We start from the raw sequence: 56,399 nt of genomic DNA, 5'->3' as shown, positions 1-56,399 counted from the left end.
CAGCGCGATCACCAGCGGGGCGAGCACCGCACCGATCATGATGGTGATGGCGCCCGCGGAGTGCCGGATGATCGAGCCGATGATCAGCGAGACCAGCCCGAGCAGCGCGATGTAGAGGCTGACGCCGACGGTGCCCTTCAGCCATTCCCCGCCGGTCGGCGTCCGCGCGATGTCGCTCAGCATCGACACCTGCGTCATGGCCACGAACGCGCTGGCCGCGAGGGTGATCACGAACGCGACGGTGAAGAAGACGATCGCCTTCGCGGCGAGCACGCGCGCGCGGGAGGGGCAGGCCACCATGGTCGTACGGATCATGCCCGTGCCGTACTCCGAGGCGGTCGTCAGCACGCCGAGCGTGATGATGCACATGCTGCCGAGCAGCAGCCCGAAGAAGCCGAGCGAGAGCGCGTTGCCGCCGGACAGGTCGTCGGACGAGGAGGCGGAGTCGCTGACCACGGCGCCGGCGAGGAGGCCGATGCCGATCACGAGGAGAACGAAGACGCCGAGCGTCCAGATCGTCGAACGCACCGACCTGATCTTCGTCCACTCGGAGGCGATCGCGTGCCCGAGGTTGGTGCGCACCACCGGGATCGGCGACACGTAGCCGGGGTACGGGCCGCCGGGCGCCGCCTGCCGGTCGGGCGCGGACGGGGCGGCCTGCGGCAGCGGAGGCTGGTGGGTGCTCATCGGGCGTCCTCGGGCTTGGTCAGGTCGGCGGGGGCGGGCGCGGGGGCAGGAGCGGCGGCGGGGGCCGGCTGTGCCGGTGCGGCCGCGGGCGCCGGGGCGGGAGCGGGCGCCGGAGCTGCCGGCGTCGGCTGGGCATAGGGGTTCGGAGCGGCCTGAGGCGGCCCGTAGGGGCCCTGCGGGGCGCCGTACCCGCTCCCGGGCGTCCCGGGCGCGGCGGGCGCCCCCGGCGCTCCGTACGGCCCCGCGAACGGCCGGCCGCCCTGCTGGGGCGGCGGCGGGGCGTACCAGCCCGGCTGGCCCTGCCCGGGCACCGGCATCGGCGGCTGGGCGCCCGGCGGCAGGGGCTGCTGGAGGCCGGCCCTCTGGTCGATCGAGGACCGGTAGTCGACGGCGCCCTGAGTCATCCGCATGTACGCCTCCTCCAGCGAGGCCTGGTGCGGGGACAGCTCCCACAGCCGTACGTCCGCCTCGTGCGCGAGGTCGCTGATCCGGGGGAGCGGCAGCCCGGTCACCCGGAGCGCGCCGTCCTGCTCCGGCAGGACATGGCCGCCGGCCTCGGTCAGCGCCGAGCTGAGCTTCTCGCGCAGCTGCGGCTCGGTGTCCGGGGTGCGCACCCGCGCGAAGTCGGCGGAGTTGGCCGAAATGAAGTCGGTCACGCTCATGTCGGCGAGCAGCTGGCCCCGGCCGATGACGATGAGGTGGTCGGCGGTCAGCGCCATCTCGCTCATCAGGTGGGAGGAGACGAAGACCGTCCGGCCCTCGGCGGCGAGCGACTTCATCAGGTTGCGCACCCAGAGGATGCCCTCGGGGTCGAGGCCGTTGACCGGCTCGTCGAAGAGCAGCACCTGGGGGTCGCCGAGGAGCGCGGCGGCGATGCCGAGGCGCTGGCCCATGCCGAGCGAGAAGCCCTTGGAGCGCTTTCCGGCCACGTCCTGGAGGCCCACCACGCCGAGCACCTCGTCGACCCGGCGGGCCGGGATGGCGGACAGCTGGGCCAGCGAGAGCAGGTGGTTGCGGGCGGACCGGCCGCCGTGCACCGCCTTGGCGTCGAGCAGCGCGCCGACCTGGCGGGCGGCGTTCGGGAGCTTGCGGTAGGGGAAGCCGCCAATGGTCACCGAACCGGCGGTCGGGTTGTCCAGTCCCAGGATCATCCGCATGGTCGTCGACTTGCCCGAGCCGTTCGGCCCGAGGAAGCCGGTGACGGCTCCGGGTCGTACCTGGAAGGAAAGGTTGTACACGGCGGTCTTGTCGCCGTAGCGCTTGGTCAGGCCGACAGCCTCGATCATGCTCCGCACCCATCGAAAGGATCAGGACAGCGGGGCAGACGCCCCCCGTAAGGGTTAGGAGGATATCGGGGCGCTGACGGTTCCGGCCAAGAGCAAGCAAAGTCTCGGCCCGGCCGGGCCGGTCACTGGGCGTCGCGCCGCTTCAGCAGGAGGTACCCGCCGGCCAGCGCGGCGATCACCCACAGCCCCATGATCCCGAGCCCGCCCCAGGGCCCGTACGGGACGTCGTCGCCCGCTCTCGGCACCACCTGCATGATGTGGCTGCCCGCCTGGTCCGGCAGGAACCGGCCGATCTTCTTGGTCGCGTCGACGTTGCCGAGGATGTTGGAGATCAGGAAGAAGAACGGCATCAGGATGCCCAGCGACAGCATCGGGGAGCGCAGCATCGCGGCCACGCCCATGGAGAACATCGCGATGAGCGTCATGTAGAGCCCGCCGCCGACGACCGCGCGCAGCACCCCGGGGTCGCCGAGGTGGGCCCGGTGCGAGCCGAGCATGGCCTGCCCGAGGAAGAAGGCGGCGAAGCTGGTCACCATGCCGACCACCAGCACCAGGCCGGCCGCCACCGCGATCTTGCTGAACAGGAAGGTGGCCCGCTGCGGCACGGCGGCCAGCGAGACCCTGATCATCCCGGTGCTGTACTCGTTCGACACGACGAGCACCCCGAACACGATCATCGCCAGCTGTCCGAGCGTCATCCCGGCGAAACTGATGTTCGTCGGGTCGAAGGAGAGCCGCTCGCGGGCGGGCATGTTGGAGAACTGGCTGTTCGCGAGCGCGGAGAGCAGCGTCCCGAGGGCCACGGTGACCACCACGGCCAGGGACAGCGTCCACACCGTCGAGGCGACGGACCGGATCTTGGTCCACTCGGACCGTACGACCTGGGTGACGACGGCCATGTCACGCTCCCTTGTCCCAGCCGGTGCCCCAGGCCTGTGGCACCGGGGGCGAGTCGGCGTGCGCGTGGTACTCCACGGACTCCGCCGTCAGTTGCATGAAGGCCTCTTCCAGCGAGGCCTGCTGGATGCTCAGCTCGTGCAGCACGATCCCGTTCTGCGCGGCCAGCTCCCCGATCGGCTCCGCCTTCCCGCCCTCCACCTCCAGGGTTCCGGTCCCCGTCTCGACGACGGTGATCCCGGCCCCGTGCAGCACGTCGAGCAGCCGCTCGCGCTGCGGGGAGCGGACCCGGACGTACGACCGCGAGTTGGTCCGGATGAAGTCGGCCATGGAGGTGTCGGCAAGCAGCCGGCCCTGTCCGATCACGACCAGATGGTCCGCGGTCAGCGCCATCTCGCTCATCAGGTGCGAGGAGACGAACACGGTCCGGCCCTGGGCGGCCAGCGACTTCATCAGGGTCCGGATCCAGTGGATGCCCTCGGGGTCGAGCCCGTTGACCGGTTCGTCGAACATCAGGATCCGCGGATCACCCAGCAGCGCCCCGGCGATCCCGAGCCGCTGCCCCATCCCCAGCGAGAACCCCTTCGCCTTCTTCCGCGCCACCGCCGTCAGCCCGACGGTGTCGAGGACCTCGGCCACCCGGGCCCGCGGGATCCCGTTGCTCTGCGCGAGGCACAGCAGATGGTTGAAGGCGCTGCGCCCGCCGTGCATCGCCTTCGCGTCGAGCAGCGCGCCGATGTACGTCAGCGGGTCCTTCAGCTGCTCGTACCGCTTGCCGTCGATCCGCACCCGGCCGGCCGTGGGGTGGTCGAGCCCGAGGATCATCCGCATGGTGGTGGACTTCCCGGCACCGTTGGGCCCGAGGAACCCGGTCACGGTGCCGGGTCTGACGGTGAACGTGAGGTCGTCGACCGCCGTCTTGTCGCCGTAGCGCTTGGTCAGTCCCGCCAGCTCGATCATGCGGCCACGCTAAGACGGGGGTTCGGGGGCTGCCACTTGAGCATGGTGGCCGGGTGCGGGTCGTGTGTGGTTGCTCGCGCAGTTCCCCGCGCCCCTGAAGGGGCGCCAGCCGCAGTGCCCTTCTTTTAGGGGCGCGGGGAACTGCGCGACCAGCCCCCACCGGCCCGCACCCGTACGACGAAGGCCCGCACCCCCCGGGAAGAAGAGGGAGTGCGGGCCTTGCGATGTCGCTAACGCCTACCGGGACTGCTGAGCCGGAACCCCACGGGAGATCGGCTCGTCCTCCGCCGGGGAGCTGGCGGCGGCCACCGCGGCGCCGGTCAGCGTGGCCAGCATCTCGCGGACGTTGGTCAGCTGGGCGTTGATGCTGTCGCGGCGGTTGGTCAGCGCGGCCAGCTCGCGCTCGGATTCCGAGCGGATCCGGTCGGCCTTGGCGTTCGCGTCCGCAACGATGTCCTCGGCCTGGCGCTGCGCCGTCTCGACGGTCTGACGGGCACGGCGCTCGGCGTCGGTGCGCAGCTTCTCGGCCTCCAGGCGCAGCTGCTCCGCCCGGTGCTCGATCTCCGCGAGGCGCTTCTCCGCCTTCTGCTGGCGGGACGCCAGGTCGCGCTCGGACTGCTCGCGGCGCTTGGCGAGGTTCGTCTCGAAGTCGGCGGCGGCCTGCGCGGCCTTCGCGCGGGTCTCCTCGAAGAGGGCGTCCGCCTCCTCGCGCTTGGACTGCGCGTCCTTCTGGGCCTCGGCGCGCAGCTGCGAGGCGTCACTCTTGGCCTTCTCGACGATCCGGACGCCCTCGTCCTCGGCCTTGGACTTGCGCTCCGCAGCGAACGATTCTGCGTCGTTGCGCACCTGCTGGGCCGCCGACTCGGCGAGCTCGCGGTGCTGCTCGGCCGCGCGCCGGGCCTCCTCGCGCAGGTCCTTCGCCTCCTCCTCGGCGAGGCGGAGGATCTTCTCGACACGCGCGCCGAGGCCGGCGTACGACGGCTCCGCGTCGGTTACCTGAGCCTGGGCGTTCTGCGTCTCGAGGTGGAGCTCCTCGATGCGCTTTTCCAGAGCGGTGATGCGGGCGAGAGCGCTGTCACGGTCGGAGACGAGCTTGGAGATCCGTTCGTCCACCTGAGCGCGGTCGTACCCACGCCGCACTAGCTCGAAGCCGTAGGGGGAAGTGTCGCTCATGGGGTTCCTGTCGAAAGAGACCGGTGAGGTGATAGGGGGAATCCTAGGGGCCGAAGCGGTGTGTCATCGAGCGGATACGTGTTTGATCTGGAGAATGACACCCCTTTTGAGTGGCTAGCTGTGAGATCGCTTGCCAAAGCCTCTGCCGCAGATTTAATCAAAAGCCTCAGAACACTACAGAACCGGCCCCGGCTTCTAGCCCTCTGAGGACTTGCCACCCGAACGGGGCGCCCCCACCGTACTGCCCGCCTTGACCCCACCGTCCTTGCCGGCCGACGGAGCCTCGAAGGATTCCAACGCCTCCAGGACGTCCTGGACACGGGAGATCTCGCCGTTGATGTTCTCCCGCCGGCGCTCCAGGATCTCCAGTTCGCGCTTTCCCTCCTCGACCGTGCGGCGGGCCTCGCGGATCGCCTCGGCCTTGAGCTCCTCGGCCTCCCGGACCAGCGTGGCCTTCTTCTGCTCGGCCTCCTTGAGGAGCCCCTCGGCCTTCTTGACGGCGGCGATCCGGACCTTGCCCGCCTCGGAGTTGGCCTCCGAGACCAGGTCCTTGGCCTTGGCCTGGGCCTTGGCGAGCTGCTCCTCGGCGGCCCTGATGAGTGCGTCACAGCGGTCGCCGGTGGACTTCATGGTCTCGGCGGCCTCACGGCGGGCCCGCTCGTGCAGCTCCTCGATCTCGGCGGTGATCCGCTCGCGCAGCTCCTCCGCCCGCTCCCTTATGGCGGTGGCGTCCCGGCGGGCGCCGACGAGCAGCTCGTCCGCGTCCGTACGGGCCTTCTCCACCCGCGTGTTGCCCTCGACCGTGGCCTCGGACACCAGCCGGTCGGCCTCCTTGCGGGCCGCGCCCACCATGGTGTCGGCCTGCGACTCGGCGTCCGCGGTGGTCTTCATCGCCTGCTGCTGCGCCTCGGTGAGCAGCTTGTCGGCCTCGGCGGTCGTCTCGTTGATGAGCGTGTCGACCTGCTCGGCCACGTCCTGGCGGCGCCTGTTGGCGTCCTTGCGGGCCTCGTCGAGGGTCCGCTCGGCCTCCTCGCGCGCGGAGTTCAGCAGGCGCTCGACCGTCGCCTCCGCGTCCGCCTTGAGCCGCTCGGCGTCGGCGCGGGTCCGGTCGGCGTGCAGCTGGGCGGAGCCGACCGTCTCGGCGGCCTCGGCCCGCAGCCGCTCCGCGTCGCCGGTGGCGTCCGAGATCAGCTTCTCCGCCTTGGCGATGGCGTCGGCGCGGACCCGGTCGGCCTCGGTGATGGTCTCGTTCTGGAGCCGCTCGGCCTCGTTGCGCGCCTCGGTGATGAGGGTGTCGGCCTGGGTCGCCGCGTCCGAACGCATCCGGTTGGCGTCCTCGCGCGCCTCGGCACGCGTGCGCGTGGCGTCCTGGTCGGCCTCGGCGATGGTGTCGGAGGCCTCGGTGCGCACCCGCTGGGCGTGCGCCGCGGCCTCGGACCGCAGCCGCTCCGACTCGGTCATCGCGTCGGCGACGGTCCGCTCGGCGAGCGCCTTCGCCGCCTCGGACGACTCGGCCGCCTCGCGCCGGATCCGGGTCGCGTCCTCGCTGGCCCGCTCCCGCTCGGCGTAGGCGTCGGCGCGGACCCGGTCGGACTCCTCCTCGGCCTCCCGCCGGGTGCGGTCCGCGGCGTGTTCGGCGGCCGAGCGCAGCCCGGTGATCTCCTCCTGCGCCTGCTCGTGCAGCCCGGAGACCGAGTCCCGCACCTGCTGGGCGTGGAGTTCGGCGGCCGACACCATCTCGGTGGCCCGCCGGTCCGCCTCCTCGACCAGCCGTACCGCCTCGGCCTGCGCCTCCTCGACCCGGTTGCGGGCCTGGGCCAGCAGGTCCTCGCTCTGCTCGCGGGCCCGCTCGCGCTCCTGGTCGGCCTCCTGGCGGGCGGAACCGAGCAGCTCCTCGGCCTCCCGGCGCCGCCGGGCCGCCTCCTCCTGGGCCGCGGCCAGCGTCTCGGACGCCTCGGTGGACAGCCGCTCCGCGGCCGCCTGCGCCTCGGCACGGACCCGGTCGGCGGTGTCCTGGGCCTCCTGCTTGAGCCGCTCCGCCTCGGCCGCGGCCTCGGACCGCAGCCGTACGGCGATGGTCTCGCCCTCGGCGCGGGACGCGGACGCGTCGGCGGCGGCCTCGTCGCGCAGCCGCTCGGCCTCGGTCTCGGCCTGCTGCTGGAGCGTACGGATCCGCTCGGCGGCCTCGCCGCGCAGCCGGTCGGTCTCCTCGGCGGCCTCCCGGCGGATCCGGCCGGACTCCTCGCGGGCCTCGGTCAGCGCCTGGTCGGCCCCGGTGAGCCGGTCCTCGGCCTCGGTGTGCAGGCGGGTCAGTTCGCCGGCGGCCTCCGCGCGCCGGGCCTCCACGCCCCGCTCGGTCTCCGCGCGCATGTCGGCCGCGGCCCGCTCGGCGTCGGCCTGCATCGCCTCGGACTGCTCCTGGGCCTCCGCGCGGAGCCGGTCGGCCTCCTGGCGGGTGCGCTCCAGGGTCTCCTCGGCCTGCCGGCGCAGCGTGGTCGCGCGCTCGATGGCCTCGGTGCGGACCTTCTCGCTGTCCGTGGTCGCGGTCTGCCGCAGCTCGTCGGCGTCGGCCTTGGCCTTGGCGAGCAGCTCCTCGGCGGACTTGGCCGCCTCCTCGATCTGCTGTACGGCCTCGCGCCGGGCCTCGGCGCGGATCGACTCGCCCTCGGCGACCGCGTCGGACCGCAGCTGCTCGGCCTCGCCGCGCAGCCGGCGGGCCTCCTCCTGCAGCTCGACCGTCTTGGCGCGGTACTCCTTGGTGTCGTCCTTCGCCGTGCCCTTCAGCTGCTCGGCGATGTCGTGCGCCTCGGCGCGCAGCCGGTCCGCCTCGGTCTCCGCCTCGGTGCGGATCCGCTCGGCCTCCTCGGCGGCGGCCTTGGTGGTCTGCTTGGCCTCCTCGGACGCCCGGTTCAGGACGTCCTCGGCGGTCTTGGCGGCCTTCGCCAGCTGGGAGGCGCTCTCCTCGGCGGTGAGACTGCGGGCCTTCTCGGAGGCCTCCGCGATGATCTTCTCGGCCTCGGTGCGCGCGTCCGCGACGACCTGCTCGGCGCTCGCCTTGGTGGCCTCGGCCTCCTTGGTGGCCTCGCTGACCAGCCGGGCGACCTGCTCCTTGGCCGTCTGGGTGCGCTGCTGGTTGGTGGCCTCGGCGCTGGAGAGCGCCTTCGTGGCGTTCGCCTCGGCCTCGGTGACCAGCTTCTCCGCCTCGGACTGCGCCTTGCGCAGCGCCTCCTCGGCCTCCGCCATCCGCTGCTCGGCGGCCCGGCTCAGCTCACCGGCCTGCCGGCGGGCGCTGTCCGACTCCGTCGCGGTGGAGTTGCGCAGCTGCTCCGCGTGGTCGGTGGCCTCCTGGGCCTGCGTCGACGCGGCGTTCAGCAGCCGCTCGGCGTCCCGGCGGGCACGCAGCAGCAGCTGCTCGGCCTCTGCGCGGGCCGCCTCGGCGTCGCTGGTCACCCGCTGACGGGCCTCGGTGGCGATCCGCTCGGCCTCGGTCCGGGCGGCGGTCATGGCCTGCTCGGCCTCGGCCCGCGACTCGTCGAGCAGCCGCCGGGCCTGCGACTCGGTGCGGGCGCGCAGCTGCTCGGCCCACGACACGTTCTCGTTGACGTGCGACTCGACGGTCTGCCGGCGCTCGGCCAGCTCCTGGTCCAGCTGCTGGCGGCGGGTCACCGCCTCCTGGTGCAGCTCGGCCTGGAGCCGTGCGGCCTGCTCGGCGTGCTCCTGGAGGATCCGCTGGGTCTGCGCCCGGGCCTCCGCGGCCACCCGCTCCGCCTCCTGGCGGATCTGGTCGGCCTGCACCTGGGCGTTCCGCAGCAGCTGCTCGGCGTGGTAGCCGATGTCACCGCCGTCGAACGCGGGCCGGGACATGATGGTGCGCCGCGCCTCGTGCAACTTGGCGCGCAGCACCTCGACCTGGTAGCCGAGGTCCTCGGCATGCTGGATCGCCTTTTCCCGCTCGGTCTTCAGCCGTTTCATCTCGGCTTCGAAACGAGTGAGGTGGTCGACGTCAGCCGCCGGCTCTCGCTCCTGGCTCTCGTAGCCCCGCACTGCGCGGTCCCATCCGTCCCCTGGTCGCAACCTTCTCCGAACGAGCTCCGTCCATCCGCCGAACGGGGCCCCCGGGGAATGGTGTCAGATCAACGGCGGAGCACGGGCTGCTGCCCCGACGCTCGTCCCCCGAAACCCGGACCCCGGCATGCGGCCGCCCCGGCCCTGCGAACGTGCGAAGGGACGACCGCCCCCAACCCTACCGGCCCATATGTACGAGGGTCAGTGCTCAGGTGACTCAACAGCCGCCGAAGTGACCAGTTCTGTCAGTACGCCGTGGCAATCCTTCGGGTGCAGGAAGGTGATCCGCGACCCCATGGAGCCGATCCGTGGCTCCTCGTACAGAACGCGTACGCCCTTGGACCGGATGTCGGCCGCGTCCCCGTCCACATCCGCCGTACCGAAGGCGATGTGGTGGACCCCCTCGCCGTTCTTCGCGAGCCACTTGCCGACCGCCGAGTCCTCCCGGGTCGGTTCGAGAAGCTGCAGGTAGGAGGCGCCGCCGTCGGACGTCTCGTTGATCTTGAGCATGGCCTCGCGCACGCCCTGTTCCTCGTTGACCTCGGTGTGGAACACCTCGAAGCCGTACGTGGCCCGGTAGAACTCGACGGTCGCGTCGAGGTCGTGGCAGGCGATCCCGATGTGGTCGATTCGCGTCAGCATGGATTCAGTGCAGCGCCACGACGATGGTTACGCAACGTGCCAGCGATCACACTGACGGCCCGATGACGGCACGGAGTGCCACGCAATACATTCGAAGTAAACCCTCGTTCACTCCTCGGCAGTGCAGCCGGTAAGGGGATTCGCAGCTCATGACTTCTGGAACCTCTGGAACCACCTCGGTGATCGTCGCGGGCGCGCGGACGCCCATGGGACGACTGCTGGGCTCGCTGAAGTCCTTCTCCGGGGCCGACCTCGGCGGCTTCGCGATCAAGGCCGCCCTCGACCGTGCGGGGATCGGTGGCGACCAGGTGCAGTACGTGATCATGGGGCAGGTGCTCCAGGCCGGTGCCGGGCAGATCCCCGCCCGCCAGGCCGCGGTCAAGGCCGGCATCCCGATGAGCGTCCCGGCGCTCACGATCAACAAGGTGTGCCTCTCCGGTCTCGACGCCATCGCACTGGCCGACCAGCTGATCCGCGCCGGCGAGTTCGACATCGTGGTCGCGGGCGGCCAGGAGTCCATGACCAACGCCCCGCACCTGCTCCCGAAGTCCCGCGAGGGCTTCAAGTACGGTTCGATCGAGATGCTCGACGCGATGGCGTACGACGGCCTCACCGACGCCTGGGAGAACATCCCGATGGGCGAGTCGACCGAGAAGCACAACACCCGCCTCGGCCTCGGCCGCGAGGAGCAGGACGCGGTCGCCGCCCTGTCCCACCAGCGGGCCGCCGCCGCCCAGAAGAACGGTGTCTTCGAGGCCGAGATCACCCCGGTCGAGATCCCGCAGCGCAAGGGCGAGCCCGTCGTCTTCAGCAAGGACGAGGGCATCCGCGGCGACACCACGGTGGAGTCGCTGGGCAGGCTCCGCCCGGCGTTCACGAAGGACGGCACGATCACGGCCGGCTCCTCCTCGCAGATCTCCGACGGCGCGGCGGCCGTGGTCGTGATGAGCAAGGCCAAGGCCGAGGAGCTGGGCCTGGAGTGGCTCGCCGAGATCGGCGCCCACGGCAACGTGGCCGGACCGGACAACTCCCTGCAGTCCCAGCCGTCCAACGCCATCAACCACGCCCTGAAGAAGGAGGGACTGGACGCCGGGGACCTGGACCTCATCGAGATCAACGAGGCCTTCGCCGCGGTCGCCGTCCAGTCAATGAAGGACCTCGGGGTGACCACCGAAAAGGTGAACGTGAACGGCGGGGCCATCGCCCTGGGCCACCCCATCGGCATGTCCGGCGCCCGTCTCGTCCTGCACCTGGCCCTGGAGCTCAAGCGCCGGGGCGGCGGGGTCGGCGCGGCCGCGCTGTGCGGTGGCGGCGGCCAGGGTGACGCGCTGATCGTGCGGGTACCCAAGGCCTGAGTACGTTTCGCCGAGCGAACGCGGGCGAACGGCAGCGAACGGAGCGAACGGAGCTGTGATGCAGGACGTCTCCTCACTGGTGGCCCAGGCCAGGGAGGGCCGACCGCGTGCGGTGGCCCGCCTGATCTCTCTGGTGGAGGGGGCGTCCCCGCAGCTCAGGGAGGTCATGGCGGCGCTCGCGCCGCTGACCGGCAATGCCTACGTGGTGGGTCTGACCGGCTCGCCGGGGGTCGGCAAGTCGACCTCGACGTCGGCGCTCGTGACCGCCTATCGCAAACAGGGCAAACGGGTCGGCGTGCTGGCCGTCGACCCGTCGTCCCCCTTCTCCGGGGGCGCCCTGCTCGGCGACCGCGTCCGGATGTCCGACCACGCGTCCGACCCCGGCGTCTACATCCGCTCGATGGCGACCCGCGGCCACCTGGGCGGCCTCGCCTGGGCGGCGCCCCAGGCCATCCGCGTCCTGGACGCGGCGGGCTGCGACGTGATCCTGGTGGAGACGGTCGGTGTCGGGCAGTCGGAGGTGGAGATCGCCTCCCAGGCGGACACCAGCGTGGTGCTGCTGGCGCCCGGCATGGGCGACGGCATCCAGGCGGCCAAGGCCGGGATCCTGGAGATCGGCGACGTGTACGTCGTCAACAAGGCGGACCGTGACGGTGCGGACGCCACGGCCCGCGAACTGAACCACATGCTGGGCCTCGGCGAGTCCCGGGGCCCCGGCGACTGGCGCCCCCCGATCGTCAAGACGGTCGCGGCACGGTCGGAAGGCATCGACGAGGTCGTGGAGGCTCTGGAGAAGCACCGCGCCTGGATGGAGGAGCGGGGCGTCCTGACGGAACGCCGTCTGGCCCGTGCCTCCCACGAGGTCGAGACGATCGCGGTCACGGCGCTTCGGGAACGCATCGGGGACCTGCACGGGGACCGGCATCTCGGCGCGCTCGCGGAGCGTGTGGTGGCCGGTGAGCTGGACCCTTACCGGGCGGCGGACGAGCTGGTGTCGGGTCTGACGGAGGGCTAGCCGCCGCAGGGGCGTGGGCCGCCCCCGGCCGCGGGCCGGTGGGGGCTGGTCGCGCAGTTCCCCGCGCCCCTTACGGGGCGCTGCAGCTGACGTAGCTACTCAGCTGCGGGCAGTCGTGCCGCTGGGGCGGCACGGGTGGGCGCGGCGGCACCCGGCAAGCGCCGGTAAGCGTCCCCACCCCCGAGCAGCAGCCGGTGCTGCTACCTTGACCCGCATGTTCCTCTCCTTGGCGTAAGAGCGCACCCGGCGTCGCCGTCGGCACGTGAGCATCCCGTGCCGTGGCGCGCTCAGGTGTCCCCTCTTCCGCCTCTGCCCGAGGAACTCACTCATGTCCGCGTTGACTTCATCGCGTCCTTCGCCTGCCCGGCGGCCGTCGTACGCCGCTGTTCTGGGCCTCCCGCAGGCCCGCCGCACCTTCTTCGCCGCCCTGGCGGCCCGTCTCTCCTACGGCACGGTCTCGCTGTCCGTCCTGCTGTCGGTCACCCGGGCGACCGGCTCGTACGCCGTGTCGGGGGTGGTGATGGCCCTGTTCGGCGGCGCGACGGTCGTCCTGCTGCCGGTCCGGGCGACCCTGGTGGACCGCTTCGGTCCGCGGCGCGCCCTGCCGCCGATGGCCGTGGTCTACAGCGCCCTGCTCTGCACCCTGGCCGCCCTGGCCTGGCGGCCCGGTGCTCCCGCGGCGGCGCTGGCCGCGGTCGCCGCGCTCACGGGTTGCTGCGCCCCGCCCCTCGGCCCCACCATGCGGGCGGTGTGGGGCCGTCTGGCCGACGACCCGGCGCTGCTGCGGCGGGCGTACAGCCTGGACGGGGTCGCCGAGGAACTGCTGTTCGTGTCGGGTCCCGTGCTGGTGGGCCTGCTGCTCCGGTTCGGTCCGCCGCCGCTCGGGGTGCTGCTCAGCGCGGTGCTGATGGTGGGCGGCACATGGGCGTTCGTGGCGTCGCCCGCGGTGCGGGGTGTGGTGCCGCCGAAGCGGGAGCCGGGCCGGCGGCCCCGCCGCTTCCCGGCGGCCCCGGTGATCGCGGCCGTCGGCCTCGGCCTCGCGCTCAGCGCGGCCGACCTGCTGGTGATGGCGTTCGCCGAGCGGCGGCCGTACGGCGAGGCGGCGGTCCCCTGGGTGCTGGCCGCGCTCTCCGTCGGCAGTGCGGCGGGCGGTCTGCTGAACGGGGCGGTGGAGTGGCGCCGCCCGGCCGGCGTGCGGCTCGCGTGGCTGACGGTGGGGCTGGGCGCGGTCCTGGCCGCGGCGGGCCTGGCGCCCGGCGTCCGGACGCTGGCGGTGGCCATGGCGGTGACGGGGCTGTTCGTGGCGCCGACCCTGACGACGGCGTATCTGCTGGCCGACGAGATGGCGGGGGAGGGGGAGCGGACGCGGGCCGGGGCGTGGGTGAACGCGGCCGTCAACGCCGGCAGCTCGGGAGGGTCCGTGGTGGCGGGAGTGCTGGTGGGGCGGGTCCCCGTGACGGTCTGCTTCGCCCTGGCGGGATGTGCCGCCGCCGTGTCCGCCGTAGGGGTGTGGGCCGTCGTCCGGCCGCGGGCCGGTGGGGGCCGGTAGCCCGGTTCCTCCCCCGGCGCCCTGACGGGGCACCCCGTCATACAGCGAGCGGCGGACGGGACCTGAACCCCCGTCCGCCGCTTTCAGGTGCTGTCTGTCGTCACGGGCGCCCGCGCTGCCCGCGCAGGTGTTCCGCGATCGGCTTCAGGCCCTTGTCCAGCTCTATGAGTGCCTCCGGCGACAGCAGGTCGATGAAGTGCCGTCGCACGGAGGCGACATGATGTGGCGCCACCTTCTTCATCATCTCCATGCCGTGCTCGGTGAGGACGGCGAACAGCCCGCGGCGGTCGGACTCGCAGTTCTCGCGGCGGACCAGGTTCGCGTTCTCCATGCGGGTGATCTGGTGGGACAGCCGGCTCTTGGACTGGAGGGTGGCGGAGGCGAGGTCGCTCATCCGCATCCGGTAGTCCTCCGACTCGGACAGGTTCACCAGGATCTCGTAGTCGTTCATTGTCAGGCCGAACGGCTGCAGATCCTTTTCGAGCTGGTACGTCAACAGCCTGTTGACCTCCAGGTGGGTGCGCCAGGCGCACTGCTCCGCATCGGTCAGCCAGCGCGTGGCCGTCTCGGTCTCCATGAATGAAGTCTACCTAAAATGTTGAAAGGCGAACTAGTGAGGGTGGTGTGACTGTGCGCACGCGTTCGATGTCACACTCCGCAGACTACCGCTCACAGCCCGAAGCGACGCTGGAGGTCCCCCAGCTGTCCGGGAAGGCGCGGTGCGCCCTGCTGCTGTGAATGACCTGTGGAGGGAACGCCTCCGCCGGGCACTCCGGGCTCGTGCGGAACCGCTCCCGCGGCCTGCTCCGCCATCAGGGTCTCGGTGGACTGCAGCAGGACCGTGCCGGCCCCCACGAACTCGAACTGGTGCTCCTCCCCGGAGGCCCCGCCGAGCCCTGTCAGTGCACGTAGACCGCCCATCACGCCGGTCATGTACCCATGGTCGTAGTGATGGCACGGGGAGGGGCAGTCGGCCCACCCCACCAGTGCCTGCGGGTCCACCCGGATGGGGGGTTCCATGAACACCACCGGACCGTTAGACGCGGCCACAAACTTTCCGGTTCCGATAAGGGTCAGAAAACCGGGAACGATTGATTGCTTCAGCGCGAGACTTGGCTGAAAAGCGAGCAGGTTGCCGGAGCGAATGGTCAGGTTGCCGTCTTCCAGGTCGTACGAGTTCACGTCGAACGCCCGGTCGGCGAGGAGCATCCGGCCCGAGCCCTCCGCCACCACCCAGTCGCTCGCGTGCAGAGGCGAATGGAAAGACGTGCGGACAAGTCGGTCCAAACGGCCGTGCCCGATGCCGTTGAAGTCGATCGAGCCGTAGTAGGCGATCATCTTCCCCTTCTGCAGGAACCACTGGCCGCTCTTGAGCTCCACGCAGAAGGTGTACTTGTTGACGTTGTCGTCGACGGGGAGGGTCATCGGGTCGTACACGACCGGCCCGGCCGGTCCGGCTGCTCCGTATGCGCTCACAGCTTCTCCTCCGACGCCTGCACGTACACCATGCCGTTGCCGCTGAGCTCCAGCTGGAACGCCTCGCCGGAGCCGCGGCCCACCATCTCCCGCCAGCCGAGCGCGGACGACAGCTTGTTGCGCACGTCGCCGTGGTGGGCGACGTAGGCCTGCGGGTCGACATGGACCGGGCGCTGCGGGGTGACCGGGATCTCGAAGACCCCGCCGTGGGCCATCACGGCGACCGCGCCGTGGCCCTTGAGAGTGGTGGTGAACAGGCCCTGGCCGGTGACCTGGCCGCGCACCATGCCCATCACGCCGCCCTGGGAACCCATGAACATCGTCCCCTGCTGCAGCGTGCCCTCGAAGGCCAGCAGCCGGTCCGCCTCGACGTAGAGGGTGTCGCCGGTGAGGGTGATGACGTGGACGTGGTGGCCGCCGTGCCCGAAGAAGACCGTGCCGCTGCCCTCGACGGTCATGAGGGGGGTCGCCTCGCCGGCGACCCGGCGGCCGAGCATCGACATCAGCCCGCCCTGGCCGCCCTGGATGTTGGGCGTGAAGGACACCTCGCCCTTGTACGCGAGCATCGCACCGCGCTGGCTGAACAGCCGCTGACCAGGCACGACGGTCGCCTCGACCATCTTCGAGTTCACCTCGCGCAGGGCCATGTCACACATCCCCCGCGATCGTGTTGCGCTCGCTCGGCTGTACGTACACCAGGCCGTCCCCCTCGAACCGGATCTGGAAGGCCTCCCCGCCGCCCTCGCCGAGGAACGTGCGGAAGGTCACACCCGACTGGAAGGACTGGCGGAGGTTGCCCTGGTGGGCGATGTAGGCGCCCGGGTCGACGGTCAGCGGGTACTGCGAGCTGACCCTGAGCACCACCGCCGGGCCGTCCGACATGATCGCCGCCTGGCCGTGGCCCTCGACCGTGGTGGTGAACAGGCCGTTGCCCTGGGAGGCGCCGCGCAGGCCGGTGAACGTCGTGCCGGTGCGCAGGCCCGCGTCGGTCGCGAGCAGGTTGCTGGACTCGACGTACAGCTTGTCGCCCTGCAGGCCGACCAGGTTGATCTCGGACGCCCGGTCCGCGAACCAGCACGTCCCGTGCCCCTTCACCTCCATCACCGTCATCTGCTCGCCGGTGAGCCGCCGGGTCACCATCCCGCGCAGCCCCTCGCCGCCGCCGCTCAGCTTCTTGAACGCCATCTGCCCGTCGTACGCGACCATCGAGCCGTTCTTCGCCTTCACGGCGTCCCCGGTCATCTCGACGGCGAGCACCTTGCTGCCCTGGAGTCGGAACATCGCCACGCTGCGAAGGTAGCCGCAGGCAGACGGCGGCGACAGGCCCCGAAGGTGGACATCACCCCGGATCCGTCCCCTAGGGGTGCGGCGCGTGCGGCCGTCAGGGGCGCCGCCGCTCGCCGGGCAGGCGTATCACCGCCGTACCGGCCGTGAGGTCGACCGTGGACCCGGGCGGCGCGCCGTCCTCCTCGTCGTCGCGCAGCACCAGCGCGCTCTGCCGCTCCTTGAGCTCGTTCTGCTTGCCGGGGGAGAGCGCGGCGTGCAGCTGCTCGAAGCCGGTCGCGGAGACCTGCCCCTGCCGGCCGGCGTTCCGCCAGGGCAGCACCCCGGCCCGCCCGGCCCGCAGCAGCAGCTGGTCCACGAACGCCACCACGGTGAGCAGCACCACCAGCCCCGGCAGGGTCATGAAGAACACGAACGGCATACCCGCGCCCCCTTCGTCGCCCGGCCCAGCCTGCCACCCCCGCGCCGGGGCCGTGCCGCCCCTTTGCCACAATGGCAGAACGTTTGTGCTCGCGTTCACAAAGAGTGGACGTCTCTCCCACCGAAGGTGACTCGTGGACATCAAGACCGCCACCGCCATCCGACGCCTCCGCCTGGTCTCCGCCCCGGAGGCCGTGTCCTTCCTGATCCTCCTCGTCTGCTCGGTGCTCAAGCGGACCACGGACTTCAACGCGGTACCCGTGATGGGCGCGGTCCACGGCGTCCTGTTCATCCTGTACGTGATCTTCTGGGCGGACGCCTGGAACCGTGCCAAGTGGTCTGCGGGCACCGGGCTCCTCTACTTCGTCCTCTCCGTCCTGCCGACCGGCGGCTTCTTCGCCGAGCGCAAGCTGCGCCGCGCGTCCGAGGACGCGGTGATCGCGGCCCGCGCCCGCCAGGAAGGGGCGGTGAAGGCATGATCGTCGCCTTCTCCGTCACGCCGCTCGGCGTCGGCGAGGACGTCGGGGAGTATGTCGCCGACGCCGTCCGGGTGGTCCGCGAGTCCGGGCTGCCCAACCGCACCGACGCCATGTTCACCTCGATCGAGGGCGAGTGGGACGAGGTCATGGACGTCGTCAAGCGGGCCGTCGCCGTCGTCGAGGAGCGTGCCCCGCGCGTCTCCCTGGTCCTCAAGGCGGACATCCGGCCGGGCGTCACCGACGGACTCACCAGCAAGGTGGCGACGGTCGAGCAGCACCTCGCCCAGTAGCCGACTGCGGCAGCGGCGAACCCCGGCAGCAGCGAACCCCGGCCCGCGCGGCCGGGGTTTTCTTCTGCCCGGCAATTGAGCGATCGCTCAAAACCCGGTACGGTCATCACCGGAGAGTTTGAGCGTTCGCTCAAAAGACACTCGAAGGACCAGGTGACGGGGGTACACCACCGATGGGGCTCTACATAGAGACGCACGTCCGCGCCGACCTCGACGACCTGTGGGCCCGCACCCAGGACCCGGCCCGGCACCAGCGCTGGGACCTGAGGTTCACCGAGATCGACCACCTCCCGCGCGCGGGCGACGAACCGCAGCGCTTCCGCTACGCCACCCGCGTGCTCCCGTTCCTGACGATCGCCGGCACCGGCGTCTCGGCGGGGGAGAAGGAGCGCCCCGACGGCACCCGCACCTCGGCCCTGCGCTTCGCCTCCCCGCACCCGCTCTCGCTGCTCGCCGAGGGCAGCGGCTACTGGCGCTACATCCCGGTCGCCGACGGCGTCCGCTTCCTCACCGGCTACGACTACCGGGTCCGCTGGGGCGCTTTCGGCGCGCTCGCCGACCGGCTGGTCCTCCGCCCGCTGATGGGCTGGGCGACCGCCTGGTCCTTCGACCGGCTGCGGCTGTGGCTGGAACGCGGGATCACCCCGGAACGGGCGCGGCGGAACTGGCTGGCGGAGCTGGCGGCCCGCGCGCTGACGATCGCCGGCTGCGCCACCGGCCTGGCCCGGGGCCCGGTCCTCGGCGCCCTCTCGCCCACCGTCGCCTTCCTGGTCCCGCTCCTGCTCGTGGTCGCCCTCTCGCTGGCCCTCTTCGCGGCCCCGCTCGCGACCACCCCCGCCGCCCGCCGCTGCCGGCGCACCCCGTCGGCCCGGGTCACCGCCCCCCGGGTCCTGCACACCCTGGAGAAGCAGTCGTGACCTCGATGTTCCGCACGGTCATGGGTCCGGACTTCGACCGGCTGCACCCGGAGCTCCGACGGCGCTTCTCGGTCGGCCTGGCGAGCGGCGAGGCCTGCACCGGCCGGGGCGTGATGGAGCGCATCTGGCACGGGCCGGCGTTCGTGAAGCCGTTCCTGGCACTGGGCGCCACCCGCAACATCCTGGTGCCGGAGGCCGCCCGGAACGTGCCCTTCAAGATCGAGAATGTGCCCTACGCGGACACCTACGGCCGTGAGACGGTGACCTTCGTGCGCACCTTCGACCTGCCAGGCCGCTCCCGCCGCTTCGACGCCCAGATGGTGCTCGGCCCCCAGGGCGACCGCATCCTCGACTACCTCGGCACCCACCAGCACCTCGCCAGCGAGCTGCACTTCCGTGCCGAGGCCGACGGCTCCCTGCTGATCCGCTCCGGCGAACACCGGTTCAGGGAGGGGCCGGTGGACGTCCGCGTGCCCGAGGTCGCCGGTGCCACCGCCGAGGTGCGCGAGTCCTACGACGACCGTGCCGGCCGCTTCCGGATCTCGGTGCGGGTCGTGAACCGGTACTTCGGACCGCTCTTCGGCTACCAGGGCTCCTTCGAGGCGTCGTACACCGACATCCGGGGCCGCGGGGTGCGGCCGGGACTGCGGCCGGTCCGTGAGGAGTCGCGCGCGTGAGCCCGGAGACCGCCAAGTCCCTGGAGACCAAGAACAAGCTGCTGGAGGGCGCGCTGCGGACGCTCACCGAGCAGGGCATCGCCAAGACCTCGGCGCGTACCGTGGCGGCGGCGGCCGGCGTCAACCAGGCGCTGGTCTTCTACCACTTCGGATCCGTGGACGAACTCCTCGCCGCCGCCTGCCGGTACGGCGCCGAGCAGGCGGTCGCCCGGTTCCGCCCGCGCCTCGCCGCGGTCGGCTCGCTCTCCGAACTCCTCACCGTGGGGCGGCAGATCCACGAGGAGGCACGCACGGGCGGGCACGTCGCCCTGCTCGGCCAGCTGCTGGCCGGCGCCCAGACCCACGAGGCGCTCGGGCCCGCCACGGCGGCCGGGCTCGACCTGTGGATCGCCGAGATAGAGGAGGTGCTCGTCCGCGTCCTCGCGGCCACCCCGTTCGGCGAGTTCGCCGACCCGGCCGGGCTCGCCCGCGCGGTCGCCGCGTCCTTCGTCGGCATCGAGCTGTACGAAGGCGTCGACGCGGCCGGCGCCCACGCGGCCCTGGGCGCCCTGGAACAACTCGGGGCGCTGGTGGCCGCGTTGGAGGACCTCGGCCCGGTGGCCCAGCGTGCGGTCCGGCATCATCTGAGGCGGGTCGGCCGTAGCTAGGCGCTCTGCCGGAAGCGCGGTGATCTGCCGTCCGCCGTCCGCCGTTGGCTGTCCGCCGTTTGTCGTCTGCGGCGCCGTCGTGGCTGGTCGCGCAGTTCCCCGCGCCCCTTCGGGGCGCTGATCCTTCGGGGCGTTGATCCTTCGGGGTGCTGACCCCGTGGGGTGCTGCCGAGCCGCAGCAGGTTTTGACGGGACTCGTCGACAGGGGACCGCTATTGGCGTCGCGGACCCGACGCCAGCGCGATGCCCAGCGGGGTGCGCTCGTACAGCACCTGGTGGCCGTAGCGGCGGGAGGTCAGCAGGCCCGCGTCGCGCAGTGCCGCCAGGTGTGCGGAGACCGAGGAGGGGGCCAGGCGCAGCCGGTGGGCCAGGGCGGTGGTGGCGGCCGGTTCGGTGAGGGCGGCCAGGACCGTGGCGCGGCCCCGGCCCAGGAGCCGTACCAGGGCGTCGGGCGTGGCCGCGGCCGGGTCGGTCCACAGGCCGCCGATGCCCCGGGCCGGGTAGACCAGCGTGGGCCGGGCCGGCGGGTCGAAGGAGCTGATCACGTCCGGCCAGGTGAAGACGCTCGGCATCAGCACCAGGCCCTGCCCGCCCAGGCGCCGTTCGTACGCGCCGCCCGGCGATGCCACGGTCAGCGTGCCGGCCCGCCAGCCGCAGGTGTGGTGGATCTCCGGCAGCAGTCCGCCCAGGCCGACCTCCGCGAGCCGCCGGGAGTGGAAGGCGATGTCCGCCTCCAGCAGGGCGCGCAGCCGGGGCCAGTCCGGGGCCACCAGGACGCGCCAGGCCTCCTCCAGCGCGTCCGTCAGCTCCCGGACCATCCGCGCCGGATCGGCCAGCCAGGCCCGGCCGGTCGCCGACTCCAGCGCGCCCGGCGTGTCCGCGAGCGAGCGCGCGGTGTCCGCCCGCGCCGTCTCCGGGTCCACCGCCCGCAGGGCCGCCAGCTCCTCCTCGACGGAGGCGGCCGGACCGGTCGGCGGCGCCACCAGCCAGTCGGGCGAGTGGCCGCGCCGGGGCATCAGCAGCCACAGCGGGGCCAGGTCCAGACCGGCCGCCACCGCCCTGATCCGCCGCAGCCAGGGCGCGTGGTAGCCGTGCCGGTCCGGCCGCCGCAGGGTGCGCACCGCCTCCTGCGTCTCCCACAGCGGCGACAGGGCGAACCGGCACCGGAGGAAGTCGTCCTCGTCGAAGTGGAGGCGGGAGGGCATGGCGGGACCGTTCGGGGGTGAAGATTCGGCTGGTGCCGAAACTCTAAGCGCAGGGCCGGAGCACGGGCACGCTGCCGTCCATGTCCGCGCCTGCCCTGGAGCGACCCGCCGGCTACGGCCGGGTCCTCGCCGTGCCCGAGTTCCGTGCCGTCTTCGCCGCCCATGTGCTGTCCATGCTCGGCGTGATCGTCAGCGAGATCGCGCTGTCCGTGCTGGTCTACGACCTCACGGGATCGCCGCTGCTCAGCGCCCTGACCTTCGCGCTGGGCTTTCTGCCCTACCTGGTCGGCGGCACGCTCCTGGCCCCGGTCGCCGACCGGTTCCCGGCCCGCCGGGTGCTGGTGGTGTGCGACCTGGTGTGCGCGGCGTGCGTGGCCGTGATGGCGGTGCCCGGGACCGGCATCGGGGTGCTGCTCGGGCTGCGCTGTGCCCTCGCCGTCGTCTCGCCGGTGTTCGCCGGCACCCGGATGGCGACCCTCTCCGACATCCTCGGCGGCGGCGACCTGTTCGTGCTCGGCCGCTCCCTGCTGCGGATCGTCGCGCAGAGCGCCTTGCTGGTCGGCTACGGCCTCGGCGGACTGCTGCTCGCCGTCCTCGCCCCCCGGCACGCCCTGCTGATCACCGTCGCCACCTTCCTCGCCTCGGCCGCCCTGCTCCGCCTCGGCACCCGGCGCCGCCCGGCCCGCGCCCGGGCCCGGGTCCGGGAGGGCGGCGGCACCCGGCAGCTGCTCGCCGACCGCCGCATCCGGCTCCTGCTCCTCCTCTTCTGGATCCCGGCGATGTTCGCCGTCGTCCCCGAGGCCCTTGCGGCCCCCTACGCCGACGCGCTCGGCGCCGGATCCCCGGGACTCGGCCTGCTGATGTGCGCGCTGCCGGTCGGCACGGTCGCCGGGGAGCTGTACGCCGGCGCCCGGCTCGGCCCGGCCGCCCGGGAGCGGATCGCCCTCCCGCTGGTCTGTCTCACCCTGCTGCCGTACCTGGGCTATGCCCTGCACCCGTCCCTCGCCCTGTCGCTGCTGCTCCTGCTGACGGCCGGGGCCGGGTCGGCGTACACGCTGGGCCTGGACCAGTGGTTCGTGCGGGCCGTGCCCGAGGAGCTGCGCGGCCGGGCCATGACCGTGCTCAGCGCCGGGCTGATGACCCTGCAGGGCGTCGGCATGACGCTGGCGGGACTGGCGGCCGAGGCCGTGGGGGTGCGGGCGGCCGTGGCGGGCGCCGGGGTGGTGGGCGCGCTCTGCTGCTGCGGCCTGGCGGCGGCGGCCCGGCGGACGGCGCGACCGGCGTCGTAGCGGCTGTACCGGAGGGGGTTGCTGCGGTGTCGTGCGGCCGTCCCGGAGGCTGGTGGCGCCGGTGTCGTGCGGCCGTCCCGGAGGCTGGTGGCGCTGGTGTCGTGCGGCTGTCCCGGAGGCTGGTGGCGCTGGTGTCGTGCGGCTGTCCCGGAGGCTGGTGGCGCCGGTGTCGTGCGGCTGTCCCGGAGGCTGGTGGCGCCGGTGTCGTGCGGCTGTCCCGGAGGCTGGTGGCGCCGGTGTCGTAGCGGCTGTTCCGGACCGCGCCGTGCCGGTGTCGCGGTGGTCGCACCGGCACGCCCCGGCAGAGGTGACCGAAAGCCGAGACACGGCTGACCGCTATATGACCGGCCGGTAGGGTCGGTGGCGTGTCCAAGCCTCTCAGTCTCCCCTTCGACCCCATCGCCCGAGCCGACGACCTCTGGAAGCAGCGCTGGGGAAGCGTCCCGTCGATGGCCGCGATCACGTCGATCATGCGGGCCCAGCAGATCCTGCTGGCCGAGGTCGACGCGGTGGTCAAGCCGTACGGGCTGACGTTCGCGCGCTACGAGGCGCTGGTGCTGCTCACCTTCTCCAAGGCCGGCGAGCTGCCGATGTCGAAGATCGGCGAGCGGCTGATGGTGCACCCGACCTCGGTGACGAACACCGTGGACCGGCTGGTGAGGTCCGGCCTGGTCGACAAGCGGCCCAACCCCAACGACGGGCGCGGCACGCTCGCCACCATCACCGAGAAGGGCCGCGAGGTCGTCGAGGCGGCCACCCGCGACCTGATGGCGATGGACTTCGGGCTCGGGGTGTACGACGCCGAGGAGTGCGGGGAGATCTTCGCGATGCTGCGGCCGCTGCGGGTCGCCGCGAGCGACTTCGACGAGGACTGAACCCGCCTGCGCGCAGGAGTGACCCGCGGCAAGATCTCCCGGAACGGGTGGTTACGCTCGTCCCCATGAAAAAGAGCGTGCTGACCCGCTACCGCGTCCTGGCCTACGTCACCGGTGTGCTGCTGGTGCTGCTGTGCCTGAGCATGATCGCCAAGTACGGGCTGGACATCGACGGTGCGGCCGACGTCACGCGCGTCGTCGCCATCGCGCACGGCTGGCTCTACGTCGTCTACCTGGTCTTCGCCTTCGACCTGGGCTCCAAGGCGAAGTGGCCGGTCGGCAAGCAGCTGTGGGTGCTGCTCGCGGGGACCATCCCGACCGCCGCCTTCTTCGTGGAGCGCAAGGTCACCCGCGAGCTGGACGCCCAGGTCACCGAGGGTTCTCCGGTGGCCGCGAAGGTCCAGGCCTAGTCCGCAGCCTCCGGGCGGTACCGCCGTACGGACACCCGTGCGGCGGTTTCCCATCGACATTTACTAGGACGTCCTAGTAAATTCGAAGGTATGGACGCTGACGCCATCGACGAGGGCCGCCGACGCTGGCAGGCCCGCTACGACGCGGCCCGCAAGCGGGACGCCGACTTCACCACGCTCTCCGGCGACCCCGTGGAGCCGGTGTACGGGCCCCGGCCGGGGGACACCTACGAGGGATTCGAGCGGATCGGCTGGCCGGGGGAGTACCCCTTCACCCGCGGGCTGTACCCGACCGGCTACCGCGGGCGGACCTGGACCATCCGCCAGTTCGCCGGGTTCGGCAACGCCGAGCAGACCAACGAGCGCTACAAGATGATCCTCGCCAACGGCGGCGGCGGCCTCTCCGTCGCCTTCGACATGCCCACCCTCATGGGGCGGGACTCGGACGACGCGCGGTCGCTCGGCGAGGTCGGGCACTGCGGGGTCGCCATCGACTCCGCCGCCGACATGGAGGTCCTGTTCAAGGACATCCCGCTCGGCGACGTCACGACGTCCATGACCATCAGCGGGCCCGCCGTGCCCGTCTTCTGCATGTACCTCGTCGCCGCCGAACGGCAGGGCGTCGACCCGGCGGTCCTCAACGGCACGCTGCAGACCGACATCTTCAAGGAGTACATCGCCCAGAAGGAGTGGCTGTTCCAGCCCGAGCCCCATCTGCGGCTGATCGGCGACCTGATGGAGTACTGCGCGGCCGGCATCCCGGCGTACAAGCCGCTGTCCGTCTCCGGGTACCACATCCGCGAGGCGGGCGCGACGGCCGCGCAGGAGTTGGCCTACACGCTCGCGGACGGCTTCGGCTACGTGGAGCTGGGACTCTCCCGCGGGCTGGACGTGGACGTGTTCGCGCCCGGCCTCTCCTTCTTCTTCGACGCGCACGTCGACTTCTTCGAGGAGATCGCCAAGTTCCGCGCCGCGCGCCGGATCTGGGCCCGGTGGATGCGGGACGTCTACGGCTCCCGGTCCGACAAGGCGCAGTGGCTGCGCTTCCACACCCAGACCGCCGGCGTCTCGCTGACCGCCCAGCAGCCGTACAACAACGTGGTGCGTACGGCGGTGGAGGCGCTCGCGGCCGTGCTCGGCGGGACCAACTCGCTGCACACCAACGCCCTCGACGAGACCCTCGCCCTGCCGAGCGAGCAGGCCGCCGAGATCGCGCTGCGCACCCAGCAGGTGCTCATGGAGGAGACCGGCGTCGCCAACGTGGCGGACCCGCTGGGCGGTTCCTGGTACGTCGAGCAGCTCACCGACCGGATCGAGGCCGACGCCGAGAAGATCTTCGACCAGATCAAGGAGCGGGGGCTGCGCGCTCATCCGGACGGGCGGCACCCGATCGGGCCGGTCACGTCCGGGATCCTGCGGGGCATCGAGGACGGCTGGTTCACCGGTGAGATCGCCGAGTCCGCCTTCCAGTACCAGCGGTCGCTGGAGAAGGGCGACAAGCGGGTCGTGGGCGTCAACGTCCACACCGGGTCCGTCACCGGCGACCTGGAGATCCTGCGGGTCTCGCACGAGGTCGAGCGGGAGCAGGTCCGGGTGCTGGACGCCCGGCGGGCCGCCCGGGACGAGGGCGCGGTGCGCGCCGCCCTGGACGCGATGCTGGCCGCCGCGCGGGGCGGCACCAACATGATCGCCCCGATGCTCGACGCCGTACGGGCCGAAGCCACCCTGGGTGAGATCTGCGGGGTGCTGCGGGACGAGTGGGGGGTGTACACGGAGCCGGCGGGGTTCTAGCCGCGTACCAGGGGGCTCCGCCCCCTGGACCCCCGAAAACCTGTGCCCGCCCACCACCCGACCCGGTGGGTCGGGAAGCGGCCGCCTCGGCCGGCTCGGTGGGGCTAGGGCGTCTCGGTCGGCTGGGCGGCCAGGCCCAGGAGCAGGACCCGGGTGAAGTCCCGGACCCACGCCTCGTCGGCCGGCTTGCCGCTCATCAGGGTGCGGTGGACCACCGCACCCGCCACCATGTCGAAGATCAGGTCCACCGTGCGGGCGGCCTCCTCCGGGTCCGGCTCGGAGGGGAGTTCGCCCCGGCACTGCGCCCTGGCCCGGCCCTCCAGGACCAGCCGCTTCTGCCGGTCCACGATGGAAGCGCGGATACGTTCCCGCAGCGCGTCGTCCCGCGTCGACTCGGCGACCGCCGCCATCAGGCCGCTGCGGGCCTCCGGGCGGTCCAGGATCGCCGCGAACTGGAGCACCACGCCCTCGATGTCGTCCGCCAGGCTGCCGCGGTCGGGGAGTTCGAGTTCGTCGAACAGCTCCGCCACCGCGTCGACGACGAGTTCGTTCTTGCCCGCCCAGCGGCGGTAGAGGGTCGTCTTTGCAACCCCGGCCCGGGTGGCGACGTCTCCCAGGGTGAGCTTGGACCAGCCCAGTTCGACCAGCGCCTGCCGCGTCGCCTGCAGGATCGCCGCGTCCGCGGCGGCGCTGCGCGGGCGGCCGGTACGTCCGGCGGGGGTGCGGCTCTGCATCCCACGACCATAACCGGCGGTTCACGTGATGCCGTGAGGGAGATCACCGGAAAGTGGTGTCGCGCAGGTCCCGGATGGGATTACGCTACGGGTCGTAGCGAAAGCTCGTGGCTGACCGCACGGGCGACGACCACGGCGTGGGGCGGGGACCCGGGGCCGTTGATGAACACAGGTTCGGCCCGGCTTTCACAACGCTTTTCACACACGCGCGGGAACGGGGGAGGATAGACGCATGCAGCCACGGAACATGTCCATGAGCGGCGTCGTCGACCTCGCCGCGGTCAAGGCGGCCCAGGAGGCCAAGACCAAGGCCGAGCAGACGCGCGCCGAAGCGGCCCGGCAGGGTGGTGCCGGTGCCGTGTCCCCGGCCGACCTGGTCATCGACGTCGACGAAGCCGGCTTCGAGCGCGATGTCCTCCAGCGGTCCGCCGAAGTCCCTGTCGTCATCGACTTCTGGGCCGAGTGGTGTCAGCCCTGCAAGCAGCTGAGCCCGGTCCTGGAGCGCCTCGCCGTCGAGTACAACGGCCGCTTCCTGCTGGCGAAGATCGATGTCGACGCCAACCAGATGCTGATGCAGCAGTTCGGGGTCCAGGGGATCCCGGCGGTCTTCGCCGTCGTCGCCGGGCAGGCACTGCCGCTCTTCCAGGGCGCGGCCGGCGAGGAGCAGATCCGCGGGACGCTGGACCAGCTGGTGCAGGTCGCCGAGGAGCGGTTCGGGCTGACCGGCCTCGTCGTCGACCCCGACGCCGAGCCGGGCGCGCAGACCGGTCCCGGGGTGGTGCCGGCGGGCCCGTACGACGCGCTCCTGGAGGCCGCCGTCCAGGCGCTGGACGCGGGTGACTTCGGCGGCGCGGTCCAGGCGTACAAGAACGTGCTGAGCGACGACCCGGCGAACAGCGAGGCCAAGCTGGGGCTCGCGCAGGCCGAGTTGCTCCAGCGGGTGCAGGGGATGGACCCGCAGCAGGTGCGCAGGGACGCGGCCGAGAAGCCGGCCGACGCCGGGGCGCAGATCGCGGCCGCCGACCTGGATCTGGTGGGCGGGCATGTCGAGGACGCCTTCGGGCGGCTGATCGAGACCGTGCAGCGGACGGCCGGGGACGACCGGGATGCCGTACGGCGACGGCTTCTTGAGCTCTTCGAGGTCGTGGGCACCGACGACCCGCGGGTCGTGGGAGCACGCAGGGCGCTCGCGCGCGCGCTGTTCTAGGCAACGGTCTGAACACGGTTCTGACCAGTCGCTAAACGTCACGTCCTGTGATGCGCGAGTGAAAGATTTGCCGAGGCGGGGCCACGGCGGCCGCTCTTTACCAAATCTTGGTAATCGCGGCCGCTGTTACTCGGAGTAAATCAGGGCCGTTGGTCTGTCTGGTTTCGTCCATCGATCAACCGCTTTGCTCTGCCCCCGGATGCCACCCAGAGTCGCTCTCCGAGACCGGTGGGTCGTCCTTCGGTTATCCGCCCGTTACTCCCGAGTAACGAAGCCCCTTGTGCGGGCGCCGAGAATGCACCACGATCGGCGACGCTCGGTCCATTCCCGTACCCCGACAGCCAATCGGGCCGCGGGTTCATCTGGGTCCCCACCGAGCAGAGTCGGCGGCAGTGAAGCCGGCTCTTGGGCAGGGGGGTCTTCGCCTCACCGCGAAGCCTGTCCAGCAAGGTTGTGCGTGATGCGTGTCAGGCGCGACCAGTGGTTGTCGCTCGGGGGTGATCGCCGGTGATCGAGGTGCGTTCGTGCCTCCGAGTACGGGCGCTCCCCTTCCGAGGACGTAGCACTTCTCCCATCCCTGCCCGGCCGAGCCGCCGTTGGGGGCGATACCGGGCCAGGAGATGTACGTCCGAGAAGGAGGAAATATGGAGTCCCAGGTGCGTGGCGGGACCAGATGGAAGCGGTTCGCTGTGGTCATGGTGCCCAGCGTCGCCGCCACGGCGTGTATAGGTGTCGCCCTCGCGCAGGGCGCTCTCGCCGCGTCGTTCAGCGTGTCGGGCCAGCAGTTCAAGGTCTCGGCCGACTCTCTCGAGGGTGATGGCTTCGAGCAGTACGGTGCTGTCGACATGGGCAGCAGCGCCACCAAGGCGAACACTCACCCGGTGGCGGTGTCGGCGTTCAACAGCGCGACCATCACCAACCTGTGTCAGTCCGTGGTCACGCCGAACGTGCCGTTCTTCGGGAACGTCAGCCTGATCCTGCACGCGGGCACCGACGCGAAGAAGCCGGTCGAGGCCACCAAGCTGTACATCGACCTCGACGACCTCACCGCGGACGCGACGTTCACCAACATCAACATCGGTGTCGCCGCCGGAAGCATGAGCAAGGGTCCTGGCATCAAGCAGGACGAGGTCAACAAGGGGCTGGCCAACCCGAACGGGTTCGGGCAGGAGGCGGACCACGCCTCGCTGACCGGCGTGAAGCAGACGGCGTGGGCCACCACTGCCGGAACCTTCAAGCTGAGCGGTCTGCACATGTCGATCTCGACTTCGGGCGCGGAGTGCTACTAAGCACTCCGTGACGGGCGGGGGAGCCGACGGCACCCCCGCCCGTCCACCTTCCGCCCACGGTCTTCACGCGCGGTACAAGGAATCACCACCGCACCACACAGCATCACCACCACAGCAACGCCGCACCAGGGAGCTGTTTTCCATGAGCGCCGAGACCCCTGCCGCCGTACCCGGCCAGTTCACCCGCCGGAGGCTGCAGTTCCGCGCCTGGCGGGGCACGCGGCCGTTCTGGGCCGGTCTGTACATCCTGCTCGCCGGCTTTCCGATCATGTACTTCCCGTACGCGCATCTCCAGCTCGGCAGCCTGACGGTGGCGATGTCGACCACCGCGGGCGCCGGATCCCTGATCATCGGCGTGCTGCTCGTCGTCCTGGGCGTCAGCCTCTGGTTCCAGAAGCACATCCGCACGTTCGCGGGAGTCGCCGCGATCCTGCTGGCGCTGGTGTCCCTCCCCGTCTCCAACTTCGGTGGCTTCGTCATGGGCTTCGTGCTCGCCCTGATCGGCGGAGCGATGGCCGTGGCCTGGGGGCCGGGTGTGCCCAAGCAGCCGCAGCCGGAGGGCGATGTGCCGCCGGCCGGGGACGACGCCCCGGAGAAGGCCGCCTACCACCCGGGCCCGGACGGCGTGGGCGACGGGGGCACCTTCCAGGCCCCTGCGGCGCTGGGAGAGAACGACCTGTCAGGAACGAGCCCGGTGAACGGGGCGAACGGGAGGCACAGTGCCGGCTGACGAGGTGACCCACGGGACTGATGTGGACGAGTCCCGTGTGAGAACCGGGCCGCGGCATGCGGCGCCCAAGAAGCCGCTGTTCACCAGGTTCCACATGCCGGCGGGCAAGGCGATAGCTTCCGTGGCGATGCCGACGGCCGTGCTCATGGGCTTCGGGTTCACGTCCTCGCTCGCGATCGCCGACACCAACAGCACGTCGTCGGCGTCGTCGAAGAGCCTTGCCGAGGACTACAAGGACTGCGTCTCCGCCCTGGACTCCGCGTCGCCCTCCGCCTCGGCGAGTGCGAGCGACAAGGCAACGGACTCGGCCACGCCGTCGGCCACGGCATCGGCCGGCACGAAGGACTCGACGTCGTCGTCGGACAAGTCGTCCTCGTCGGATTCAGGTTCCGACGACGCCGCCTCGCCGACACCGTCCGCGTCCAAGTCGTCCTCGTCCTCGGGCGATTCGGGTTCCTCGGACTCGTCGGGGTCCTCCGGTTCGTCGGACTCCGGCAGCACGGCGACCCCGTCGCCGTCCGACTCCGCGAGCAGCAGCAGCGGTGGCGGCCTGCTGGACTCGATCGGGGACGCGATCGGCAGCATCCTCAGCGGCGGCAGCACGACGAGCTCGTCCTCGTCGGACTCCACCGCGAGCGCCACCCCCTCGCCGTCGGCCTCGGCGTCCTCCGACTCGTCGTCCTCGTCCTCGTCGGGCGACGACACCGGCTCCGACACCGTGTCCAAGACCGCCAAGAAGGTCACGGACACGGTGAAGGACACCACCGACACGGCGACCAAGGCGGCCGGAGACGCCACCAAGGACGTCACCAAGGCGGCCGAGGCCGCCACCTCCACCGCCTCGGCGAGCCCGTCCGCGACCTCCAGCACGTCGGCCGAGGACTGCAACGCCGCCACCGAGGACGTGAGCGGTGTCGACAACAAGGTGGCGGTGGCGGACGACCCCTGGTACCTGAACGCCAGCTCGCTGACGCTGAAGAGTGCCGACTACCAGGGCATCGTCGAGGTGAAGACGGCCAGCGGCAAGACGAAGAAGGTGCTGAAGTACGTCATCTCGGGCGGCACCGACATCGGTGACCTGCACCAGACGGTGAAGGACACCAAGATCGGCAAGACGTACCACGTGCAGGGCGCGTCCGGTTCCACGTCGAAGATCACCGGCGGCGCCACGACGATGTACACGGAGTCGATCTCGGGCAACCTGTTCGGTCTGATCCCGATCACGTTCGACCCGGACAACCCGCCGCCGCTGAACATCCCGTTGATCTACTTCACCAACGTGAAGGTCGTCCAGGCGGCCCAGTTCGGCGGCACCCTGCACATCCCCGGGATGCACGTCTACACGACCGACGGCACCAGCTGAGCCGCACCACAGACCCGTCCGGGAGCCGCACAAGAGGGCCGTGCCCCGCCGAGTATCGACTCGGCGGGGCACAGCTCTGCCCGGAGCCGGTCATCCGGACCGGAATCCAATGAGGATCTAAAGCGCTGATCTGACTTTCGTAAAGTCCCGTTGCCCGGCAGGGTGATCAAGTCCCGGGGGGAGGGGCGTGTCGACCGCACGCCCGTAGGGGGATTTCGGCTCACTCCACGAGCCGCGCTGTGCGCTGCCCGCCTCCCGCGCGGAAACACGCCGACGCGGCGCAGCAGCCCCGCGGCCGGGGCCTGTTGCCGCCCATCCGGAACTGGGCGGCAACGCCTGGCTGCGGGAGACGGTCGGAGCACCGCCGGCGGTGTGATCCGACGGCGGCAGACCGAGGGCGCCCCCTGCCACAGGGAGCGCCCTCGGTGTCGTACAAGGCCCTTTATCGGGGCGTCACTTGTTGATGCCGCCGATGTGGTGGACGCGGAGCATGTTGGTGGTGCCGGAGACGCCGGGGGGCGAGCCGGCCGTGATGATGACCGTGTCGCCCGCGTTGAAGCGGTTGATCTTGGCGAGCTCCTGGTCGACCATGTCGACCATCTCGTCCGTGGTGTTCACGAACGGCACCACGTGCGACTCCACGCCCCAGCTGAGGGTGAGCTGGTTGCGGGTGTTCTCGTCGGTGGTGAAGGCGATGATCGGCTGCTGCGCGCGGTAGCGCGAGAGGCGGCGGGCGGTGTCGCCGGACTGGGTGAAGGCGACCAGGCCGCGGCCGCCGAGGAAGTCGGCGATCTCGCACGCGGCACGGGCCACGGAACCGCCCTGGGTGCGCGGCTTCTTGCCGGGGACCAGCGGCTGCAGGCCCTTGCTCAGCAGCTCCTGCTCGGCCGCCGACACGATCTTCGACATCGTCTTCACGGTCTCGACCGGGTACGCGCCGACGGAGGACTCCGCCGAGAGCATCACCGCGTCCGCACCGTCCAGGATCGCGTTGGCGACGTCGGAGGCCTCGGCGCGGGTCGGGCGGGAGTTGGTGATCATCGACTCCATCATCTGGGTCGCCACGATCACCGGCTTGGCGTTGCGCCGGCACAGCTCGATCAGGCGCTTCTGCACCATGGGGACCTTTTCGAGCGGGTACTCGACGGCCAGGTCGCCACGGGCCACCATGACGGCGTCGAACGCCATCACGACGCCCTCCATGTTCTCCACCGCCTGCGGCTTCTCCACCTTGGCGATGACGGGGACCCGGCGGCCCTCCTCGTCCATCACCTTGTGGACGTCGTCGACGTCCTTGGCGTCCCGCACGAAGGACAGCGCGACCATGTCGCAGCCCATGCGCAGCGCGAACCGGAGGTCCTCGACGTCCTTCTCGCTCAGCGCGGGCACGTTGACGGCCGCGCCGGGCAGGTTGATGCCCTTGTGGTCGGAGACGACACCGCCCTCGATGACGATCGTCTTCACCCGCGGGCCCTCGACGTCCAGGACCTTCAGCTCGACGTTGCCGTCGTTGATGAGGATCTGGTCGCCGCGCGAGACGTCGCCCGGCAGGCCCTTGTAGGTCGTACCGCAGATGGTCTTGTCGCCCGGGACGTCCTCGGTCGTGATGACGAACTCGTCACCGCGCTCCAGCTCCACCGGTCCCTCGGCGAAGGTCTCCAGACGGATCTTCGGGCCCTGCAGGTCGGCGAGGACGCCGATGGCCCGGCCGGTCTCCTTGGCGGCGGCCCGGACGCGGTCGTACCGCCCCTGGTGCTCGGCGTGGGAGCCGTGGCTGAAATTGAACCGGGCCACGTTCATGCCCGCCTCGATCATGGCGACGAGCTTCTCGTGGGTGTCGACCGCGGGGCCGAGAGTACAGACGATTTTCGAACGGCGCATGGGGGCGATCCTATCGGTTTGTTTCGCTACGGAATATTCCGTCTGGTGGAAGATACAAATGGGCGCTAATGTGCTCAGCTGTTATTTCCGGCCGGCGTCGATCCGCTACCCACCAGTGCGTACGTCTGGGTGGCGATCTCCAGTTCCTCGTCGGTCGGCACCACGGCGACCGCGACCCGCGCGGCCGCCGGCGATATCAGCCGCGGCTCGTCCGACCGGGCGGCGTTCAGCTCGGGGTCGACCGTGAGCCCCAGCCCCTCCAGGCCCGCCACGGCGGCCTCCCGCACCGGGGCCGCGTTCTCGCCGACGCCCGCGGTGAAGGCCACCGCGTCGACCCGGCCGAGGACGGCGCAGTACGCGCCGATGTACTTCTTCAGGCGGTGAATGTAGATGTCGAAGGCGAGTTGTGCCTCTTCGTCGCCCTCGTCGATCCGGCGCCGGATCTCCCGCATGTCGTTGTCACCGCACAGACCGAACAAACCACTCCTCTTGTTGAGAAGAGTGTCGATCTCGTCCATGGACATTCCGCCAACTCGTGCCAAATGGAAAATGACGGCCGGGTCCAGATCGCCGGAACGGGTTCCCATCACCAGTCCCTCCAAGGGCGTCAGGCCCATCGAGGTGTCCACGCACCGGCCGCCCCGGACGGCCGACGCCGACGCCCCGTTGCCGAGGTGCAGCACGATGACGTTCACGTCTTCCGGTGTCTTTCCCAGCAGCCGCGCGGTCGCCCGGGACACGTACGCGTGCGAGGTGCCGTGGAAGCCGTAGCGCCGGATCCGGTACCGGTCGGCGATCTTCGGGGAGATCGCGTAACGCGCCGCGGACTCCGGCATCGTCGTGTGGAACGCCGTGTCGAAGACGGCGACCTGCGGCAGGTCCGGGCGCAGCGCCCGCGCGGTGCGGATCCCGGTCAGGTTCGCCGGGTTGTGCAGCGGGGCGACCGGGATCAGCCGCTCGATCTCGGCGAGCACCGCGTCGTCGATCACCGTCGGCTCGGTGAAGAACATCCCGCCGTGCACCACCCGGTGCCCGATCGCGGCCAGTTCCGGCGAGTCGAGCCCGAGGCCGTCCCTCGTCAGCTCCTCCGCCACGGCCTTCAGGGCGGCCTCGTGGTCGGCGATCGGCCCGACCGCCTCGCGGGAGTCACCGCTGTCCAGGCAGGTGTGCCTGAGCCGGGAGGTCTGCTCGCCGATCCGCTCGACGAGCCCCACCGCCAGCCGGCTGCTGTCCCGCATGTCCAGCAGCTGGTACTTCACCGACGAGGAGCCGGAGTTGAGGACGAGGACACGGGTGGGGCTGGTCACTGCTGGAACGCCTTCTCGTTGGAGTTCTGGGCTTGGATCGCCGTGATGGCGACGGTGTTGACGATGTCCTGGACGAGGGCGCCCCGGGACAGGTCGTTGACGGGCTTGCGCAGTCCCTGGAGCACCGGCCCGACGGCGATCGCGCCGGCCGACCGCTGCACGGCCTTGTAGGTGTTGTTGCCGGTGTTGAGGTCCGGGAAGATCAGCACGCTGGCCTGCCCGGCGACCTCGGAGCCCGGCAGCTTGGTGGCGGCCACCGAGGGCTCCACGGCCGCGTCGTACTGGATCGGCCCCTCGATCTTCAGGTCGGGCCTGCGCGAGCGCGCCAGCTCGGTCGCCTCCCGCACCTTGTCGACGTCCGCCCCCGAACCCGACGTGCCCGTGGAGTACGACAGCATCGCGATCCGCGGCTCCACCCCGAACTGGGCTGCCGTACCCGCCGACTGGACCGCGATGTCGGCGAGCTGCTCGGCGTTCGGGTCCGGGTTCACCGCGCAGTCGCCGTAGACCAGCACCTTGTCGGCGAGGCACATGAAGAAGACGGACGAGACGATCGAGGACCCCGGCTTGGTCTTGATGATCTCGAAGGCCGGGCGGATGGTCGCCGCCGTGGAGTGCACGGACCCGGAGACCATGCCGTCCGCCAGGCCCTCCTGCACCATCAGGGTGCCGAAGTAGTTGACGTCGGCGACCACGTCGTACGCCAGCTCCACCGTCACGCCCTTGTGGGCGCGGAGCAGGGCGTACTGCTCGGCGAAGGCGTCGCGCAGCTCGGAGGCGGCCGGGTCGATCAGCTGGGCGTCGGCGAGGTCGATGCCGAGGTCGGCGGCCTTCTTGCGGATCTGGTCGACGGGTCCGAGCAGTGTGATGTCACATACCCCCCGACGCAGCAGCACCTCCGCCGCATGCAGCACCCGCGCCTCGGTCCCCTCCGGCAGCACCACCCGCCGCTTGTCGGAACGCGCCTGCTCCAGGAGCTTGTGCTCGAACATCATCGGGGTGAGCCGGCCGGTGCTCGGCGCCGAGACCCGCTTGTTGAGCCCGGCGGTGTCGACGTACCGCTCGAACAGGCCGAGCGCGGTCTCCGCCTTGCGCGGGGTGGCCGCGTTCAGCTTGCCCTCCAGGGAGAACAGCTGGGCGGCGGTCGGGAAGCTGTTGCCGGGCACGGATATCACCGGGGTGCCGGGGGCGAGCCGGGCGGCGAGGGTGAGGATCTCGTCGGTGGGCCGCTCGCCGAGGGTGAGCAGCACGCCGGCTATCGGCGGGGTGCCGGCGCTGTGCGCGGCCAGCGAGCCGACGACCAGGTCGGCGCGGTCGCCCGGGGTCACGACCAGGCAGCCCGGGGTCAGGGCGGGCAGGAAGCTCGGCAGCATCGCGCCGCCGAAGACGAAGTCCAGCGCGTCCCGGGCCAGCCCCGAGTCGTCGCCGAGCAGCACCTTCGCGTCGAGCGCGTGGGCGATCTGGGCGACCGTCGGCGCGGACAGCGCGGGCTCGTCCGGCAGCACGTACACCGGCACCGGCAGCCGCCCGTCGATCCGCCGGGCCATCTCGTCCCGGTCCTCCCGGGCGACCCGGTTGGCGATCATCGCCAGCACGTCGCAGCCGAGACCGTCGTACGCCCGGAACGCGTTGCGGGTCTCCGCCAGCACGGACTCCGCGTTCTGGTCGCGGCCGCCGACCACCGGGATCACCGAGGCACCGAACTCGTTGGCGAGCCGGGCGTTGAGGGACAGCTCGTCCGGGAACTGGGTGTCGGCGTAGTCGGTGCCGAGGACGAGGACGACGTCGTAGTCGCGGGCGACCAGGTGGAAGCGGTCGACGAGGGTGGAGACCAGTTCGTCGGCACCGCGCTCGGCCTGGAGGGCGGAGGCCGCGTGGTAGTCCATGCCGTAGACGGTCGCCGGGTCCTGGGAGAGGCGGTACCGCGCGCGCAGCAGCTCGAAGAGGCGGTCGGGACCGTCGTGGACGAGGGGGCGGAAGACACCGACCCGGTCGACCTGCCGGGTCAGCAGCTCCATCACGCCCAGCTCGACGACCTGACGGCCGTCGCCGCGATCGATCCCGGTCACGTACACGCTGCGCGTCACGTGTGCACTCCGTCTCTCTAGCCGTCTCTGTAGCCGCACAAAAATCGCCCACCAGGGTGAGCGGAACCCTCTTGACAGTACCCCCGACGCCGGTTAAGGCGCCCGTCAGGACTTCACCCGCTCGCGCGGCATGAAACAATCGGATCGGCTCACCGGTAACGACAGCGAGCAGGAGACACACCACCATGCGCATCGGAGTTCTCACCGCAGGCGGCGACTGCCCCGGCCTGAACGCCGTCATCCGATCGGTGGTGCACCGGGCTGTCGCCCAGTACGACGACGAGGTCATCGGTTTCGAGGACGGTTTCCGGGGCCTGCTCGACGGCCACTACCGCACCCTCGACCTGGACGCGGTCAGCGGCATCCTGGCCCTCGGCGGCACGATCCTGGGTTCGTCGCGGCTGGAGCGGGACCGGCTGCGCGAGGCGTGCGACCGGGCCACCGACATGGTCGAGGAGTTCGGCATCGACGCGCTGATCCCGATCGGCGGCGAGGGCACGCTGACGGCGGCCCGCATGCTGTCCGACGCGGGCCTCCCGGTCGTCGGCGTCCCGAAGACCATCGACAACGACATCTCCTCCACCGACCGCACCTTCGGCTTCGACACCGCGGTGGGCGTCGCCACCGAGGCGATGGACCGGCTGAAGACGACCGCCGAGTCGCACCAGCGGGTGATGGTCGTCGAGGTGATGGGCCGGCACGCGGGCTGGATCGCCCTGGAGTCCGGGATGGCGGCCGGCGCCCACGGCATCTGCCTCCCCGAGCGGCCCTTCGACCCGGCCGACCTGGTCAAGATGGTCGAGGAGCGCTTCGCCCGCGGCAAGAAGTTCGCCGTGGTGTGCGTGGCGGAGGGCGCCCATCCCGCCGACGGCACGATGGACTACGGCAAGGGCGAGATCGACCAGTACGGCCACGAGCGCTTCCTGGGCATCGGTACGGCCCTGGCGTACGAGCTGGAGCGGCGGCTCGGCAAGGAGGCCAAGCCGGTCATCCTCGGACACGTGCAGCGGGGCGGCACGCCGACGGCCTACGACCGCGTCCTGGCGACGCGGTTCGGGTGGCATGCGGTGGAGGCGGCGCACCGGGGTGACTTCGGGAGGATGACGGCGCTGCGGGGGACGGACATCGCGATGGTGCCGCTGGCGGAGGCGGTGACCGAGTTGAAGACGGTGCCGAAGGATCGGATGGACGAGGCGGAGTCGGTTTTCTAAGGGGCGGTTGGGGTTGTAGCGGAACTGCGGGTGCGTGGGGGCTGGTCGCGCAGTTCCCCGCGCCCCTTTGGGGCGCTTTCAGTCGGGGGTGTTCAAGAAGTGCCCCCTTTTGCTGCGTTCCAGAAGTGCGTGACGATCCCGGCCAGGAAGTCCTCGCCCAGCTTCTGTATCCGGTTGGTTGCGGTGAAGTCGTTCCATGACAGCGTTGTCGCCAGTTGCGCTTGGTACGAATCGTGCAGCTCGTCGAGCGTGTGTTCGATGAGTCGCTTGTCCAGGGGGATCAGCTTGCTCACCTGGCGGACGTAGGGCTGTCGCCGGGTGGTGGTGACCGCGCCGCGCAGCAGTTCCGCCAGCTCCTCCTCCTTCCCTGTGAGCGTGATGACGTCCGGCAGGGAGAGGTGGAGGAAACCGGCCAGGGCGGCGGTCAGGCGGTCGGTGCCCCGCCACTCCTCGTCCTCCTCCAGCTTCAGGTACGGCAGGAGACCGAGACCGAGGGCCGCCGCCACGTCCTCCGGGGCCAGGCCGCGGGCGATCCGGTGTTCGCGCAAGGTCCGCGGGCGGCCGATCAGTTCGCCCGGGGTGCACCACAACACTCCCGCAAGGGCAGTCAGTTCGGGACTGGTGGGCACCAACTCCCCGCCCTCCCAGGCGAGTACGAGATTCGGGGTGGCGTACGGCATGCCGTACGAGGCCTGTAAGTCGTACGCCACGTGCTCGGGTCCCATACAGAGCGCGGCCCGGAGTCTGCGGGCGGCGGGGGCGTTGAAGGGGGGACCTGGCTGGTTCGGCAGAGCTGGGGGTCGGCGCACAGCCGCCAAGGTAAGGGTGCGCGCGGGAACTGACTACGGTCCGTTCGGCCAGGAACACGGATGGTGGGAACGTACGGATTCGACCGTACGGTCGACCTGTTCATCCCTTGACGGCGCCGCCCAGTGCGAACCCACCACCCAGCCGCCGCGCGACCAGCACGTACAGCAGGATCACCGGCGTCGAGTAGATGACGGAGAAGGCGGCGAGCTGGCCGTACGCGACCATGCCGCGGTTGCCGAAGAAGTCGTTGATGCTGACCGAGGCGGGCATCTGGTCCGGCGAGAGCAGCAGCATGAACGGGACGAAGAAGTTGCCCCACATCATCACGAAGGCGAAGACGGTGACGACGGCGAGGCCCGGTCCCATCAGCGGCAGCACGATCCGCACCAGCGACTGGGCGGAGCCCGCCCCGTCCGTCCAGGCGGCCTCCTCCAGTTCCTTCGGGACGCCGTCCATGAAGTTCTTCATCAGCCAGATGGCGAAGGGGAGCTGGGAGGCGGCGAAGAACAGGATCGTGCCCTGCATGGTGTCGATGAGGTTGATCCGTACGAACAGCGCGTACACCGGCACCATGATCGCGGTGATGGGGAGACTCGTGGCGAAGAGGATGGAGAGCAGGAACGGCCGGTTGAACCGGGAGCGGTAGCGGGAGAGCGGGTAGGCGGCGAGGGCGGCGCAGACGACGGTGAGCGCGGTGGCGCCGCCGCACAGGACCAGGCTGTTGAGCAGCGGGGTGTAGGTGATGTCCGGGGTGAGGATCGCGTCGAAGTTCCCGAAGGTGAACCCGTCCGGGATCCTGACCCGCAGGCCGGCGTGCGGATCGACGGCGGACAGGACCACCCAGGCGAGCGGCAGCACGAAGGCGGCGGCCACGATCAGCAGCCCGAGGTCGGCGGCGAGCCGGTGCGAGCGTCGTTGACGGCGGGACATGGTCCGGTTCACACCTCCGTGCGCAGTAGGCGCATGTAGACGACGGAGAAGAGCGAACCGACCAGGAGAAGGAGCAGGGCGACCGCGGTCCCGTACCCGATCATGCTGTTCTGGAAGGCCTGTTCGTACATGAAGAGGGGCAGCGTCTGGCTCCTGTCGCCGGGCCCGCCGCGGGTCATCACCCAGATCAGCCCGAAGACGGAGAGCGTCTGGAGGGTGTTGAGCATGAGGTTCGTCCCGATGGAGCGCCGGATCATCGGCAGCGTGATGTGCCACATCCGCCGCCAGCCGCCGGCGCCGTCCACCTCCGCCGACTCCTCGATCTCGTTGGGTATCTCGTCGAGGGCGGCGGAGTAGACCAGCATCGAGAAGGCCGTGCCCCGCCACACGTTGGCGAACGACACCGCGAGGATCGGCAGCGTGAACAGCCAGTTCTGGGACGGCAGATGGAGGAAGTCGAGGATCGCGTTGAGCGTGCCCTCCCTGCGGAAGAAGGCGTACAGCAGAAACCCGGCGACGACCTCGGGCAGCACCCACGCCGTGACCACGATCCCCCCGGTGAGCGTCCGCACCGGCTTCGACGCCCGCCGCATCAGCGCGGCGAGCGCCAGCCCCAGCGTGTTCTGGCCGACGAGCGAGGACAGCACGGTGAAGACGAGGGTCAGCCAGACGGCGTTCAGGAAGGCGTCGTCCCGGAACGCCCTGCGGAAGTTGGCGAGACCGACGAAGGACGAGTGCGCCTGCCCGGTGAGCTGGAGGTCGGTGAAGGCGATCCAGGCGCAGTAGACGATCGGCCCGCCCAGGAAGAGGAGGATCAGGACCAGGGCGGGGGTGAGCGGGAGGCCGCGGGCGATGCGCCGCGCGACCACGGGTCGCCTCACCGGCTGACTCACCGGGTGACCACTTGGCCGTCGGTGACGTCCTTGAGGTTCGAGTCGTAGGTACGCGCGGCCTTGTCGACCGACGCGTCACCGGTGGTCACGCTCTCCATGGCCTCCTGGATGGCGGTGGAGACCTTCGGGTAGGCCGTGTAGGCGGGCCGGTAGTGCGTGCTGGCGACGAGATCGGTGAAGAACTTGATGCCGGGCTGGGCGGACGTGTACGACGGGTCGCTCGCGACGTCCTTGCGCACCGCGATCCCCGAGTTGGCGATGTACCACTTCTGGGCGTTCGCCTTGGTCTGCATGGTCTTGATGAAGTCGAAGGCGAGGTCGGGGTTGCCGGCCTTGGCGGGGACGGCCCAGGTCCAGCCGCCGGACATGCTCACCTTGCCGGGGGCCTGACCGTGCTGGGTCGGCATGTAGGCGAGACCGAGCTGCGTCGACCAGTCGGGCCACTCGTGACCGCTGCCCTGGAGCCAGTTCTGCGGCAGCCAGGAGCCGTCGAGGTTGATGCCCAGCTTGCCCTGGGGCATGAGCTCACCCCAGACGGTGTTCCGGTAGTTGGGGTCGAGCGCGTCGGAGACGTCCGGCCCCAGCTTGTCCTTGTACACGGTCTCGACGAACGACAGCGCGTCCTTGAACCCCTGGCTCCCGGCGATCCACTTCTTGCTCGTCTTGTCGTAGAGCGGGTCGCCGGTCCCGTCGTTGGTGCCGTACAGCAGCATCTCGAAGCCCTGCATGCTGGCGGTCTCGCCGGCGGCCTTGCCGGTGTAGACGTTGAGGGGCGTCACACCGGGGACCTTCTTCTTGATCGTCCGGGCGGCGGCCAGCACGTCGTCCCAGTTCTTCGGCTGCCAGTCGGTGGGCAGCCCGGCCTTCTCGAACACCCGCTTGTCGAACCAGAGTCCGCGGGTGTCGGTGCCGTCCGGGACGCCGTACGTCTTCCCGTCCTCGCCTCTGGCCGCCGACTTCGCGGTGTCGATGAACTGCCCCCAGTCCGGCCACTTGGCGAGATAGGAGTCGAGGGGCTTCAGGTACCCGCTGGTGATGTCCGAGTTGATGAGGAAGGTGTCCTCGTAGACGAGGTCGGGAGCGGTGCGCGGGGACCTCAGCATCTGCTGGAGCTTGGTGTAGTAGTCCGCGTCCGAGGCCTTGATGGGAACGAGCTCGACCTTCTTCCCCGGGTACTCCTTCTCGAACTGCTTCTTGATGTCGGCGAGATACGTGTCCGTCACCTTGACGGAGTTGTCCATGGACTGCTTGAAGGAGACCTTCACGGTGTCCGGACTGCTTCCGGATCCGCCGCTGCACGCGGTGAGCGAGGCGGCGGCGGTGACGAGGGCGAGGGCAACGATGCTGACGGCGGTGGGGCGCACGGGCACGACCTCCTCGGCGGCCACTGCGCTGTGGCCTGGGGGTTCGTCTCTCTTGCCGTGTGAAGGTAAGTGGAGTGGTCTAGTCAGGTCAATGTGCGTGCAGGGGATTGGCGATCGGGGGCGTGGGTCAGAGCAGGTGGTCGGCTCTGCCGGCCTTGATGTTGCGGATGAGGGCGCGGAGGGCTTCGCGGGTGTCGGTGAGGTAGGTGTGCTCCTGACCCGCGACGGCCTGGTAGGGGTTGCCTTGGGGGCCGGTACCGAGGCGGAAGCAGTCGGCGCCCTCGCCGCAGAAGGGTTCTTCCGGGCCCTCCCACTCCTCGCGGAGCATTCCGAAGAGCACGCGGTCGTAGCGCTTCCCCTGCACCAATACGGCCGGCCGGCGGCGGCCTTCCTCGCGGAAGCCCAGCCCGGTGAAGGCGCGCACGGCGCGCTCGTTGCCGCTCCAGGTGTCCAGCTCCAGCCGGTTCAGGCAGTACGCACCGAACAGGTGGCCCACCAGCAGCCGCAGTGCGTCACTGCCGTAGCCCCGGCCCCAGAACCCCCGTTCCCCGATGGTGACTCCGAGCGCGGCCATCCCGGCGTAGGGGTCGAGATCCCGGTAGTCGACCATGCCTGTCACGGTTCCGCCTGCCAGGTCCTCGACCGTGAACACGGCCGACTCCTTGGGGATCAGTCGCAGCATGGTGTCGAAGCCGATCCGAATCGCTTCCGCTGTGACCGGGCCGAACAAGGGGTCTCCGCCTGCGGCCCGGCGCACCACCTCGGGGTCATTGCGCCACCGGAAATGGTGTTCAGCGTCTTCGGGGCGCAGCGCGCGCAGTCTTACCAGGTCTCCTGCGAACATCGCGCAACCCTGATCGATCGAAGGGCTCGCCCAGGGCGGGCGGCGTATCCGGACGCTGTTGAGGGCCTCGCCCGTCGGTACCGGTCCTCGGTCATGCCGGTGACGGTGCAGACGAGGAGTGGCGTGAGTCACTGTCAGGAGTTGTGGATGGGTGCGGCTTATCCGCGCTCAAGTCGCGTGGCTGGTGCGGTGGCGATGTTGACGGTGTTGCAGGCGCGGGAGGCGGTGGTCGCAGGGGGGGTGATCATCTGAACGAGCTACAGCGGACGGTCAGCGAGCGGCGAGGTAGGTGAGCTGGATCGCGGCTCCCGCGAACGCCAACGTACCGATCACCGCCAGGACGACTTCTCTGGCGAATCTGCGGAGCAGGGCATCGATGCCGCCTTGCGTGGAGCCGTCCGTCCAGTGGCCCCGGTCCAGAAACCGCTCGCAGGGATCACCCGTGGTCACCGCCACCACTCCGGCCGCCACGACGGCTCGATCTGCCGGGACGATGAACTCCTGCTCGGTACGCTGATTGCTCGCGGTGTTGCGTGGATCCTCGAACTGCCTGGCCATGAACATCATCGGGAGATTTCCCATGAACAGTTTGCGCGTCCGGACCTGTTCGGCGAGGAAGACCCGCGCGCCGTCGCCGTAGAGTGTGGTGTCGCCCCCTGCGGGACCGACGACTCTCGTGGTCTCCTCGGCGTTGCTGCTGATCACACGGCTGTGGATGCGAACAGAGTGATATCCGACGCAAGGCCTGCGGCTGCGCGGTGCGGTGAGTACCGGGCCTGCGGCGGTACGGCCGACAAGCATCACCGCCGTGCCGGGCTCGGCACCACCGAACTCGGCGCACGTCAACACCGGCCGGCTGCGGATGTTCAACCGTCGCAGCACGACCCGTACTGTGCCGCCGGCCGAGAGCAGGGCACCCAGACAAGCGACCACGATCAGGAGCTTCACGGTGTCGGTTCTGCCTTCCTGCGCTGTGCCCACGCCTTGGCGTAGGGGCGTCCGACAGCGGAGTGTGGTTGAGGGCGCAGTCCGCCACGTCACCGCCGACCGACTCGACGTTACCCGCGCCGGCTGAAGGCCTGAAGGGAGCGAAGCCGTCCTGATACTTCACGCACTGGTCGGCAACAGCGGTCTTCCCGCCCATTGGCGCTGTCACCTTGTCCCGGAGCACGGCCTCGCCGCTTGACCGACCCGCTCCCGCAGAAGCCATCCGCTCACCGGTCGATGCGATGGGGACCCATGTCGGGGTCCGAATCGTGACAACCCGTGATCGGGAATGTGTGCGACGCTACGGGGCGATGACCGGGGCGTCGGGGGAGGGGCTCGCATGCCGGAGCAAGGCGTCACCGTCGGGCAGTTGCTGCTCGCGGAGTACCAGACGGTCAAGGACGAGCAGAAGGCGCGGATCGGGTTCCGGGACAATCTGCTGTACGTGACGCTCGGCGTGGTGGCCGCCGTCATCGCCGCGGCCGCGCAGGCGAAGCAGGCGTCGATGCTGCTGGCGCTGCCGCCGGTGTGTGTCGTACTCGGGTGGACGTACCTGGTCAACGACGAGAAGATCTCGGCGATCGGGTACTACGTGCGGGACGAGTTGGGGCCGCGTCTGGCGCAACTGGCCGCCGCGGACGGGGTTTTCACTACCTTCGGCTGGGAGGCCTACCACCGGACCGACGTGCGGCGGCGGACCCGCAAGACGATCCAGGCCGTGATCGACCTGACGGCGTTCTGTGCGGTGCCGCTGGCGGCGCTGGTGGTGTTCTGGGCGGGCGGGGACCGTGGTGGGCTGCTGGTCGGGATGTCGGTGCTGGAGGCGCTCGCGGTGGTGGGGCTCGGGGCGCAGGTGCTCCTGTACATGAGGCCGGCGAGACCGGGACGAGTTCGGGCCTGACGCCGTACCGGACGCTCGCGAGCACGGCTGACCTCCGTGAAGGCGCCCATCACGTCACCGAGGCACGGGTTGGCTACCCCCAAGCCGCCGACGCCCCACCGAAGCCACCCGAGCCCGCGCCCAGGCCGAGAGGCTCACCGCCGCCCCCACCGGTAGACCAACTCCGGCCTCCCCACCTGCCCGTACAACGGACTCCGCCCGGCCCGCCCCGCCTCGACCAGATGCTCCAGATACCGCCGGGCCGTGATCCGCGAGATCCCCACGCTCTCCGCCAGCGCGGCCGCGGTCAGCCCTTCCGGTGACTCCCGCAGCGCGACCGTCACCCGCTCCAGGGTCGGTGCGCTCAGCCCCTTCGGCAGTGCCGCCGGGGTCGGTGCCCGCAGGGCGGCCAGCGCCCGGTCCACCTCGTCCTGGCCGCTCGCCTCGCCCGCCGCCGCCCGGAACTCCGCGTACCGGGTCAGCCGGTCGCGGAGGGTCGCGAAGGTGAAGGGCTTCAGGACGTACTGGACGACACCCAGCGAGACCCCCTCCCGGACCACCGCCAGGTCCCGTGCCGACGTCACCGCTATGACGTCCGCCTGATGGCCCGCCGCCCGCAACGACCGCGCGAACTGCAGGCCGTGCACGTCCGGCAGGTGCAGGTCGAGGAGGAGCAGGTCCACCGGCGTACGGTCCAGGATGCGGCGCGCCTCCGCCCCGGTGTGCGCCTTGCCCACCGCCACGAACCCCGGCACCCGGCCCACGTACAGGACATGCGCGTCCGCGGCCACCGGGTCGTCCTCGACGACCAGGACTCTGATCGGATCCCCGGTCATCCGGCCCCGCCCCCCGTCACCGACGCCCGCAACGGCAGCCGTACCTCGAACACCGCTCCGCCCTCCGGCGCCTCCGTCACCGTCAGGGTGCCGTCCAGCCGTACGACCGCCTGCCGTACCAGGGCCAGCCCCAGCCCCCGCCCGCCCGGTCCCGCCGGCTTCGTCGAGAAGCCGCGCTGGAAGACCAGCTCGGCGTGGGCGGGGTCGACCCCCGCGCCCGTGTCCGTCACCCGCATCACCAACTCGGTGCCCTCCGCGTACGCGGTCACCGTCACGCGCGCCCTGACCGTCCCCTGGGCCGCGTCCACCGCGTTGTCGATCAGGTTGCCGAGGATCGTCACCAGATCGCGCGCCGACAGGCTCTCCGGTAGCAAACCGTCATCCAGCCGGCTCTCGTCCGAGACCACCAGCTCCACGCCCCGCTCGTTCGCCTGCGCGGTCTTGCCCAGCAGCAGGGCGGCGAGGACCGGTTCGCTGACCGCGGCCACCACCTGGTCGGTCAGCGCCTGCGCCAGCTCCAGCTCCGCGGTCGCGAAGTCGACGGCCTCCGAGGCCCTGCCCAGCTCGATCAGGGACACCACCGTGTGCAGGCGGTTCGCCGCCTCGTGGGCCTGCGACCTCAGCGCCTGCGTGAAGCCGCGCTCCGAGTCCAACTCGCCCATCAGCGACTGGAGTTCGGTGACGTCCCGGAGGGTGGCCACGGTGCCGCGCCGCTCACCGCCCGAGACCGGGGACGTGTTCACCACCAGCACCCGGTCCGCCGTCAGGTGCACCTCGTCCACCCGGGGCTCGGAGGCCAGCAGCGCGCCGGTCAGCGGGGCCGGCAGGCCCAGCTCGGCCACCGACCGCCCGATCACGTCCGCCTCGGCGCCCACCCCCAGCAGCTCCCGCCCCCCGTCGTTGATCAGCGCCACCCGGTACTGGCCGTCCAGCATCAGCAACCCCTCGCGCACCGCGTGCAGCGCCGCCTGGTGGTAGTCGTGCATGTGGCTCAGCTCCGCGGCGTTCATGCCGTGGGTGTGGCGGCGCAGGCGCGCGTTGACGACGTACGTGCCGAGCGCGCCCAGCAGCAGCGCGCTCGCCGCCACCCCGAGCAGCGCCGTCACCTGCTCCTGGACGCGCTGGCTGATCGCCTCCACCTTGATGCCGGCGCTCACCAGGCCGATCACCCGGCCGTTCTCCTCCACCGGGGTCACCGTGCGCACGGAGGCGCCGAGGGTGCCCTTGTAGGTCTCGCTGAAGGTGTGGCCCTGCTGGGCCGCCTCGATGTGGCCGAGGTAGTGCTTGCCGATCTGGGTCTGGTCGGGGTGGGTCCAGCGGATGCCGTTCGGGGTCATGATCGTGATGAAGTCGACCTCCGTGTCGCGCATCACCTGGAGGGCGTACGGCTGGAGCTCGGCCGTGGGGTCCGCGGTGTGGATCGCCGCGCGGACGGAGGGGGAGTCGGCGACCGACCGGGCCACCGCCGTCGCCTGCCGGGTCGCCGCCTCCTCCGCCTGGTGGCGGTCGCTGACGTAGGTGAACAGCGCGTAACCGGCGACCACGACCGCTATCAGCACGGCCTGCATGGCGAAGAGCTGGCCGGCCAGGCTGCGGGGGCGGGGAGCGGACGGAAAACGCATGTCAGCAGTGTGCCTCCCGGGTCGGGCATGAACTCAATGAACGGAAGGGTGACCGCCCTCACAGAGCGGGAGATAGTCACGGCATCCCCCACATCGCCCGGACGTGAGCCGCACGCCGGTGGTACCGACGAAGACGTCAAGGAGGGCAGCCGTGGCCGCAGCCAGCACCCCCGATACGGCACCTGCCGCACCCGCTGTGAAGCGGGACCGCACCCATTACCTGTACATCGCCGTGATCGCCGCGGTGGCCCTCGGCATCGTCGTGGGGCTCGTCTGGCCCGACGCCGGCGTCGAGCTGAAGCCGCTCGGGACCGGCTTCGTCAGCCTGATCAAGATGATGATCTCGCCGATCATCTTCTGCACGATCGTGCTCGGGATCGGGTCCGTACGGAAGGCCGCCAAGGTCGGTGCCGTGGGCGGCATCGCACTCGGCTACTTCCTGGTGATGTCGCTGGTCGCGCTCACCATCGGCCTGGTGGTCGGCAACATCCTGCACCCCGGTGACGGGCTGCACATCACCAACGCCCTCAAGGCCACCGGGCACGCCCAGGTGGACTCCGAGGCGCTCGGCGGCGTCGACTTCGTGCTGTCGATCATCCCGACCACGTTCGTCTCCGCCTTCACCGAGGGCCAGGTGCTGCAGACGCTGCTGATCGCGCTGCTCGCCGGGTTCGCGCTGCAGGCCATGGGGTCGGCCGGGCAGCCGGTGCTGCGGGGCATCGAGCACATCCAGCGGCTCGTCTTCCGCATCCTGGGCATGATCATGTGGGCCGCGCCGATCGGTGCGTTCGGTGCGATCGCCGCCGTCGTCGGGTCCGCCGGCCTGGACGCGCTCAAGAGCCTGGCCGTGCTGATGCTCGGCTTCTACGTCACCTGCCTGCTCTTCGTCTTTGTGGTGCTGGGCACGGTGCTGCGGCTCGTCTCCGGGCTCAACATCCTCCTGCTGTTCAAGTACCTCGCCCGCGAGTTCCTGCTGATCCTCTCCACCTCCTCCTCCGAGTCCGCGCTGCCGCGGCTCATCGCGAAGATGGAGCACCTGGGCATCAGCAAGCCGGTCGTCGGCATCACCGTCCCGACCGGGTACTCCTTCAACCTCGACGGCACCATGATCTACATGACCATGGCGTCGCTGTACATCGCGGACGCCCTCGGCACGCCGATGTCGGTCGGCGAGCAGATCCCGCTGCTGCTCTTCCTGCTGCTGGCCTCGAAGGGCGCGGCGGGCGTCAGCGGCGCCGGCCTCGCCACGCTGGCCGGCGGCCTCCAGTCGCACAAGCCCGCGCTGGTGGACGGCGTCGGTCTGATCGTCGGCATCGACCGGTTCATGAGCGAGGCCCGCGCGCTGACCAACTTCGCGGGCAACGCGGTCGCGACCGTCCTGATCGGCACCTGGACCAAGGAGATCGACAAGGGGCGGGTGCAGCGGGTGCTCGCGGGTGAGCTGCCGTTCGACGAGAAGACGCTGCTGGACGAGGGGGAGCCGGTGGTTGCGCCGGACCTTCCTGAGCAGCGGGAGGAGTTGGCGAAGGCGTAGTCGCCATCGTCGTCGGCTGCGGGTGCGTGGGGGGCTGGTCGCGCAGTTCCTCCCCCAGCCTTCGGCCGGGGGTACCCCCAGCGCCCCTGACGGGGCGCCGTGCGAGCCGCCGGACGTCCGGCTCGGCCTGAACCCGGGCCGGCCGTCCGGTCACCGTTCTCCGGGCGGCTGGAAACTCCCCCCGTTGTCCAGCCGCCCGGTCCACCCCCTCGGTCCCGCCTGTCAGACGTATCCACTAACGTGCCGTTCCTGTTCAACGGGAACGGCACATCAGCATTTGGAGGCACGGGGGATGGCGATCGACTGGGACCGTCGGCACTGCGCACGCAAGGGGCATGTGACCTATGCCCCGGACGATCCGCGGCTGCGGGTCCGGCTGCACGCGCAGACCGCGGTGGGGGACGCCTGGCGCTGCCTGCGCTGCGGGGACTTCGCGCTCGGCGAGCCGCACGGCTCGGGGCCGGCCGCGGACGCTCCGCTGGTGCCGCGCGGGAAGGTGCTGCGGGACCTGTTCATCCTGCGCTTCCTGGCGATCGAGCGGGCCGTGCGCGGGGTGTTCATCGTGCTGGTCGCGGTCGCGGTGTGGAAGTTCAGCAACAGCCAGGACGCGGTGCGCAGGCTCTTCAACGAGTACCTGGACACGTTCCGGCCGGTCTTCAAGCACTTCCACTACGACCTCGACCACTCACCGGTCGTCGGGTCGATCCAGAAGGCCTTCGGGTACAAGCACTCCACGCTGCTGCTGGTGGCCGGGCTGCTGCTGGCGTACGCGCTGATCGAACTCGTCGAGGCGGTCGGCCTCTGGTACGCCAAGCGGTGGGCGGAGTACCTGACGGTGATCGCCACCGCCGCCTTCCTGCCGCTGGAGATCTTCGAGCTCACCGAGAAGGTCAGCTACCTGAAGATCGCGACCCTCGTGCTGAACATCCTCGCCGTGCTCTACATCGCCCTCGCCAAGCGGCTGTTCGGGCTGCGGGGCGGGCGCAGGGCCTTCGACGAGGAGCGGCACAGTGCCTCGCTGCTCGAGGTCGAGGAGTCCGCGGGCGTCGAACCGAGCTTGCCTTGACGTCGGCGTCAAGTCCTACCGTCGTAGGCATGCGAATCGGCGAGCTGGCCGCACGGGCCGGGACCACCACGCGCGCGCTGCGGTACTACGAGGCGCGCGGGCTGCTGCCCGCGCGGCGGGCCGGGAACGGGCACCGGACGTACGACGAGAGCGATCTGCGGCTGCTGACGCAGATCCGGACGCTGCGGGAGGCCGGGTTCGAGCTGGAGGAGACCCGGCCGTTCGTGGAGTGTCTGCGGGCCGGGCACCCGGAGGGCGACGCCTGCCCGGCGTCGCTCGCGGTCTACCGGCGCAAGCTGGCGGAGCTGGACTCGCTCATCGGCGAGCTGCAGGCCGTGCGGGCGACCGTCGGGGCCCAGCTGGAGCGGGCCGAGCGGGCCCGATGGGGGTCCCCCCGCTCGAGCGAAGCCGAGAGTGGGGGAGTGCTGGCCGTCGAGGCGCTGGCTCCGGGGGGCCCGGAGCCGGTCTGCGAACTGGGAGGGACCGGGCGATGATCAAGGCGGCGGGTGTGGCCGAGGTGACGGACGCGGACTTCGCGGCGGAGGTGATCGGGGCGGAGCTGCCGGTGCTGGTGGAGTTCACCGCCGACTGGTGCCCGCCGTGCCGGCAGATGGGCCCGGTGCTGACGGCCCTCGCGGCGGAGGAGGGCGAACGGCTGAAGGTGGTGCAGCTGGACGTGGACACCAATCCGGAGACGACGAACGCCTACAAGGTGCTGTCGATGCCGACGTTCATGGTGTTCCGGGACGGCGAGCCGGTGCGGTCGATGGTGGGCGCCCGGCCCAAGCGGCGGCTGTTGGAGGAGCTGGCCGACGCACTGCCCGACATGCTGCGCTGAACCGACCGGTAATACGAAGAATCCCCCGGACAATTGCGTCCGGGGGATTTCTTTGCGTATATTCAAGAGTTCGCGACTTCAGGTCGAGGCGAAGTCGATGAAGTCGCGGAGAAGTTCAGTGGGCACAGTATATCCGGGCGGGAGTGGAATTGTCAAACACCGAATTTCCGGACGATGAATTGCGTCACGAGCAGGAATTCGTCGACGGACTGTACGCACGGGTGGACGCCCTGCGCGGCGACACCGAGGACTCGGTCGCGGACGCCCTCGCCCTCGGCGACAAGCCGATGCAGGCCCGCCTGGAGCGGGACATCCTGGTCGCCGAGCGGTCCGGGCTGCTCGCCGCGCTGAACGCCGTCGACGGGTCCCTGTGCTTCGGCCGCATCGACCTGACCTCCGGCACGAAGTACCACATCGGGCGGATCGGGCTGCGTCTGGACGACGCCGAGCGCACCCCGGTCCTCGTCGACTGGCGTGCCGAGGTCGCCCGCCCCTTCTACCTGGCCACCGGCCACACCCCGATGGGCCTGCGCCGCCGCCGGCACATCGCCACCGACGGCCGCCGGGTCGCCTCCCTGCACGACGAGTTCCTCGACCTCGGCGACCGCGAGCGCACCGGCCACGAGGACCCGTCCGGCGACGCGGTGCTGCTCGCCGCGCTCAACTCGGCCCGCACCGGCCGGATGACCGACATCGTGCAGACCATCCAGGCCGAGCAGGACGAGATCATCCGGGCGCCCCACCGCGGGATCCTGGTGGTCGAGGGCGGGCCGGGGACGGGAAAGACGGCGGTCGCGCTGCACCGCGCCGCCTTCCTCCTCTACGAGTACCGGGAGCTGCTCGCCAAGCGGGCGGTCCTGATCGTCGGCCCGAACCCCGCCTTCCTCGGCTACATCGGCGAGGTGCTGCCCTCGCTGGGCGAGACGGGAGTGCTGCTGGCGACGGTCGGCGAGCTGTTCCCCGGTGTGAAGGCGACCGCGTCCGACACCCCCGAGGCGGCCGCCGTGAAGGGCCGCGCCGACATGGCCGACGTGCTGGCGGCGGTCGTACGCGACCGGCAGGCACTGCCCGACCCGGTCCTCACGATCGAGCACGACCGCGAGGTGCTGATGCTCGACGACGGCCTGGTCAACATGGCCCGCGAGCGCACCCGCGCCGCCCGGCTCCCGCACAACGTGGCCCGCGAGCACTTCGAGGGCCACATCCTCAACACCCTCACCGACCTGTACGCCGAACGCGTGGGCACCGACCCCTTCGACGGCAGCAGCCTGCTCGACCCCTCCGACATCACCCAGATCCGCGACGAACTCGCCGAGAACCCCGAGGTCTGGTCCGCCATCGACCAGCTGTGGCCGCGGCTGACCCCGCAGCGCCTGGTCGCCGACTTCCTCGCCGGTCCCGAGGGGTACGTGAGCGACGCGGACGCGGCCGCGATCCGCCGCCCGGTGACCCGCACCTGGACGGTCTCCGACGTGCCCCTCCTCGACGAGGCGGCGGAGCTGCTCGGCGTGGACGAACGGGTCGCCCGGGCCCGCGCCGAGCGCGAGCGCGAGACCCAGATCGCCTACGCCCAGGGCGTCCTCGACGTCTCCTACGCCTCCCGCACCTACGAGTTCGACGACAAGGAGGACAGCGACCCCGACTCCTCCGAGGTGCTGTCCGCGCACGACATCATCGACGCCGAGCGGTTCGCCGAGCGCCACGAGGAGGAGGACTTCCGCAGCGCGGCCGAGCGGGCGGCGGCCGACCGCACCTGGGCGTTCGGCCACATCATCGTGGACGAGGCGCAGGAGCTGTCGCCGATGGCGTGGCGGCTGCTGATGCGGCGCAGCCCGACCCGCTCGATGACCCTGGTCGGCGACCCGGCCCAGACCGCGGAGGCGGCGGGCGTCGGCTCCTGGGCGGACATCCTCCACCCGTACGTGGAGGACCGCTGGGAGCACACCCGCCTCGGCGTCAACTACCGCACCCCGTCCGAGATCATGGACCTCGCGGCGGCCGTGGTCCGCGCCGAGCACCCGGACTTCGAGCCCCCGAGCTCGGTCCGCTCGACCGGCGTGCGGCCGTGGATCCGGCAGGCGTACGACGACCTCCCGGGCGCCGTCGAGAAGGCGGTCGCCGAACTCGCCCCCACCGAGGGCCGGCTGGCCGTGATCGCCCCCCGCGACCTGCACCGCACCCTCGCCGCCCGCCTGGACGGCGTCACCGCCGGCGCCGAGCCCGACCTGACGCGGACCGTCGTCCTGCTCGACCCGCGCCAGGCCAAGGGACTCGAATTCGACTCCGTCCTCGTCGTCGAACCGGCCCGCTACGGCACCAGCGACCTGTACGTGGCGCTGACCCGGGCCACCCAGCGGCTGGGCGTGCTGTACACCGGCGGCCTGCCGGACGGGCTCAGGCAGGCCGCAGCCACACCGTAGCCAGCGGCGGCAGGGTCAGACGGATGCTCGCGGGGCGGCCGTGGCTGCCCTGCGGCTCCGGTTTGACCGGGTCGGGGTTGGTGACGTCGCTGCCGCCGTAGCGGGCCAGGTCGGTGTTGAGGGTCTCGTGCCAGGCGGGGATCTCGTCCGGGACGCCCAGGCGGTAGTCGCGGACCACGGGGGAGAGGTTGGAGACGGAGAGCAGCGGTGTGCCCTCGGCGTCCAGGCGGAGGAACGCGAACACGTCGTCCTCCGCCGCGTCGCCCACGATCCACTGGAAACCCTCGGGTGCCGTGTCCCGCTGCCACAGGGCCGGGGTCGCCCGGTACACCGAGTTGAGGTCGCGGACCAGGTCCCGCACGCCCCGGTGGTCGGCCGCCGCACCGTACTCCGGGTCGAGCAGCCACCAGTCCGGGCCGTGCGCCTCCGACCACTCCGCGCCCTGCGCGAACTCCTGCCCCATGAAGAGGAGCTGCTTGCCGGGGTGGGCCCACATGAAGGCCAGGTAGGCACGGTCGTTGGCGCGCTGCTGCCACCAGTCGCCGGGCATCTTGGAGACGAGCGAGCGCTTGCCGTGCACGACCTCGTCGTGGGAGATGGGCAGGACGTAGTTCTCGCTGTACGCGTAGACCATCGAGAAGGTCATCTCGTGGTGGTGGTACTTGCGGTGCACGGGCTCGTGGGACATGTACTCCAGCGAGTCGTGCATCCAGCCCATGTTCCACTTCAGGCCGAAGCCGAGCCCGCCGGTGTCGGTGGGGCGGGTCACGCCCTCCCAGGCCGTCGACTCCTCGGCGATGGTGACGACACCCGGGGCACGGCGGTAGACGGTCGCGTTCATCTCCTGGAGGAACGCGACCGCGTCCAGGTTCTCCCGGCCGCCGTGCTCGTTCGGCGTCCACTGGCCCGGCTCGCGCGAGTAGTCGAGGTAGAGCATGGAGGCGACCGCGTCGACGCGCAGGCCGTCGATGTGGAACTCCTCGCACCAGTACACGGCGTTGGCGACCAGGAAGTTGCGTACCTCGCGGCGGCCGAAGTCGAACTCCAGGGTGCCCCAGTCGGGATGCGCGGCCCGCAGCGGGTCCGCGTGCTCGTACAGCGGGCGGCCGTCGAACTCCGCCAGCGCCCAGTCGTCCCGCGGGAAGTGCGCCGGCACCCAGTCCATCAGCACCCCGATGCCCGCCCGGTGCAGCGCGTCCACCAGGTACTTGAAGTCGTCGGGGGTGCCGAGCCGGGCCGTCGGCGCGTAGAAGCCGGTGACCTGGTAGCCCCAGGAGCCGCCGAAGGGGTGCTCGGCGACCGGCATCAGCTCCACGTGCGTGAAGCCCAGGTCGCGGACGTAGGCGGGCAGTTGCGCGGCCAGTTCGCGGTAGCTGAGGCCGGGGCGCCAGGACGGCAGGTGCACCTCGTAGACCGAGAAGGGCGCCTCGTGGACGGGGGTGTCGCCGCGCTGCGCCATCCACTCCGCGTCGTCCCACTCGTGCCGGGACACCGTCACGATCGACGACGTCTGCGGCGGCACCTCGGTACGGCGGGCCATCGGGTCCGCCCGCAGCGTCCGGGAGCCGTCCGGGCGGGTGATCTCGAACTTGTACAGCTCGCCCTCGCCGATGCCCGGCAGGAACAGCTCCCATATCCCCGAGGAGCCGAGCGAGCGCATCGGGAACCCGGTGCCGTCCCAGAAGTTGAAGCCGCCGGCCACCCGCACGCCCCGTGCGTTCGGCGCCCACACCGCGAACCGGGTGCCCGGCACGCCCTGGTGGACGGCCGGACGCGCACCGAGCGCCTCCCACAGCCGCTCGTGCCGGCCCTCGCCGATCAGGTGCAGGTCCAGGTCGCCGAGGGTGGGCAGGAAGCGGTACGCGTCCTCGGTCTCCCGGACCGTCCCGTCGTACTCCACAAGCAGCCGGTAGACCGGCACCTCGGAGAGGGGGAGCAGGGCGGAGAAGAAGCCGTCGCCGTCGTCGTGCAGTTCGGCCCGCAGGTCCTTGCCCGCGACGGCCGTCACCGCGCGGGCGTACGGGCGGAACGCGCGGACGGCGATCCCGCCCGGGACCGGATGCGCGCCCAGCACCGAGTGCGGGTCGTGATGGGTGCCGTGCAGCAGCCGTTCACGGTCGCCGGCGGCTACGGACACGGGGTTCTTGGAGGTCACGGACGCGTCTCCCGGGGATGATCAGGTCGGGTCGGGGGTGGCCAGGCGGTGTACGGCCGACAGCGGGACGGGCAGCCAGTCGGGGCGGTGCCGGGCCTCGTAGACGACCTCGTAGACGGCCTTGTCGGTCTCGTGGGCCCGCAGCAGGACGGGATCGGTACGCGGGTCGGCGCCGGTGATCTCGGCGTATCCGGAACAGTAGGCCGCCCGGCACCGTCGCGCCCAGTCCGGGGCGGCCGGGGTCACCGAGTGGGCCGCGTAGTCGAAGGAGCGCAGCATCCCGGCGATGTCCCGCACCGGCGGCTGCGGCATCCGGCGTTCGGCCAGCGGGCGGGCCGGCTCCCCCTCGAAGTCGATCAGCGACCACTCACCGGACGGTGCCCGCAGGCACTGCCCCAGGTGCAGGTCGCCGTGGACGCGCTGGGCGGTCCAGGTGCGGCCCTCGGCGGCCAGGTCGGCCAGCGCGGTGTAGGCGGACCGCAGCCCGTCCTCGTACGGCCGCAGCGCCGGCACCGCCTGCACGGCCGCCGCCAGCCGCTCGGTCATGCCCTCGGCCAGCGGCTCCAGCTGGGCGCGGCCCAGGGTGACGGTGGGCAGCGCCCGGGCCAGTGCGGTGTGCACCTCGGCGGTGGCCCGCCCCAGTGCCCGCGCCTCTGCGGTGAAGTCCTCGCCCTTGGCCAGCTCGCGCAGCGCCAGCTCCCAGCCGTCGGTGGCGCCGCGCACGAAGGGCTGGAGGACGGCGAGGACGTACGGCTCGCCGGGCCCGCCGGCCGGCTCCGCCTGCAGCCAGGCCGTCGGTGCGGGCACCCGGGCACAGCCCTCGCGGGCCAGCGCCAGGGGTATCTCCAGGTCGGGGTTGACGCCGGGCACGACCCGGCGCAACAGCTTCAGGATGAACGTATCTCCGTAGACGACCGAGGAGTTGGACTGCTCGGCGGTCAGCAGCCGGGCCACCAGCCCGTCGCGTATCTCCTGACCGGGGTCGCGCTCGAAGCGCAGGCCGCCGATGCGGGCCCGGGTGCGCAGGGCCTCCAGGAGCACCTCGGCGGGCCGGGGGTCGTACAGCGCGTCGTAGACCGTGTGCCCGGCCAGCGGGCCGTCGGCCAGGTGTCCGATCAGCGCGGGCGCCAGCCGGGGCGGCAGCGCCTCGCGCACGCCTATGAGGAGCTGGTAGCAGTCGCCGGCCTCGGCGGGGGCGGGCGGCTGGTGGGCGCGGACCAGGAGATGGTGCAGGCCCAGCCGGGCGTCCGACGGCAGGAGTTCGGTCTCGGCCACCGGGGAGAAGCCGGTGACCGGGGATCCCTTGCCGGCGAACCAGCGCTGCCGGGGCAGCCACTCGCGCAGCAGGGGGTCGAGCGAGGCGAGGAGAGCGGGAGTGGAGGGGCTGACCGTTTCCGCCATGGCGGTACGTCCTTTCCCCGGTCGTCGGGGGCGTTAGTGATGCGTGCCCCGGGCGGGCCGGAGGAAACCGACCGGCGCCGCCCGGGGTGGACTGTGCCTTCGCGCTCCGCTGGGTGTGCGGTTCTTCGTCTGCGGGCCGGTGGGGGCTGGTCGCGCAGTTCCCCGCGCCCCTTGCGGGGCGCTCACCACCAGGTGCGCCGGTCAGGCAGGCTCCGCGCGCAGCCGGAACCAGTAGAAGCCGTGCCCCGCCAGGGTGAGCAGGTACGGCAGCTCGCCGATCGCGGGGAAGCGGACCCCGCCGAACAGCTCCACCGGGTGCCGGCCGTTGAAGCGCCTGAGGTCCAGCTCCGTCGGCTGGGCGAACCGCGAGAAGTTGTGCACGCAGAGGACGAGATCGTCCTCGTACTCGCGCAGGAACGCGATCACCGCCGGGTTGGAGGACTGCAGCTCGGTGTAGGACCCCAGTCCGAAGGCAGGATTCTGCTTGCGGATCTCGATCATGCGGCGGGTCCAGTGCAGCAGGGAGGACGGCGAGGACATGGAGGCCTCGACGTTGGTGACCTGGTAGCCGTAGACGGGGTCCATGATCGTGGGGAGGTAGAGGCGTCCGGGGTCGCAGGA

At 71.0% G+C, this 56,399-nt stretch carries 51 protein-coding genes and 1 pseudogene (1 of these 52 running past the window's edge); 23 read left to right on the top strand and 29 right to left on the bottom strand.

All coding sequences use genetic code 11. From position 1 onward, the window contains the following. The 7 genes from ACFZB3_RS32230 to mce form a co-directional block, all read right to left on the bottom strand. A protein-coding gene (locus ACFZB3_RS32230; RefSeq protein WP_391381602.1) for an ABC transporter permease crosses the window boundary here: on the bottom strand, nt 1-687 show its 5' portion. Its footprint begins 198 nt before the window's first position; only the first 687 of its 885 coding nucleotides appear in the window; it begins with the start codon at nt 685-687; the stop codon falls past the left edge of the window. Then, entirely contained in the window at nt 684-1,973 is a 1,290-nt protein-coding gene (locus ACFZB3_RS32225; RefSeq protein ID WP_391381600.1) for an ATP-binding cassette domain-containing protein, read from the bottom strand. The genes ACFZB3_RS32230 and ACFZB3_RS32225 overlap by 4 nt, the downstream gene beginning before the upstream one ends. A gap of 122 nt (nt 1,974-2,095) precedes the next feature. Continuing rightward, complete coding sequence (locus tag ACFZB3_RS32220) at nt 2,096-2,872, bottom strand: ABC transporter permease (protein WP_391381598.1); 777 nt, start codon at nt 2,870-2,872, stop codon at nt 2,096-2,098. 1 nt (nt 2,873) lies between these two features. After that, nucleotides 2,874-3,830 (bottom strand): ATP-binding cassette domain-containing protein, encoded by a 957-nt coding sequence (locus ACFZB3_RS32215; RefSeq protein ID WP_391381595.1) that lies wholly within the window; start codon nt 3,828-3,830, stop codon nt 2,874-2,876. A gap of 237 nt (nt 3,831-4,067) precedes the next feature. Beyond that, complete coding sequence (locus tag ACFZB3_RS32210; protein WP_093499039.1) at nt 4,068-5,003, bottom strand: cellulose-binding protein; 936 nt, start codon at nt 5,001-5,003, stop codon at nt 4,068-4,070. 195 nt (nt 5,004-5,198) lie between these two features. Further along, entirely contained in the window at nt 5,199-9,047 is a 3,849-nt protein-coding gene (scy, locus tag ACFZB3_RS32205; RefSeq protein WP_391381593.1) for a polarized growth protein Scy, read from the bottom strand. A gap of 222 nt (nt 9,048-9,269) precedes the next feature. After that, entirely contained in the window at nt 9,270-9,710 is a 441-nt protein-coding gene (mce, locus tag ACFZB3_RS32200; protein ID WP_093499037.1) for a methylmalonyl-CoA epimerase, read from the bottom strand. Between the two features lie 149 nt (nt 9,711-9,859). On the opposite strand from mce, the gene ACFZB3_RS32195 reads away from it, so the two are divergent. The 3 genes from ACFZB3_RS32195 to ACFZB3_RS32185 all read left to right on the top strand — a co-directional run bounded on the left by ACFZB3_RS32195 (nt 9,860) and on the right by ACFZB3_RS32185 (nt 13,629). After that, nucleotides 9,860-11,065, top strand: coding sequence for an acetyl-CoA C-acyltransferase (locus tag ACFZB3_RS32195; protein WP_391381590.1), 1,206 nt, complete (start codon nt 9,860-9,862; stop codon nt 11,063-11,065). Between the two features lie 58 nt (nt 11,066-11,123). Next, entirely contained in the window at nt 11,124-12,080 is a 957-nt protein-coding gene (meaB, locus tag ACFZB3_RS32190; RefSeq protein ID WP_391381588.1) for a methylmalonyl Co-A mutase-associated GTPase MeaB, read from the top strand. A gap of 328 nt (nt 12,081-12,408) precedes the next feature. After that, nucleotides 12,409-13,629 (top strand): MFS transporter, encoded by a 1,221-nt coding sequence (locus ACFZB3_RS32185; protein WP_391381586.1) that lies wholly within the window; start codon nt 12,409-12,411, stop codon nt 13,627-13,629. A gap of 100 nt (nt 13,630-13,729) precedes the next feature. Here the strand turns inward: ACFZB3_RS32185 and ACFZB3_RS32180 are convergent, their stop codons facing one another. From ACFZB3_RS32180 to ACFZB3_RS32160, 5 genes are all read right to left on the bottom strand, one after another. Continuing rightward, a complete protein-coding gene (locus ACFZB3_RS32180; protein ID WP_391381583.1) occupies nt 13,730-14,206 on the bottom strand; it encodes a MarR family transcriptional regulator in 477 nt (158 codons plus the stop codon). 92 nt (nt 14,207-14,298) lie between these two features. Next, nucleotides 14,299-15,105, bottom strand: a complete 807-nt coding sequence (locus ACFZB3_RS32175; RefSeq protein WP_391381581.1) for an AIM24 family protein — start codon at nt 15,103-15,105, stop codon at nt 14,299-14,301. Further along, nucleotides 15,102-15,752, bottom strand: coding sequence for an AIM24 family protein (locus ACFZB3_RS32170; RefSeq protein ID WP_351494366.1), 651 nt, complete (start codon nt 15,750-15,752; stop codon nt 15,102-15,104). Before ACFZB3_RS32170 ends, ACFZB3_RS32175 begins: the two co-directional genes overlap by 4 nt. 1 nt (nt 15,753) lies before the next feature. Further along, nucleotides 15,754-16,386, bottom strand: a complete 633-nt coding sequence (locus ACFZB3_RS32165; RefSeq protein ID WP_391382152.1) for an AIM24 family protein — start codon at nt 16,384-16,386, stop codon at nt 15,754-15,756. 100 nt (nt 16,387-16,486) lie between these two features. Beyond that, nucleotides 16,487-16,810: a DUF6191 domain-containing protein gene (locus tag ACFZB3_RS32160; RefSeq protein WP_391381579.1), complete on the bottom strand. Its 324-nt coding sequence runs from the start codon at nt 16,808-16,810 to the stop codon at nt 16,487-16,489. A gap of 133 nt (nt 16,811-16,943) precedes the next feature. Between ACFZB3_RS32160 and ACFZB3_RS32155 the strand changes: the two genes are divergently transcribed. From ACFZB3_RS32155 to ACFZB3_RS32135, 5 genes are all read left to right on the top strand, one after another. Further along, nucleotides 16,944-17,288, top strand: a complete 345-nt coding sequence (locus tag ACFZB3_RS32155; protein ID WP_391381577.1) for a DUF3817 domain-containing protein — start codon at nt 16,944-16,946, stop codon at nt 17,286-17,288. Next, entirely contained in the window at nt 17,285-17,578 is a 294-nt protein-coding gene (locus ACFZB3_RS32150) for an MTH1187 family thiamine-binding protein (protein ID WP_391381574.1), read from the top strand. Before ACFZB3_RS32155 ends, ACFZB3_RS32150 begins: the two co-directional genes overlap by 4 nt. A gap of 173 nt (nt 17,579-17,751) precedes the next feature. Beyond that, on the top strand, nt 17,752-18,495 hold the full coding sequence (locus tag ACFZB3_RS32145) for a hypothetical protein (protein ID WP_391381572.1): 744 nt from the start codon (nt 17,752-17,754) through the stop codon (nt 18,493-18,495). After that, a complete protein-coding gene (locus ACFZB3_RS32140; protein WP_391381570.1) occupies nt 18,492-19,172 on the top strand; it encodes a DUF4166 domain-containing protein in 681 nt (226 codons plus the stop codon). The genes ACFZB3_RS32145 and ACFZB3_RS32140 overlap by 4 nt, the downstream gene beginning before the upstream one ends. Continuing rightward, nucleotides 19,169-19,819: a TetR family transcriptional regulator gene (locus ACFZB3_RS32135; RefSeq protein WP_391381567.1), complete on the top strand. Its 651-nt coding sequence runs from the start codon at nt 19,169-19,171 to the stop codon at nt 19,817-19,819. The genes ACFZB3_RS32140 and ACFZB3_RS32135 overlap by 4 nt, the downstream gene beginning before the upstream one ends. A gap of 212 nt (nt 19,820-20,031) precedes the next feature. Here the strand turns inward: ACFZB3_RS32135 and ACFZB3_RS32130 are convergent, their stop codons facing one another. Further along, the gene (locus tag ACFZB3_RS32130; RefSeq protein ID WP_391381565.1) at nt 20,032-21,024 is read right to left on the bottom strand and encodes a DUF5937 family protein; all 993 of its coding nucleotides are present in this window, start codon (nt 21,022-21,024) and stop codon (nt 20,032-20,034) included. An 80-nt stretch (nt 21,025-21,104) separates the two neighbouring features. On the opposite strand from ACFZB3_RS32130, the gene ACFZB3_RS32125 reads away from it, so the two are divergent. From ACFZB3_RS32125 to ACFZB3_RS32110, 4 genes are all read left to right on the top strand, one after another. Next, a complete protein-coding gene (locus tag ACFZB3_RS32125; RefSeq protein WP_391381563.1) occupies nt 21,105-22,313 on the top strand; it encodes an MFS transporter in 1,209 nt (402 codons plus the stop codon). 365 nt (nt 22,314-22,678) lie between these two features. Continuing rightward, complete coding sequence (locus ACFZB3_RS32120; protein WP_391381561.1) at nt 22,679-23,188, top strand: MarR family transcriptional regulator; 510 nt, start codon at nt 22,679-22,681, stop codon at nt 23,186-23,188. Between the two features lie 65 nt (nt 23,189-23,253). After that, a complete protein-coding gene (locus ACFZB3_RS32115; protein ID WP_391381558.1) occupies nt 23,254-23,598 on the top strand; it encodes a DUF3817 domain-containing protein in 345 nt (114 codons plus the stop codon). Between the two features lie 90 nt (nt 23,599-23,688). Beyond that, nucleotides 23,689-25,389: a methylmalonyl-CoA mutase family protein gene (locus ACFZB3_RS32110; RefSeq protein WP_391381556.1), complete on the top strand. Its 1,701-nt coding sequence runs from the start codon at nt 23,689-23,691 to the stop codon at nt 25,387-25,389. A 104-nt stretch (nt 25,390-25,493) separates the two neighbouring features. Here ACFZB3_RS32110 and ACFZB3_RS32105 read toward each other — a convergent pair whose 3' ends face one another. Continuing rightward, nucleotides 25,494-26,123, bottom strand: coding sequence for a TetR/AcrR family transcriptional regulator C-terminal ligand-binding domain-containing protein (locus ACFZB3_RS32105; protein WP_391381554.1), 630 nt, complete (start codon nt 26,121-26,123; stop codon nt 25,494-25,496). Nucleotides 26,124-26,355: 232 nt separating this feature from the next. Between ACFZB3_RS32105 and ACFZB3_RS32100 the strand changes: the two genes are divergently transcribed. The 4 genes from ACFZB3_RS32100 (at nt 26,356) to ACFZB3_RS32085 (ending at nt 30,712) form a co-directional block, all read left to right on the top strand. Next, entirely contained in the window at nt 26,356-27,330 is a 975-nt protein-coding gene (locus ACFZB3_RS32100; protein ID WP_391381551.1) for a tetratricopeptide repeat protein, read from the top strand. Between the two features lie 644 nt (nt 27,331-27,974). Next, a complete protein-coding gene (locus tag ACFZB3_RS32095; RefSeq protein WP_391381549.1) occupies nt 27,975-28,619 on the top strand; it encodes a DUF6230 family protein in 645 nt (214 codons plus the stop codon). A 142-nt stretch (nt 28,620-28,761) separates the two neighbouring features. Continuing rightward, a complete protein-coding gene (locus ACFZB3_RS32090) occupies nt 28,762-29,349 on the top strand; it encodes a DUF6114 domain-containing protein (RefSeq protein ID WP_391381547.1) in 588 nt (195 codons plus the stop codon). Continuing rightward, nucleotides 29,339-30,712: a hypothetical protein gene (locus tag ACFZB3_RS32085; protein ID WP_391381545.1), complete on the top strand. Its 1,374-nt coding sequence runs from the start codon at nt 29,339-29,341 to the stop codon at nt 30,710-30,712. Before ACFZB3_RS32090 ends, ACFZB3_RS32085 begins: the two co-directional genes overlap by 11 nt. Before the next feature lie 453 nt (nt 30,713-31,165). On the opposite strand, the gene pyk is transcribed toward ACFZB3_RS32085, so the two are convergent. The 3 genes from pyk to pta form a co-directional block, all read right to left on the bottom strand. Beyond that, on the bottom strand, nt 31,166-32,593 hold the full coding sequence (pyk, locus tag ACFZB3_RS32080; protein ID WP_391381543.1) for a pyruvate kinase: 1,428 nt from the start codon (nt 32,591-32,593) through the stop codon (nt 31,166-31,168). Nucleotides 32,594-32,667: 74 nt separating this feature from the next. Beyond that, entirely contained in the window at nt 32,668-33,900 is a 1,233-nt protein-coding gene (locus ACFZB3_RS32075; RefSeq protein ID WP_391381540.1) for an acetate/propionate family kinase, read from the bottom strand. After that, nucleotides 33,897-35,987 carry a phosphate acetyltransferase gene (gene pta, locus ACFZB3_RS32070; protein WP_391381538.1) on the bottom strand — a complete coding sequence of 697 codons (2,091 nt, stop codon included), beginning with the start codon at nt 35,985-35,987 and terminating at the stop codon, nt 33,897-33,899. Before pta ends, ACFZB3_RS32075 begins: the two co-directional genes overlap by 4 nt. Before the next feature lie 185 nt (nt 35,988-36,172). On the opposite strand from pta, the gene ACFZB3_RS32065 reads away from it, so the two are divergent. Further along, entirely contained in the window at nt 36,173-37,198 is a 1,026-nt protein-coding gene (locus ACFZB3_RS32065) for an ATP-dependent 6-phosphofructokinase (protein ID WP_391381536.1), read from the top strand. A gap of 92 nt (nt 37,199-37,290) precedes the next feature. Here ACFZB3_RS32065 and ACFZB3_RS32060 read toward each other — a convergent pair whose 3' ends face one another. The 7 genes and pseudogenes from ACFZB3_RS32060 to ACFZB3_RS32030 all read right to left on the bottom strand — a co-directional run bounded on the left by ACFZB3_RS32060 (nt 37,291) and on the right by ACFZB3_RS32030 (nt 42,987). Next, a complete protein-coding gene (locus ACFZB3_RS32060) occupies nt 37,291-38,007 on the bottom strand; it encodes an XRE family transcriptional regulator (protein WP_391381534.1) in 717 nt (238 codons plus the stop codon). Nucleotides 38,008-38,107: 100 nt separating this feature from the next. After that, nucleotides 38,108-38,938 carry an ABC transporter permease subunit gene (locus ACFZB3_RS32055; protein WP_391381532.1) on the bottom strand — a complete coding sequence of 277 codons (831 nt, stop codon included), beginning with the start codon at nt 38,936-38,938 and terminating at the stop codon, nt 38,108-38,110. A gap of 8 nt (nt 38,939-38,946) precedes the next feature. Continuing rightward, nucleotides 38,947-39,819, bottom strand: a complete 873-nt coding sequence (locus ACFZB3_RS32050; protein ID WP_391381529.1) for an ABC transporter permease subunit — start codon at nt 39,817-39,819, stop codon at nt 38,947-38,949. Nucleotides 39,820-39,827: 8 nt separating this feature from the next. After that, the gene (locus ACFZB3_RS32045; protein WP_391381527.1) at nt 39,828-41,195 is read right to left on the bottom strand and encodes an extracellular solute-binding protein; all 1,368 of its coding nucleotides are present in this window, start codon (nt 41,193-41,195) and stop codon (nt 39,828-39,830) included. Between the two features lie 127 nt (nt 41,196-41,322). Continuing rightward, nucleotides 41,323-41,523 (bottom strand): hypothetical protein, encoded by a 201-nt coding sequence (locus ACFZB3_RS32040; protein ID WP_391382150.1) that lies wholly within the window; start codon nt 41,521-41,523, stop codon nt 41,323-41,325. Nucleotides 41,524-41,544: 21 nt separating this feature from the next. Then, nucleotides 41,545-42,039 (bottom strand): annotated as a pseudogene (locus ACFZB3_RS32035) (GNAT family N-acetyltransferase); the annotation flags it as partial. A 270-nt stretch (nt 42,040-42,309) separates the two neighbouring features. Next, the gene (locus ACFZB3_RS32030) at nt 42,310-42,987 is read right to left on the bottom strand and encodes a hypothetical protein (protein WP_391381524.1); all 678 of its coding nucleotides are present in this window, start codon (nt 42,985-42,987) and stop codon (nt 42,310-42,312) included. 379 nt (nt 42,988-43,366) lie between these two features. On the opposite strand from ACFZB3_RS32030, the gene ACFZB3_RS32025 reads away from it, so the two are divergent. After that, entirely contained in the window at nt 43,367-43,927 is a 561-nt protein-coding gene (locus ACFZB3_RS32025; protein ID WP_391381522.1) for a hypothetical protein, read from the top strand. 134 nt (nt 43,928-44,061) lie between these two features. Here the strand turns inward: ACFZB3_RS32025 and ACFZB3_RS32020 are convergent, their stop codons facing one another. Together ACFZB3_RS32020 and ACFZB3_RS32015 are read right to left on the bottom strand one after the other, a co-directional pair. Further along, nucleotides 44,062-44,742 (bottom strand): response regulator, encoded by a 681-nt coding sequence (locus ACFZB3_RS32020; RefSeq protein ID WP_391381520.1) that lies wholly within the window; start codon nt 44,740-44,742, stop codon nt 44,062-44,064. Beyond that, the gene (locus ACFZB3_RS32015; RefSeq protein ID WP_391381518.1) at nt 44,739-46,364 is read right to left on the bottom strand and encodes an ATP-binding protein; all 1,626 of its coding nucleotides are present in this window, start codon (nt 46,362-46,364) and stop codon (nt 44,739-44,741) included. Before ACFZB3_RS32015 ends, ACFZB3_RS32020 begins: the two co-directional genes overlap by 4 nt. Before the next feature lie 151 nt (nt 46,365-46,515). Here ACFZB3_RS32015 and ACFZB3_RS32010 point away from each other — a divergent pair, with 151 nt between their 5' ends. The 5 genes from ACFZB3_RS32010 to ACFZB3_RS31990 all read left to right on the top strand — a co-directional run bounded on the left by ACFZB3_RS32010 (nt 46,516) and on the right by ACFZB3_RS31990 (nt 52,222). Continuing rightward, nucleotides 46,516-47,898, top strand: coding sequence for a cation:dicarboxylate symporter family transporter (locus ACFZB3_RS32010; RefSeq protein ID WP_391381516.1), 1,383 nt, complete (start codon nt 46,516-46,518; stop codon nt 47,896-47,898). 292 nt (nt 47,899-48,190) lie between these two features. Next, the gene (locus ACFZB3_RS32005) at nt 48,191-48,964 is read left to right on the top strand and encodes a DUF2127 domain-containing protein (RefSeq protein WP_391381514.1); all 774 of its coding nucleotides are present in this window, start codon (nt 48,191-48,193) and stop codon (nt 48,962-48,964) included. A gap of 29 nt (nt 48,965-48,993) precedes the next feature. Beyond that, on the top strand, nt 48,994-49,458 hold the full coding sequence (locus tag ACFZB3_RS32000) for a MerR family transcriptional regulator (protein ID WP_391381513.1): 465 nt from the start codon (nt 48,994-48,996) through the stop codon (nt 49,456-49,458). A 14-nt stretch (nt 49,459-49,472) separates the two neighbouring features. After that, complete coding sequence (locus ACFZB3_RS31995) at nt 49,473-49,802, top strand: thioredoxin domain-containing protein (protein ID WP_391382148.1); 330 nt, start codon at nt 49,473-49,475, stop codon at nt 49,800-49,802. A 179-nt stretch (nt 49,803-49,981) separates the two neighbouring features. Beyond that, complete coding sequence (locus ACFZB3_RS31990; protein ID WP_391381512.1) at nt 49,982-52,222, top strand: HelD family protein; 2,241 nt, start codon at nt 49,982-49,984, stop codon at nt 52,220-52,222. On the opposite strand, the gene glgB is transcribed toward ACFZB3_RS31990, so the two are convergent. The 3 genes from glgB to ACFZB3_RS31975 all read right to left on the bottom strand — a co-directional run. Then, entirely contained in the window at nt 52,197-54,377 is a 2,181-nt protein-coding gene (gene glgB, locus ACFZB3_RS31985; protein ID WP_391381511.1) for a 1,4-alpha-glucan branching enzyme, read from the bottom strand. The genes ACFZB3_RS31990 and glgB overlap by 26 nt on opposite strands. Nucleotides 54,378-54,398: 21 nt before the next feature. Continuing rightward, nucleotides 54,399-55,778, bottom strand: coding sequence for a phosphotransferase (locus ACFZB3_RS31980; protein ID WP_391381510.1), 1,380 nt, complete (start codon nt 55,776-55,778; stop codon nt 54,399-54,401). 201 nt (nt 55,779-55,979) lie between these two features. Continuing rightward, the coding region (locus ACFZB3_RS31975; RefSeq protein WP_391381509.1) for an alpha-glucosidase C-terminal domain-containing protein at nt 55,980-56,399 on the bottom strand (420 nt) is incomplete at its 5' end.

It is taken from the genome of Streptomyces sp. NPDC008092, from assembly GCF_042957285.1.
GTDB lineage: Bacteria > Actinomycetota > Actinomycetes > Streptomycetales > Streptomycetaceae > Streptomyces.
This window is presented reverse-complemented; position numbering and strand designations above follow the sequence as displayed.

What these genes read in the sequence shown, in the direction of transcription:
- ACFZB3_RS32220 (WP_391381598.1), bottom strand. Translation starts at nt 2,872, where the DNA reads ATGGCCGTCGTCACCCAGGTCGTACGGTCCGAGTGGACCAAGATCCGG.
- ACFZB3_RS32115 (WP_391381558.1), top strand. Translation starts at nt 23,254, where the DNA reads ATGAAAAAGAGCGTGCTGACCCGCTACCGCGTCCTGGCCTACGTCACC.
- ACFZB3_RS32185 (WP_391381586.1), top strand. Translation starts at nt 12,409, where the DNA reads ATGTCCGCGTTGACTTCATCGCGTCCTTCGCCTGCCCGGCGGCCGTCG.
- ACFZB3_RS31980 (WP_391381510.1), bottom strand. Translation starts at nt 55,778, where the DNA reads ATGGCGGAAACGGTCAGCCCCTCCACTCCCGCTCTCCTCGCCTCGCTC.
- ACFZB3_RS32055 (WP_391381532.1), bottom strand. Translation starts at nt 38,938, where the DNA reads ATGTCCCGCCGTCAACGACGCTCGCACCGGCTCGCCGCCGACCTCGGG.
- ACFZB3_RS32090 (WP_391381547.1), top strand. Translation starts at nt 28,762, where the DNA reads ATGAGCGCCGAGACCCCTGCCGCCGTACCCGGCCAGTTCACCCGCCGG.
- ACFZB3_RS32015 (WP_391381518.1), bottom strand. Translation starts at nt 46,364, where the DNA reads ATGCGTTTTCCGTCCGCTCCCCGCCCCCGCAGCCTGGCCGGCCAGCTC.
- pyk (WP_391381543.1), bottom strand. Translation starts at nt 32,593, where the DNA reads ATGCGCCGTTCGAAAATCGTCTGTACTCTCGGCCCCGCGGTCGACACC.
- ACFZB3_RS32000 (WP_391381513.1), top strand. Translation starts at nt 48,994, where the DNA reads ATGCGAATCGGCGAGCTGGCCGCACGGGCCGGGACCACCACGCGCGCG.
- ACFZB3_RS32160 (WP_391381579.1), bottom strand. Translation starts at nt 16,810, where the DNA reads ATGCCGTTCGTGTTCTTCATGACCCTGCCGGGGCTGGTGGTGCTGCTC.
- ACFZB3_RS32145 (WP_391381572.1), top strand. Translation starts at nt 17,752, where the DNA reads ATGGGGCTCTACATAGAGACGCACGTCCGCGCCGACCTCGACGACCTG.
- ACFZB3_RS32170 (WP_351494366.1), bottom strand. Translation starts at nt 15,752, where the DNA reads ATGGCCCTGCGCGAGGTGAACTCGAAGATGGTCGAGGCGACCGTCGTG.
- ACFZB3_RS32025 (WP_391381522.1), top strand. Translation starts at nt 43,367, where the DNA reads ATGCCGGAGCAAGGCGTCACCGTCGGGCAGTTGCTGCTCGCGGAGTAC.
- ACFZB3_RS32195 (WP_391381590.1), top strand. Translation starts at nt 9,860, where the DNA reads ATGACTTCTGGAACCTCTGGAACCACCTCGGTGATCGTCGCGGGCGCG.
- ACFZB3_RS32005 (WP_391381514.1), top strand. Translation starts at nt 48,191, where the DNA reads ATGGCGATCGACTGGGACCGTCGGCACTGCGCACGCAAGGGGCATGTG.
- ACFZB3_RS32225 (WP_391381600.1), bottom strand. Translation starts at nt 1,973, where the DNA reads ATGATCGAGGCTGTCGGCCTGACCAAGCGCTACGGCGACAAGACCGCC.
- mce (WP_093499037.1), bottom strand. Translation starts at nt 9,710, where the DNA reads ATGCTGACGCGAATCGACCACATCGGGATCGCCTGCCACGACCTCGAC.
- ACFZB3_RS32100 (WP_391381551.1), top strand. Translation starts at nt 26,356, where the DNA reads ATGCAGCCACGGAACATGTCCATGAGCGGCGTCGTCGACCTCGCCGCG.
- ACFZB3_RS32095 (WP_391381549.1), top strand. Translation starts at nt 27,975, where the DNA reads ATGGAGTCCCAGGTGCGTGGCGGGACCAGATGGAAGCGGTTCGCTGTG.
- ACFZB3_RS32040 (WP_391382150.1), bottom strand. Translation starts at nt 41,523, where the DNA reads ATGCTCCGCGAGGAGTGGGAGGGCCCGGAAGAACCCTTCTGCGGCGAG.
- ACFZB3_RS32215 (WP_391381595.1), bottom strand. Translation starts at nt 3,830, where the DNA reads ATGATCGAGCTGGCGGGACTGACCAAGCGCTACGGCGACAAGACGGCG.
- ACFZB3_RS32210 (WP_093499039.1), bottom strand. Translation starts at nt 5,003, where the DNA reads ATGAGCGACACTTCCCCCTACGGCTTCGAGCTAGTGCGGCGTGGGTAC.
- ACFZB3_RS32105 (WP_391381554.1), bottom strand. Translation starts at nt 26,123, where the DNA reads ATGCAGAGCCGCACCCCCGCCGGACGTACCGGCCGCCCGCGCAGCGCC.
- ACFZB3_RS32165 (WP_391382152.1), bottom strand. Translation starts at nt 16,386, where the DNA reads ATGTTCCGACTCCAGGGCAGCAAGGTGCTCGCCGTCGAGATGACCGGG.
- ACFZB3_RS32130 (WP_391381565.1), bottom strand. Translation starts at nt 21,024, where the DNA reads ATGCCCTCCCGCCTCCACTTCGACGAGGACGACTTCCTCCGGTGCCGG.
- ACFZB3_RS32180 (WP_391381583.1), bottom strand. Translation starts at nt 14,206, where the DNA reads ATGGAGACCGAGACGGCCACGCGCTGGCTGACCGATGCGGAGCAGTGC.
- ACFZB3_RS32110 (WP_391381556.1), top strand. Translation starts at nt 23,689, where the DNA reads ATGGACGCTGACGCCATCGACGAGGGCCGCCGACGCTGGCAGGCCCGC.
- ACFZB3_RS32020 (WP_391381520.1), bottom strand. Translation starts at nt 44,742, where the DNA reads ATGACCGGGGATCCGATCAGAGTCCTGGTCGTCGAGGACGACCCGGTG.
- ACFZB3_RS32065 (WP_391381536.1), top strand. Translation starts at nt 36,173, where the DNA reads ATGCGCATCGGAGTTCTCACCGCAGGCGGCGACTGCCCCGGCCTGAAC.
- ACFZB3_RS32125 (WP_391381563.1), top strand. Translation starts at nt 21,105, where the DNA reads ATGTCCGCGCCTGCCCTGGAGCGACCCGCCGGCTACGGCCGGGTCCTC.
- meaB (WP_391381588.1), top strand. Translation starts at nt 11,124, where the DNA reads ATGCAGGACGTCTCCTCACTGGTGGCCCAGGCCAGGGAGGGCCGACCG.
- ACFZB3_RS32150 (WP_391381574.1), top strand. Translation starts at nt 17,285, where the DNA reads ATGATCGTCGCCTTCTCCGTCACGCCGCTCGGCGTCGGCGAGGACGTC.